Below are 57,671 nucleotides of genomic sequence, written 5' to 3' on the forward strand. Positions count from 1 at the left end.
GGGGCTGGTCGCGGTGTCGGTGGTGGCCTTGTCGCTGTCTGCTCCGGTGGCGGCCGATCGGCTGCGCAGGGACATGCACGCCCACCCGTGGCCGCGGGTGGATAAACCGCGAGGTGCTGCTGGGCAGGTCTACCGTTTTCTTGCAGGAGCCACGGGACGCAGCGTAGTGATGGCCCCCATGGGGTTCTCCGAATTGCTGCCCGCGTTGTCGGGCAAGCCGGTGGTCGCTGCCACCGAGCGCTGCACCCTGGTATTTTCGCGCAATGCCGCCGAGGCCTACCTCAGGCTGAAAGATTCGACCGAGTTCTACCTGCCGACGACAAGCGCTGGGCGGCGTGAGCAGATAGCCTTGCGTTACCAAGCCGGCTACGTGGTGGTGCCGAAGCGACTGGTAGCTACAGGCAGCGAAGATCTGTGGCTGCGACGCACGAGTGCCTCCAGTTATATTGCCGTCGAGGCCACTGCGGCCGATCGCGGGACCGGCGAGTTTCCGCGGGAGTGGACACGCGTGCTGGAAAACAGGGACTACCTTGTTTTTGCCACCGGGTACGCGACCGAAGAGGCGGATGGCCGGCGGCTCGCGGGGGGCGGCGATGATCTGTCGTCCTGGCGTAAGTTTCTGGAACTGGATCCGGACCCCGGCCCGGATTCGGCAGAACAAGCCGGCCTTCAACCAGACAGCGAGGACACTTCGGGAGGCCAGGCAGTGACGGGTCTGTTTGATGAGCGCCGACTGCTGCTGAGCGCTAACCCGCCGTCGCTGTCCAGTGGAGAGGCCGACTCGTTCAACTGGAGCGGGGCAGTGTCTGCGTGGGAGGACTCAGCTGCCTGGGTAGAGCTGAGCCTGGAACTGCCCGAGGACTGTGTTGTCAGTGGCATAGAGATCGTTCCTTTGCAGGATGGCGACAGCAGGCAGGTCTTCGAGCTCAGTTCAGAGGGCCACAGCACGAGACGGCAGGCTCTTGATGGCCTGCCTATAGCGCTGTCTCTTGAGCCACGCAGGAGGACGCGAGTTGATCTGCAACTGGCCGGTCTGTTGGGCTCGTCGCCGGCGCTGTCTGGCTTTCGCGTGACTGGCGATCCAGAAAGTTGCAGGCCACGCCGGGCCGAGCTGCCTCGAGTTGAAACTGGCACGGGCGAGTTACTGGAACTGGCGTGGACCTTTCCGCGCAACGCGCGGGCGGGCCTTGGCCTGGCCCGCCGCCTCGCCCACGAGGGGCGCACCGGCGACGCGCGGGCCGTGCTCGCGGCAGCGCTGGCGACTGACCCCGGGCTGGCCAGCGCCTGGGTCGAGTACGGGCTGATGCTCGATCAGCAGGGGGACTTTGATAGCGCGGTAGTCGCGTTTCGCCGAGCTCTCGAGGTGGATTCCAACCACGCCTGGGCGCAGGGCTGCCTGTCCTGGGCCCTTTTTCGCAGGGGTAACCTTCCTGCTTCCGTGTACCATTCGGCTCGCGCGTTGCGCCTGGATGAGGGCTACGCCGACGCTTGGACCTTGCTGGGGATGGCCCTGCGTTCGGCCGGCGCCCGCTCGCTGGCCGAGAGTTCTCTGCGGCGGGCGGTAGAAGAGGACCCCGGCCGTGCCTGGGGCGTGCTGGAACTCGCCCGCCTGCTGGAGGACGACGGTCGCCGGGCCGAAGCTGTGCATCTGCTTGACGAGTTCGTGCGGCGCGAGCCCGGCCAAAACAAGGCTGCGCGGTTGCTGCGACTACTGCGGTCGAGGCTGCAGGCCGGAGTTGCGGTGCCGGGGTGAGGATCGCGCTGCTCGGACCCGCGCCACCAATGCGCGGTGGTATCGCGGCGCACAGTCGTGGGTTGTTGCGCGAGCTGGAGAGCATCGGGCACGACACGCTGCTTGTCTCCTGGCGTCGACCTTATCCGCCCGGCGCGCGTGGCTACCAGCTCATCGATGAAGATCCTTCGGCCTTACTCGACGTTCTCAACCCGGTGACCTGGAGGAGGGCGGCGAGACAGCTTGTTGATCAGGCTCCGGATGTCCTGGTCGTGCAGTGGTGGCATCCAGTGACTGCTCCCTGCCTCGCCTGGGTCCTGGCCTCTTGTCGCGGCGCTGGCCTCGGCGCGCCCGTGCTGGTCGTTTGCCACAATCACACTCCGCACGAATATTTTCCCGGCAGCCGGCCGCTCACCCGCCTGCTTCTGGATCGGGCCGACGGCTTGCTTGCTCACTCCCGCTGGGTGGCAAGCGAACTCGGGCGGCACTACCCGAGGGCTGTTTTGAGGAGCTGTCCCATGCCGGTGCTGGAAGATTACTCTTCGAGTTTTCCTGGTCGTGACGAAGCCAGGAATAGACTAGGCCTGGACAACAGTGGGGTGGTTTTTCTCGCTGCCGGACATTTGCGCCGCTACAAGGGCATCGAGTTGTTACTTACTTCCTGGGCGCGTTCGGGTCTCGGCAACCAGGGAGCGGTGCTGATTCTTGCGGGCAGCAATTACCTGCCGGCCCGCGCTCGACGTCTGCTGCTGTCGTCGCTCGGCCATTCGTGTCGGTTGTTCGATCATTATCTCAACGACGACGAGCTGGCTACCCTGCTGGCCGCCAGCGACGTGGCCGTGTCTCCCTGCCTGAGGGCGTCTCAGAGTGGCTTTCTCCCCCTGGCCGAGGCCTCGGGGCTGGCCCTGCTGGCGAGCGACGCGGGCGGCCTGGCCGAACAGCTCAAGGGAGGGGCGCGGCAGGAGCTTTTCGCGGCCGGAAATCCAGCCCAACTCTGCCGGGCGCTGCAGAGGGCAGCGCAGACGGCAATTTCCAGTCCCCCCGGGGGAGGCTGGAATGCCGACAGGATGAAGAAAAGCTGGCAACAAACAGTCCAAACCCTTGAGGACGAACTCAAAGGGCTTTTACGGCGGCAGTATACCGGGATAGCTGCAGCCGGACGGCCCGGCGTGGTATAATTTCCAATTCCAATGCCGGTCTATTCTTACCAGGCCCTCGACCAGGACGGACAGGTCGTCGAGGGCGTAATTGACGCCGACACCGAGTCGACGGTGATCGCCAACTTGCGTGGCCAGGGGCGCCGGCCGCTCTCGGTTTCGCTGGGAGAGATCGCGGGCAAGTCCAATGGGTTTTCGCTACCGGATCTCGCGTCGCTTCTGGGCCGCGACAAGGTACGCACACACGACCTCGCGTTGTTTACCCGAGAGCTGGCCACCCTGTTGCGTGCGGGCATGCCGCTGGACCGCAGCCTGCAGAGCCTCGCCGGGCTGAGCGAGAGCGAGGCCATGAAGACAATCGTCGGTGACGTGCTGCAGATGGTCAGGGAGGGCAAAACGCTTTCGTTTGCGCTCACCGAGCGACCCACCGTCTTTCCGCCCCTTTACGTCAACATGGTCCGCGCCGGTGAAGCCGGTGGCGTACTGGAGTCGGTACTCGAGCGCCTGGCCGACTACATGGAAACCTCGGAGAAAAATCGCGAAGAGATTCGTTCGGCTATGACCTACCCGGCTATTCTCGGATTCGTCGGCAGTATTTCGATAATCATCCTGCTCACCTACGTCCTACCCCGCTTCACCGTCATATTTGAAGACCTCGGTGCGGCCATGCCGCTGTCGACCCGCATAGTGATGGGTGCCAGCGAGTTCATACAGAACTGGTGGTTCATGATCATCATCGCGGGGGTGGGGTCCTGGCAGGGGTTCAGGCGCTGGGCCGCTACTCCCAAGGGGCGTGGCCTGATCGACGACTGGAAACTGCGCGCGCCCATGCTCGGCGATCTCACGCGGAAGAGTCAGGTCGCTGATTTTGCGCGCACGCTCGGCACCATGCTCAAGAGTGGTGTGCCGTTGATCCAGTCGCTGGAGATCGTCAGGGAAGTCATCACCAACACCGTCATCAGTCAGGCGGTAGAAGTCGTGCAGCGAGATGTCAGCGAGGGCAAGGGGATGGCCACCACGCTGGAACGAAGTGGCGTCTTTCCGTCGCTCGCACTGCAGATGGTGGCCGTCGGTGAAGAAACAGGGCGGCTCGACGACATGCTCCTGGTCGTCAGCGAACACTACGACCGTGAAGTTGGTACGGCTATAACCAGGTTCATGTCCATGCTTGAGCCGGCGATGCTCATGATCATGGGTCTGGTTACCGGATTCATAGTCATATCCATGATGTCGGCCGTGTTCAGCGTCAACGAGCTGGTGGGCTGAGGCAAAGTGAAGCGGAGGTAAGCGAGAATGATGGACTTGAATAAAAAACGACGCGCGCAGCAGGGTTTCACCATGATCGAGCTGCTGCTGGTGATGGTAATACTGGGCATGCTGGCGGCCCTGGTCGGGCCCAACCTGATCGGGCAGGCTGGCAAGGCCCGCAGCAAGACGGCCAGGGTGCAGATAGCCAGCCTGGGCACGGCGCTGGATACCTACGCGCTCGACGTTGGCAGGTATCCCAGCGGGGCGGAGGGGTTGCAGGGGCTCAGGGACCGGCCGTCGGGCCTGGCCATGTGGGACGGACCGTACCTGGCCAAGAAGGTCCCGATGGACCCCTGGGGTAACCAGTACCAGTACCAGGAGCCGAGTACGGGGGGTCTCTACACGATCACCTCTTTCGGATCCGACGGCAGGGCAGGTGGCGAGGGCGACGCCGTCGACATCACGAACCTCGACTGAGATCTCTCCGTGTTGAACCGCAGCAGCCGCGCAGGATCGAGCAAGGGGTTTACCCTGATAGAGCTGGTCGTGGTCATGGTTATCCTGGCCGTGACCGCGGTGCTGGTGCTGCCCTCGGTGCAGGGCGGTATGCGGCAGCGCGAAGTGCGACATTCTCTGCAACGCTTTGTCGCCTCGGTTCGCAGGGCTTCGTCGCGCGCCACCTTCGAAAGAAAGCACGAATCGATGGCCGTCTGGCCACTGGAAGGAAAATGGTCGGTGGGGGTGCCCCCGCAGGAGTTCCTGTACGGTGAAGGTGACGGTACGGCGAGCTCCGGCAAGATATTTGAGCTGCCCGAATTCGGGCGCTTCGAAGAAGTGCTCGGCGGCAGGGTCGTGCCGGGGGACGTCGTGTTGTTCGATTTCTATCCGGCGGGTGGTTCGAGCGGTGGCAGCGTCGAGATCCTCTACGACGTGGGGGGCGAGCAACAACGCTGGACTTTGAGCATAGACCCCCTTCTGAGCGATGTCAGGGTGGAGGCCCCGCAGGGATGATTGTTGGGCGACAACACGCACCGCGTCCCATGCTCCGACGGCAGCAAGGCTTCACGCTGCTCGAAGTGGTGATCGCCGTTTCCTTCATGGCGGTGGCCATGGCCGCGTGCATGGAGCTGTTCTCGGGTAGCCTCAAGCTCGCCGGGCGGGCTTCTGCCAGCAGCGAGGCCACTATACTGGCCTCTTCGGTCATGGACGGAGTGATGTGGAAGGTTGAGCTCGATGACACCGAGGAGCGCGGCAGCGAAGGTCGTTTTGACTGGACTCTTTCGGTGACCGGCGTCGAGGCCGAGCTGGGCGCCTGGGAGGGCGTGCCGCGTGAAGAGCTCAGCGATGATTACGAACTCAAGAGGGTTGAAGTCACAGTTGCCTGGCGAGGCGTTTCGGGCGACCGCCGGGTGGCGCTGGCCACCACGCGCATGCAGGAGAAGTACTGAAAGCCCGTGAAAAGTGATTTTCAGCGCGGGTTTACCCTGGTGGAGATGATGATCGCCATGACCATCGTCACGCTGATAGCTGCGTCCATATACGGGGTGGTGTCCATAGGCGCGCGCTCGGCTGGCTCCGGGGAGCGCGTAACCGAACAGGCCCGCCGTCATCGCGTGGCCACGGGTCTCATCACGCGCCAGCTTTCTTCGGCAGTGGCCATACGGCTGGAGGACGAGGACGGCGAGTCGGTGCCTTATTTCCTCGGCGAGAGCGAGAGCGTGGAGTTTGTTACGTCGGCGCCGCAGCGGCCCGATTCCAGTGGCATGGGCCTGGTGCGCTACTGGTACGAAGACGGCGCGCTGTTGATGTCGGAGATGCCGGCCTTTGCGGTGGCGGGGGCCAACAGGCTGGGTGTCGACCTGGAGGATTACACGCTGACGACAGTGTTGTTTTACGACGTCGACAGGTTTCGTGTGGGCTACCTGCGCACGTCAAATGACATCGATGACTGGGAAGAAAGCTGGGACGCGGCCGATAGCGAGGAGCTACCGTCGGTGGTGCGTTTTGAATTGAGCTCCGATATACCCGGCGGGCCTAGCTGGACGCACGAAATTCCGGTCTACGTGGCCGCCATAAATGAGCTGCACGGAGAAGGTGATTTTCGCGGGGCCAAGTCGATCAAGTCCACGCTGAGAAAGAAAGACAAGGACTCCGACAAGGAGCCCGACAAGGCAAAGTCTCAGTCGAAGTCCTCTTCATCGTCTAAAACCGGCACGTCCGGCCGCAAAACCACGAGCACTACCTGACATGGAGCAGACAAAAAAGTCGCGGCAGGCCGGAGTGGCCCTTATACTTGTAGTGTGGACTTTTGCCGCCCTGTCAGTAATGGCGGCAGAGTTTGCGAGGGCCATGAGGGAGGACGCCCGGAGGGCCGGCAACTTTGAGCGGTCAACCCGGGCCCGCTACGTGGGCGTGGCAGCAGTGAATGAAGTGCTGCTGCTCCTGACCGAACGCGCGGGCAAGAGCAGGCGCAATCGCTCGAAGGACGAGGAAGAAGAGGAAGAACAGGTCGGCCCGCTGGACATGCTGGTACAGGGGGATGGCCAGTGGGTGAGGTCGCGATTCCTGGGGCATCCCTGCGAGGTGAGGGTGTCCGATGAGGGTGGTAAGCTTGCCCTCAATGCTATCGACAGGGAAGCTGTCGAAGAGATAATGATGAACCTGGGTTACACGGAACTTGAGGCAGAGACTGTCGCCGACTCTATCGCCGATTGGCGTGACGGCGACGACCTGCACCGTGTGAACGGAGCCGAGGACCAGTACTACGAGAGCCTGTCTCGACCTTACGTGGCCAAGAATGGTCCTTTCGATTCGCTGGAAGAATTGTTGCTCGTGAGGGGTGTGAGCCCGTTCGTTTTCTACGGAGATAGTGAGCTGCCCGGCTTGCGGGATATTTTTTCGGTCTACCACGACAGCAAGCGTCTCAATTCCAGCACGGTGCCGGCAGCGGTGATGATGGCCCTGAGTGGAGTAGAGAAAGAAGAAGCCTGGGGCTTCAGCGATGAGCGGGCAGTCGAAGGCAGGGACGTGCCGCCTGCCTTGCGAGAGTTGCTCGATGGCGGTGCGGTTTCTGCGAGGCCTTCGGCCATGCGCGTGGTAACGGTTGAGGCCCGGGTCAAGGAGCGAGGCGGCCGGGTACTCGGGCATGTGAGCACGGTGGTCAAGCTGGGTGGCAGAGGCGATGGCTTCCAGGCCCTGCGCTGGAACGACGTGATTTTCTCGCGCCCGGGCTTCGGTGACGATCGAGGTGGTCCAGACGAAGCGGGCCTGGGGCAGGTGGCGGGCTGATGGAATTGACCGGATTTCTTGGTCGCCTGGCCCGAGCCGATTTTGCCGACGCGTTGGGCATCTACGTAACGGCTGGAATGGTTTCCCTGGTGCTGGTCCGCAAGCGGGTCAACTCGGTCAAGGTGGTGGCGGTTGAAAGCGCCGAGCTCGCCGGGGAATCCGACGCTCGTGATTCTGTCCTCGAGGGCGTGATCAAGGCGTTTGTCGAGCGGCACGGGATTGACGACGCCAGAGTTTCCCTCGCAGTGGGCCGGGACATAACGATGTTCGGAGACCTTCAGCTCCCCGCTTCGGCCGTGGCCAATCTCGAGCAGGTGCTGGGCTACGAAATGGATCGCCTGCTGCCGATCCCCGCCGAGGAGCTGTATTCGGATACACTTGTGCGGCCGGTGGGCGAAGGCGATGAAAAATTCGCTGTGACCGTAGTCACGGTGATGAAGAAAGAAGCGGATCGCCTACGGGAGATTCTCGAGGGCCTGGGACTCGAAGGAGCATCTTTTACAGCCCAACCGGTTGCCGCCTGCGATTTTTTCGAGTTCTGTTCGCCGACCGCGGCAGGGGTAACCGGCCTTGTTACCGGCGAAGGCGAGCAGACCTGCATGGCTGTGTGTTACGCAGGCTCGTTGGTTTCGAGCAGGACCTGGGATCGCTACGTGGTCGAGCCCGCCGAGGGCCGCCTGCGTCGCGAGGTAGAACGTTTTCTGCCCGAGAGGCTGGATGCCGAACTTCGGATCGTGGGTAGTAGCGGCAGCGACGGTGAGGTTTCCCTCGCTGAGCTGCTGCCAGCTGATTGCCTGGCCGAGGGGGTGTATATTTCAGACAACGAAGCCATCGCCGTTGGTGCGGCGCTGGGGCAGCTCGGAGAGGGCAGGCAGTCCTTCTGCCTGCTGCCGGCTGACATGGTCAGGGGGTCGGCCGGTTTCGGGCTCAGGGAAATGGCCCTGGCCGCGGTTGTGCTTTTGATGGCGGGCGGTCTTGCCATGACCATCGGGCTGAAGAACCTGGCCGTAAATGGGGCACTGGCGGCCGAGGTGGGCCGCCTGGCGCCACTGGCTGCGCAAGTCAGCTCGCTGGAAGAAGAGAACCGGCAGCGTCTTGATCTCGTGTTTCAACTCGAGGCGGATGCCGAACAGAGCGTGCTTTCCTACTTGAGGGCCGTAACCACCCTGGTGCCCCGCACGGCCTACCTCACGACTTTTCGTTTCAAGGGCGACAGGATCGAGCTCGATGGAATTGCCGACAGTGCTTCGGGGCTTATCGGCGTGCTCGAAAAGTCGCCGTTGTTCAATAACGTGGAATTTACGGCTCCGACAACCAAGTACCTTCAGAGTCAGGAGCGGTTTTCGTTGCGCATGAGGATTGAGAAATGACCCTGGCTGAACGATGGGAGGCCCTGTCGCTTCGCGAGCGCGTGCTGGTTGGTGGCGTGGGGCTGTTGCTCCTCGCTTTTGGTGGTCGTTCTGCCTTCGTCGCCGTGGTGGCGGAGGTGCCCGGCGGAAGCACCGACGAAGCCTGGGTGCAGTTGAAGAAAATAGATACCTACAACAGGGTCTACGCGCGCCACGACGCGGCCGAGAAGCGGCAAGCAGAGGCGCGGGAGCGTTACCGGCGCGTTCAGGCGAGCCTGATCCCCGGTTCTACGCCCACGCAAGTCGGGGCCGAGCTGCAGGGAGACCTGGGAACCATGGCGGGAGCGGCCGGTCTCAATGTTCTCAGCTCGCAGATACTGAGGGTGGAAGAAGTCCAGAACTTTCACCGCATCGGAGTGAGGCTTACCCTCAGCGGCAATCTCAGCGGCGTGGCGAGGCTGCTGTCGTCGATTGAATCTGATGATATAGACTTGCGGGTTACCCTGTTGGAAATAAACAGAAAACTCGGCGCGCGCCGCCGGCCGACGCCTACCGCTAGGCCGGGTACGACTTCCACCAGCTCCACGGTAGCGGCGCTCACGGCCACGATGGAAGTGAAAACCTTCATGCAGGAGCAGTTGTGAAAGGCTTGATGCAGGCCGTTGCCCTCACGCTGGTAGTGCTGGCCGCTATCCTGGGCTGGCGTATTGTTTCGGTGGTGAGCATCCAGCCTCCGCTTTTCAACGAGTTACCTGGCCAGCTGCTCGGAGAGTCTTTGCGGCCCGCTCCCAGGAGCTCTCCAGCCACGGGCCCGGTAATAAAGGCTATATTGGACGGCAACTTGTTTGAGACCGAGAGGGGCTATCGGGAAGAAATTGTTGAAGTTGAGACCCAGGTCGCGCTGCCACCCCCGACGAACATCGTTTTGAACGGCGTAATTTCGATTTCAGGCCAGCCGGTGGCGATTATGAACGACACCAAGGTGGGCAATGCGCAGCTTTCTGTCAGCAAGGGTGATATGATCGGGGATTACGAGGTCGGTGAGGTCACGCCCAACGGGGTGATTCTCCTCGGAGCGGGGGGGCAGCAGTTTTCCGTGGGGTTACAGGTTCGTAAGGGTCCTGGGGTGAGAGCGCGCACGCGTCCGGCAGCGGGACGTGCGCCTGCACGCCCTACCAGCACCGGCCGGGCGACCACCGCAGCTGAACGGGCATCGACCGCTTCGGCAAGGGCGGCGAGGGCGGCGGCAACCAGGCCGCCGGCCGCGGCCAGGACGGGAGTTTCAAAGTCGATACCGAGAGGTAGGCCGACCGGTGCTGACCAGGTCGAGAATCCCCAATCGGGAACCTCGAGTGCGGCCCAGGCTCGCTTGGAGGCTCTCAAGCGACTGCGACAGGCTGCGAGCCAGGCCAGGTAAAGAGTGATGTATACTAAATCGTCTTACTGGATACGTTTCTCCCGAAAAACGCTGTTGGTCCCTGCTGCTGCTTGCCTGCTGGCGGCCGTTTTTTATGCACCGGCTGCTTTGGCTCAGAAGCTGCCGGGCGTGGGTGACGAAACGCCGGGGGCTATGGAAAAGAGTCGTGTCCAGGTCGAGAGCGGAGAGCTCAGCCCTGCGGCCAGGCTCGGCCGGTTCGTGGAGTCGGAGTACCAGCGTAAGCTCAAGCAGCAGGGCGGCGGCGTAGTCCAGCCGGTCGCAGCCTCGGTCCAGCCGGTCGCCGCAACTGTTCTCACCGCCGTCGAGGACAATATCAGCTCAGAAGAAAGCGACGACGAATCGGTGGTGCTCAACTTTGAGGGCGCCGACATACGCGAAGTCATCTTCGCCTTGGCCAGCTCATTGGGTATCAACTACTGGATTGATCCACGCGTAGCCGGTCAGGTTACGGTGCGCACCACCGGTCGTATCTCGCGCGGCGACCTCATGCCGGTGTTTCACCAGGTGCTGCGCAACAACGGGTTCGTGGCGGTACTTGAAGGAGACATTCACTCGATAGTGCCGGCTGAAGAAGGACGCACGCGTGTGCGGGCGGGAAAAGAGACCGACGAGGGCGGTTTCGTGATGGAGCTGGTCAAGGTCCGCCACGTCAACGCCGAAGAGTTGGTCACAGTACTGCAGCCCTTCGTGTCGCCCGGCGGCGACCTCGTGGCCTACCCACGCAGCAACCTCGTGATCATTACAGAGTTGGCTTCGCGGGCCGACCGATTGCTCGAGCTGCTGGGCACGTTCGATACCGATACCTTCGGCGATCTGACCGCTCGCATATACCATGTAGAGCACGCTTCGCTCGAAGAAGTGGCCGAGGAGCTCTGGGCTGTGCTGGAGAGCTACCAGGTTTCGAGTTCGGGTGCCGGCGTGTACATCATCCCACTGCTTCGACTCAACTCGCTAGCGGTGATCGCTTTCGACCCGTCGATTTTTGTCAACGTTGAACTGTGGCTTGGCTTGCTCGATGTTCCCGCGGAGGGCGGCTCCATCCGCCAGGTGCACGTCTACCAGGTAGAGAACACCAAGGCTGTCGACTTGTCGGATATTCTCAACGACATTTTTTCTGATGAGGGCGGTGAGGGTAGCAGGCGGCGCTCGCGTTCCGGTGAGCTGGCCGAGTCCAATGCCGGGCTCGGGGGCGGGCTCGGGTCGTCGGCCCAATCGCGGCAGGCCAAGGGCGGGGACCGGCGTGGTGGCTCGCGCAAGGGACAGCCCGGCGGTGCGCCAAGGGCGCGAACCAACATCTCTGGTGGCCTCGGCCAGGATTCTGTCCTCGAACGACCGGGAGCACTGTTCGAGCAGGAAGTCCGCATAGTAGCCGACGAGGTCACCAACTCGCTGGTCATCATAGCTACGCCTCGTGACTACGGCACAGTGGAGAGCGTGCTGCGCCAACTCGACGTTGTGCCACGCCAGGTGCTGATAGAGGTTCTTATCGCCGAGATATCTCTTACCGACAATGAATCTTCTTCGGCTACTCAGAGATTACTCGGTAATGCTAGCAAGGACAGCGATGGCAACATCATAAATGATCCGGTTATCGGTGATATGGGGGGGAGTTTTCTCGACATGTTCGGCGAGGCGGTCAGGTTAACCGGCACGCTAGGCGCCGGTGGCGTAGCGGGAGTTTTCACCCACTTCAGGGGGAGCATGGCCGTGTATGAAGCTACCTTGTCATCGCTTGCCTCCGAGGGGCGCCTCAAGGTGTTGTCGCGTCCGCAGATCATGACCGCAGACAACCAGGAAGCCAGTATACTCGTGGGTTCTGAGGTGCCCATAATCACCAGCCAGGTCGACTCCAACACGGCGGTCGGCGGATCAACCGGAACCCGTAACGAGGTCCAGTACCGCGACACTGGCATTTCCCTCACCGTACTGCCGCAGGTTAACTCGCAGGGCCTGGTCAACCTCAGTATTTCGCAGGAAGTAAGCAAGATTGACAAACCCGCGCTGCAGGTCGGTTCGGGGGACGACGCGTCGACCGTTATCAACTCTCCCACCTTTATAACCCGAGAGGCAGAGACTACCGTGGTCGTGCAGAGCGGCGAGACAGTGGTTATCGCTGGTATTATCGACGAGCAGGAAACCTCTTCAGAAAGCGGGGTTCCTTTCATCAAGGATCTTCCCGTGCTGGGGCAATTCTTTCGCAGTCACTCCAAAGACGTGAAACGTACGGAACTGGTGATCCTGATTACGCCCTACGTCGTGCGCGACAGGGAAGAAGCCCGCGCGGTTTCCGAGGACTACAAGGAAAGGGTGGAGTACCTCATGGAGGACCCCGACCTGTTTGGCCCGAAAGATCGCGACGGCAGCCACACGGTCATACTGGGCGGCTGAGTTCGGGCAGCTCCTCCACGGCTGCGATACTCAGCTCATCGCGCTAAGCCCGGCAGCGACTGGAAATTTAACGCAGAAACGTGCATGCTTCCCAGCGCGGGCCCGGTCAGGGGCCGTTAGAAACAACGGGCCCGGGCCCACTCAGCGGAGGTCTGCGGCCCCATGGCCACGATAATAACCGACGATTGTATTAACTGTGCGGCCTGTGAGCCCGAGTGCCCTAACACGGCTATTTACCAGGGAGACATCGAGTACGAACAGGACGGCGCCAAACACGCCGCCCTTTCTGCGGATTTCTTCTACATAGTGGGTGACAAGTGCACGGAGTGCGTGGGGTTTTTCGATGAGGAAGCCTGTGCCGTGGTCTGCCCGGTGGACTGTTGCATACCCGATCCCGAACGGCCCGAGAGCGAGCAGCTGCTGATCGAGCGCGCTCGTGTTCTTCATCCGGGTACCGAGTTTGCCGAGGGCTTTCCTTCTCGCTTTTCCGGGGGCGGCGGTGGCGATTCGGCTGCTGGTGATGCGGCTTCCGCTGATTCGGAGAGTGCTGATGGCGCGACAGTTGCTCCCGTGCAGGTGGCGGCTCCCGTACAGGCGGCACCCGTGACTTCGAGTGGCCGGGTCGAAAAGGTTGTCAGGCCCGGCAATACGGTGGTGGCCTCGGGCAACGCCGGTGAGCGTTCGGAGGCCGAACTGGGCCTGGGGTATCGTCAGGTTGTCGACATGGCCGAGGAGCCCCTGGGCGGGGTCACTTCCACCCTGCGCGGCCTGGGCGCGCTGTTGCTTGCTCCCTTGCTGGGTGCGCTGGGGCACGGACCGAAGGCGGCCATCGAAGCGGCGGTGGGCAACCGGGCGTTCTTCAACGTGCAGACTTCCACGGCTCTTAACGTGGCCCATAATTTCATCCTGTATCCCTTTCTGGCGATGGGCGTCGGGCTTGCCCTCGGAGCGCGTCCTTTTACTGAAGACGACAATGGGTGGATCTTCATAGGCGTGGTCATCGCGCTGCTGGAGAGCACGGCCCGATTGCGGCAGGGCCTGCGGGGCACGCCGGTAGCCGAGATGAATATGGGCGCGAGTCTTTACGGATTTCCGCTGGGACTGTTGGTGCAACCGCTGCTCGAGCGGCTCACCGAGACCGGTAGCAGCGGTGCGGTTCCTGTTGAGGGTTTTTACGGCGGCGAGTTCGAAGAAAAGCGCGAACGGCAGCGACGCTACGGGGACGTGTACACCGTTGAAGACCTTCCGCGGGGTTACAGGATCAGGCTGGAGTTGCCCCGGGTCATTCCCCCGTCGGCCACGAGAGACGAGCTGGGAATCGGCGACGAAATGCCCGATTACGACCTGTCGGTCAGCGTGCAGGGCGACTCGATCACGGTAAAGGGCTCGGTGGTAGACGAAAAGCTCAGGGCCATATGTGGCGTGTCTTCGTCCTGCCCTGCCGATTTCCATACGCGGATTTCCCTGGACCAGCCGCTGGGTGGCTACCGGCAGAGTTACGCGGACAAGTTGCTCGAGATCGTGGTACTCAAGCAGGTCACCTGAAAGGGAACGGCGTATGGACGCGGTACAACTGCTCGGTCTCGAGACCGAATTGCCAGGTGAGGCGGTAAGTGACGCCGAGCTGGCGGCAATGCTGGCTTGCAGTGAGGACGCCGTTGCCGGCCTTTCGCAGGGCAAGCTGCGTCACCACGCGCCCGACGGCACGGGTCCCTCCCACCTGGCCTGTTCGGCTGCTGAGCGCTTGCTGAAAAGGCTGGCCCTGGAGCCGGCCGATATCGACTTGCTCGTATTTGCAACTAACACCCCCGACTTCTTTTTTCCCGGTTCCGCCTGCCTGCTGCAGGACCAGCTAGGCTGCCGCGCGGTTCCCTGCCTCGATGTACGTTCCGGTTGCACGGATTTTCTTGCCGCTCTCGACGTGTCCAGGCGCTACGTGGCCGTGGGGCGTTACCAGAGAGTGCTGTTGGCAACGGCCGAGGTCAGCTCGCACCAGAATCGCTTTGACGGCGAGTCTCCCGAGCTCGCCTGCCTGATGGGCGACGGTGCCGCGGTGGCGCTGTTGCAGAAGGGAGACTCGGGTCTCTCGGTGGAGGCCTGTTCCCTGGTGGTAGACGGAAGTCGAAAGGAAGACTATTGGTGCGAGTTCCCGGCCAGCCGCCACGTGTCTACCCTCGAGCTGCCGAGGGCCTGTCGCATGCCGGCGGAAAAAATCGCCGCGGGGGCTCACTTTCCGCTGGTTGATCTCGCAGCGATGAGAGAACTCGCGCTTCACAGGTTGCCCGAAGCTCTCGACGCGGCGCTGGCCGAAGCCGGGTTGTCGAGCGTCGACGCCACCGTGGTTGCTCACCTCGACCCCGTTACCGCCGGAGCCGTGGGAGAGCAACTGGGCGATAAGGCCGGGCGCATTATCGATCAGCGCCACGCCTACACCCTGAGCGCGGCGCTGCCCATGGCGCTGGCCGACCTGCTGGCCGACGGGCAATTGCAGCCGGGGCAATCGCTTGCCCTGCTCACGGCCGGTTCGGGCGCGTCCTGGGGTGCTGCGGTAGTGAAGGTATGAGTGCTTCGGAACGGAACAAGCCTACCAGTCGTATCCTGGGCACAGCTTTTGAGGTGCCGCGCACGGTCATAACCAACGATGATCTCGCCCAGGTGATGGATACGAGTCACGAGTGGATCGAAAAACGCTCTGGCATCTGTGAGCGGCGCTACGTGGACAATGGCGAGGGCAGCCTGCCGCTGGCCGAACGGGCCGCTCTCAGGGCCCTGGAGCAAGCCGGACTCGAGGTCTCGGATATCGACCTGTTGTTGTGCGCCACCCTGACCCCTGACGTTGATTTTCCCGGTAACTCGGCCCTGCTGCAGGAGCGACTGGGCATGGTAGGAATACCGGCCATGGATATTCGCAACCAGTGCTCTGGTTTCGTTTACGGATTGTCGGTGGCTGACCTCTATGTCAGCAGCGGTGGTGCGAAGAACGTACTGCTGGTGGGGGCCGAGGTTCACTCCACGGGGCTGGAATTTAGCGACCGGGGTCGGGGAGTGACGGTGCTGTTTGGCGATGGTGCGGGAGCGTCGGTCATCGGGCCGGCAGACGGCGACCACGGCCTGCTGGAGATCACCCTGGGTGCGGAGGGTCGCTTTGCCGACAAGTTGTACACCGTCGGGGTTGGTCACCGTCGTAAACCCCGCATCGACATGGATGTGGCACCGCCCGAATCCGGCTACATGTTTGCCCTCATGAACGGGCGCTACGTTTTTAAGCACGCTGTAGAACGCATGATTGAGAGCATAAGGGCGGTGCTCGAGCGGCGGGGACTCACGACAGCGGATCTTTCCATAATTATACCCCACCAGGCCAACCTGAGGATAAACCAGTTTGTGGCCCAGGAGCTCGAGCTGCGCGAAGACCAGGTGGTCAACAACATTCACAAGTATGGCAACACGACCGCGGCAACCATCCCGATTCTGCTCACCGAGACCCTGGCCGCGGGCAAGATCGAGGCAGGCGACCTCGTTTGCATCGTGGCCTTCGGCGCCGGCTTTACCTGGGGCGCTGCGCTGTACCGCTGGTAGCCTCTTTTCAGCCTCAAAAGAACCCGGCAAGGCACCGTAAATAAAGGAGTAACTCCTTTGACCATAGCCGCCGTATGTGCTATAAGTGCGGACTGCGCGAGTTTCTCGCGCCAACCAGGAGGGCAACTTGGGAGCATTCAAAGTCGGTGAAAAGGTCGTTTACCCCGCACATGGGGTGGCGGTTATCGAAGAAGTAAAATCCCGGACAGTTTCGGGTACGGAGGCCAGGTTCTACAGCTTACGCATTCTTGATTCAGATATGAAAATAATGGTGCCCACGGGTAAGGCCGAGGGCGTGGGGCTGCGCCGGGTGATAGGCAAGGACATGATCACCAAGGTCTACAGGGTTCTTCGGGAAAAAAGGGTTTCCGTCGATCAGGCCACGTGGAATCGGCGTTATCGCGAGTACACTGAGAAGATCAAGACCGGCTCGGTGCTCGAAATCGCCTCGGTATTGCGGGATCTGTTCATGCTCAAGGGGGACAAGGAATTGTCCTTCGGTGAGCGCAAGATGCTTGATACCGCGCGAAACCTGCTCGTCAAGGAGCTGGCCGTGGCCAAGGCAAACAGCGAAGAGAAGATTATGGAGGAGCTTAACTCAATCTTCGGACACTGACGGCCGGCCGATTAAAGACATACACCGGGCGTGGCCTGGCGCCCCCTGGGGGGCGCAGCGCTCAGCCCCGGGTGGAAATGGATACTGTGAAAAGCCGGGTTTATGCCCGGCTTTTCTTCTTGTGGGGCAGGTGAGACAATCGGCCACGGTGAGTGTAGCATTGATCATTCCGGCGGCGGGCAGTGGTCGGCGGCTCGAGCTGGCTGTTCCCAAGGCCCTGGCCCCCATAGACGGCGTGCCTATGCTGAGGATGAGCGTGGGCTGTTTCCTCGAAGCGCCGGGCCTGGCCGAGATCATCGTTACCGCTCCCCATGGCCGCTCAGAGGCCTTTGCCGAGGCCCTCGAGGGGGTCTCTACGGGCCAGGCAGGCCTGAGGGTGGTCCCAGGCGGGGCGACGCGACAGGAGTCCGTACGGCTTGCCCTGGAGGCCCTGGAAAGCGACGCTGAGATTGTGTGCGTACACGACGCGGCCCGACCGGTGGTGTCTCAGCGAACTGTCGCTGAAGTTATCGCAGCAGCCGCGTACAGCGGCGCAGCCACTGCCGCTGTACGCCCGGTGGACAGTGTGCGCATGCAGCGAGGGGCCGAGGGCGACTCGGGCCGGGACGCTGCTGGCGGTGCTGCTTCCGGTGCCAATTCCGGCGCTAATTCCGGCGCTGGTCGGACGCGGTCCTCTTCAGCTACGGTGGCGGTTGACCGCGACAAGGTGTGGCTGGTGCAGACGCCGCAGGCTTTCAGCCGCGAGCTGCTCGAGGCGGCTCACAGGGAAGCCCGTGCCACCGGCCGTTCTGCCACCGACGACGCAGCGTTGGTCGAAGCTGCCGGAACAGCCGTGACCGTGGTCGAAACCGACGGAGAAAACCCCAAGGTCACGAGGTCGTCGGATCTCGAGCTGGTCAGGTCGCTGTGTTCGGCTGGACGTTCAGGGCAAGAGCGTCGTTGAGGCTGCCCGAGCGTAGCGGCTGCTCAGACAACTCCACTGCGCTGAATCCGAGTCCCAGCAACGACGAGCGAATGCTATCGCATAGCGCCTGTTCTGTGAGCTTATAGAGGTCGTTGGCGCTTACTTCCACGCGCGCGGATTCGCCGAGATGGCGGACGCGCAGGTCGCCAAACCCCATGCCGTGGAGCAGGGTTTCGGCTTGTTCCACCTGTCGAAGCCTGTCAATGCTGATGCGTGTACCGTAGGGAAAACGGCTCGACAGGCAGGGCGAAGCGGGCTGTTCGGCGGTAGCGAGACCATAACGACGCGACAGCGCCCTGACGTCGGCTTTATCCAGGGCGGCCTCTACCAAGGGGTGGCGTACACCCAGCTCTTGCGCCGCCTGCAGGCCGGGCCGGTAGTCGCCGAGGTCGTCCAGGTTGACGCCGTCTATGACCTGCGCGAGCCCTCTTTCTTCCGCCAGGCGCCGGCACAGGGGGTAAAGCGTCTGCTTGCAGAGGTAGCAACGGTGGGCCGGGTTCTCGCTGTAGCCCGGCGTCGCGAGTTCGTTTACCTCTACGACCAGGTGGTTGGCCCCCAGCAGCCGGGCCACGCTGCGGGCCTGCTCGAGCTCGGTCCGGGGGAGGGTGGGCGAATCGGTGGTGACGGCGAGGTGGTCGAGTCCTTTAACGGAGCAGACAACCGCCAGCAACAGCGCTGAATCTACGCCACCCGAACAGGCCACGAGCACCGATCCCATGTCTGCCAGGTTGTCCTTGAGCAGCTGGTGACGGGCGTCGAGTGTTGCCACTACAGTCCCCCGCGGTCGAAAAGGTCGGTCGTCAGGTAGCGCTCGCCGGTATCGCAGAACACCACGAGTACCGTGCGCCCTTCGCCCAGCTCCTCGGCCACCTGCAGGGCGGCCTTGCACGCGGCGCCAGAGGATATGCCCACGAGTATGCCTTCCTGGTCGGCGAGCCGGCGGGTGGTTTCTGTAGCATCTTCGTCGCTGACTCCCAGCACCCTGTCGAGCAGGTCTTCGTCGAGTACGTCGGGCACGAAGCCGGCCCCGATGCCCTGTATGCCGTGGAAGCCGGGTTCTCCTCCGGCCAGCACCGGTGAGCGCGAGGGTTCAACGGCAACGATTTCCAGTTCCGGGTTGTGTTCGCGCAGTACCGATCCCACGCCGGTGATGGTGCCGCCGGTGCCGACCGCCGACACGAAGGCGTCCAGTTGCGGGCACTGCTCGATAATCTCGGTGGCCGTGGTCTTGCGGTGGGCCTCCGGGTTGGCCGGGTTAACGAACTGCTGTGGCATGAAGTAGTCGGGGTTTTCTTCGAGAACCTCCTGGGCCTTGCGGATGGCGCCGTGCATGCCGCGGGTGTCGGGCGTGAGCAGCAGCTCGGCTCCGTAGGCCATCAGGAGGCCGCGGCGCTCTTCGCTCATGGTATCGGGCATGGCCAGGATGAGCTTGTACCCACGGGCCGCCGCGACCACGGCGAGACCTATGCCGGTGTTACCACTGGTGGGCTCGATGATGGTTCCGCCCGGCTTGAGGCGGCCGTCAGCCTCGGCCTGCTCTATCATGGCCAGGCAGATGCGGTCCTTGACTGAGCCTCCGGGGTTGGTGGATTCCAACTTGGCCAGTATTTTCGCAGATCCCGGGGCGGGAAGACGGCGCAGCTCCACGACCGGGGTGTTTCCTACCAGTTGCAGTACATTGGCTGCTACCTGCCGGGGCAAGGGCATGCGAGTGCGCGGCGGCGACTTCAACCAGTCGCCTGCCTGTTGATAATCCTATGGACGCCGGCCGATCTTGTCAACGCCGTTGTCGACCGGCAGCTTCAGAGTGGGGGCACCCCCGCTGTTCTTTTTGTACAGCAGGGGTGCCTTGTCCCGAGGTTTCTGGTAAAAATGTTGCTCGGAGGCCTTGCCGGGTATGTCGGAAGAAAAAGACGAACAATCGTTCACCTTTAAAGATAAGAGGCGTTTTGACTTGAGCGGCGATGACCGCGAAGAGGGCGCTGAGCAAGCAGACGAGCAGCCGGTCGAAGAAACGGGCGAGAGCCCGGCCGCGGCCGCAGAAACCAGCGCAACATCCGAAGCGGGCGGCGAACGCGCCGACCTGGCCTTTTCGACTTTCATCGTGGGGCTGGCATCGCAGGCCTTCATGTTCCTGGGAGCCATAGCGGATCCCGCCGACCAGCAGATAAAAAAGGACCTCGAACAGGCGGCAGCCATGATCGCCCTGGTCGAGGTACTCAGGGAAAAAACCCGCGGCAACCTGACCGAAGACGAGGACTCCATGTTTGAAGACGTGCTATACCAGTTACACATGCGTTACGTTGCCGAGGTCGGGGCCGCCGACGAGTCGTCCGCAAAGGGAAGCGACTCCTGATGGTTGCAAAGAATGGATTGCGTGCGGCCCTCGTCCTTGCCGGTGTGCTGGTGGGCGTTGTGGTCACCGTTTCGCTCAACCGGCAGAGCTGCACTGCTGCCGACGATGTCGTTCCGCCTACGCTGTTGCCCGTGGGGCAGCCCTTGTCGGTGGGAAGCTCGGGTCTTCCCGATTTTGTATCGCTGGTCGATACCATCGCGCCGTCGGTGGTCAATATCTCGGTGTCCGAAAAGGCCAGCTCCAAGCTCGGCCGTCGGCGCGACTTCAGTGGTCCCTTCGGTTTGCCGTCGCCTTTTGAGCGGCCCGAGCGCAAGCCCCGCACCCGGCGCAGCCTGGGCTCCGGCTTTATCATCGATACCGAGGGCTACATCCTCACCAATCACCACGTGGTGGCCGACGCGAGCAAGATCGTGGTCCGGCTGCACGACGAATCCGAGTACGACGCCGAAGTAATAGGCTCGGATGAGAAGACCGACATCGCTGTCATTCGCATCACCGACGCCGCTGACCTGCAGCCCGTTCCGCTGGGCGATTCGGACGCGCTGCGCGTGGGCGAGTGGGTGCTCGCGGTGGGTAACCCCTTCGGGCTCGATCACACGGTGACCGCCGGCATCGTTTCGGCCAAGGGGCGTCGCATCAGCCAGGGCAATCCCTACGACGACTTCGTCCAGACCGACGCCGCCATCAATCCGGGCAACTCGGGTGGGCCGTTGATAAACCTCGCGGGACAGGTCGTGGGTATAAACACGGCGATTTTCTCGCGCGGTGGCGGCAGCATAGGTATCGGCTTTTCGATTCCCATCAACATGGCGCGGCGGGCGGTTCCGCAGCTCAAGGAGCACGGTTTTGTTACCCGCGGGTGGCTGGGCGTCCGCATTCAACCAGTGGACGATGACATCGCCGAGTCGCTGGGACTGGACGAGGCCCAGGGCGCCCTCGTGGCCTCGGTGTTCGACGACAGCCCGGCCAGCGAGGCCGGTGTCGAGGCCGGCGACGTCATTGTTTCGTTCGACGGTAAGGACGTAGACAAATCCGAGGACCTGCCCGCGATAGTCGCCGAGACCGTACCGGGTAAAGAAGTCGAGCTGGTTGTCATTCGCGACGGAGCATCGACTACCCTCAAGGTCACCGTGGCCCGGATGGATTCAGACGAGGAGCCGGCCAAGCCGGTGAAGGCCGAGGCGCTGGGACTGTCGGTGCAGGACATCACCGCGGAGCTCGCGGCCGAGCTTGGCATTGATACCGACGTGGAGGGCGTGATCGTCTCGGCCGTAGAGGCGGGGTCTCCCGCTGAGAGCGTGGGCATCAGGCCGGGCGATGTTATCGAGCAGGTTGCCAACACGAGGGTCAGCAACGTCAAGGAGTTTCGCGAGCAGCTCGCCGACAGGGACGAGGACGACAGCGTGCTGGTGTTGGTGCGGCGTGGTGACGACACCCTGTTCCGGGTGATCAAGCCTGGCGCCGAGGACTGAGGGTAACCGGGGTTTCTGTGATCCGACCGAGCTGGGGGGTCTCTCGCCGGTTTCTTGCCTATACCTGCGGGCTGTTGTTGCTCGCCGGACTCGCCGGGGGACTGCTGGCCTGGCGTTTCTACCTGCAGACCGACGAGCTTCTCACCGGGCACTTCGCGGGGCAGCGCTGGGATTTCCCCTCGCGCATCTATTCCGACCAGTACGCCGTCTACCCGGGGCTGGGCGTGGATGGCGAGCTGTTTGCCTGGAGGCTCAAGCGCAGGGGCTACGTCGCGGTGCGAGACAGACCCAAGGCCAGGGGAGAGTACCGCTACGTTGCGGCCGGCGGTGAGCCGGGGCAGCCACGCAGGCTCGAACTGTTTCTTCGTTCTTTTGATTTCCCGGGTCGGCGCGAAGCGGGCCGCCTGCTCGACATCAGGCTCGACGCGGGCGGGCGCATACTGGGTATGCACGAAGGCACTGGCGGTGAGGAGATATACTCGTTTTTTCTCGAGCCGGTGATGCTGGCCGGCCTGCACGGCGAACTGCGCGAAGACAGGCGGGAAATGAAAATAGCCGAGGTCCCTGCGCCCCTGGTGCGGGCCGTCGTATCGGTGGAGGATCGTCGTTTTTTTGAGCATCGCGGTGTCGACCTGCGGGGACTGGCACGCGCGTTCCTCGTCAACCTGAGGTCGGGCAGGGTCAGGCAGGGGGGGTCTACGCTTACCCAGCAGCTCATGAAGAACTTCTTCCTTGATAATGAGCGCACCCTTACCCGCAAGGCGAGGGAGGCAGTGATGGCGGTCATGGCCGAGCGCCGCTTTTCCAAGCTCGAAATACTCGAAAACTATCTCAACGAGATCTACCTCGGACAGAAAGGCGGGGTTGGCGTGCACGGCCTCGGCCTGGTACTTCGGCCGAGAACCGCGGGAGCTCTCGCTGGGGCAGGCGGCTATGCTGGCCGGCGTCATTCGGGCGCCCAACTACTACTCGCCCCACCGCCATCCCGAGCGCGCCATCGAGCGCCGCAACGTCGTGCTGCGGGTGCTACTCGACGTGGGCGAGATCGACCACCGTACTTATCGCAGGGCCCTGGCCGAGCCCCTGGGAACCGTGCCGCCGGTTGCGGCTACGGGTAGCGCGTCACATTTCACTGATTTCGTTCGCAACGAACTCAAGGAGAACTTTCCCGCCGAGGTGCTCAAGAGCGAGGGCTACAGCATCTTCACGACCCTGGACGCGGGTTTTCAACACGCGGCCGAGCGGGCCGTTGCCGAGGAGCTCGACAGGCTCGAGCGGGATTTTCCCACCCTGGTCAGGGAGCAGGGCGACCGCATAGAAGGGGCGCTGGTTGTCCTGAACCCACGCACGGGAAGGATCCTCTCCATGGTGGGTGGGCGCGACTACGGGCGCACTCAGTTCAACAGGGTCCTCAACGCGCGCAGGCAGACCGGCTCGGTGTTCAAGCCGGTCGTCATGCTCGCGGCGGTCGGCAGCGAGGAAGTAGGCAGGGTGCACCTGCTGCCCACCAGCCGCGTGACCGATGAACCGTTTACCTGGGACTATGACGGAAAGCAGTGGTCGCCGGCCAACTACTCGGACAAGTTGTACGGAGAGGTAACCGTCCGCGAGTCACTGGAGCGCTCGATCAACACCGCCACCGCGAGGATCGCTCGCGATGTGGGTATCGAAGAGATACGCGACCTGGCCGTTCGCCTGGGAGTAGACGAAGAGTTGCGGCCCTGGCCAGCCATCTCGCTGGGCGCTTACGAGATCACGCCCTTCGACGTCGCCCGCGTGTACTCGGTGTTTGCCAGCGGTGGCATGAAGGCCGAACCGCTGGGGGTTGCCAAGGTTGTCGACCGAACGGGTAAGGTCATCGAGGGCAACCGCCTGGAGTTTGAACGGGTAATCCCCGCCGAGGACGCTTACCTGGTGACTCACCTGTTGGAGGGAGTAATGGAGCGAGGCACGGGTCGACGTGCGCGCACCGACGGTTTTACTCGCCCGGCCGCCGGCAAGACCGGCACCAGCAACGACTACAACGACGCCTGGTTTGCCGGCTACACCCCCGGGCTGCTAGCGGTGGCCTGGGTGGGCTTCGACAAGGCCGGGCACGTGGGCCTGAGCGGGGCGACGGCTGCGCTGCCCGTGTGGACGCGTTTTATGAAGGAAGCACTCGAGGACCAGCCACCGTCGGCTTTCCAGGTGCCGGCCGGCGTCAAGCTGGTCGAGGTCGATGCTCGAAGTGGACTGTTGGCCACCGTGGCTTGTAACGATACAATCACGGAGGCATTTCTCGAGAATGACGTTCCCACCCAACACTGTGGTGCCCTTGGCCACCTGCTGCCCAGGTAGGCAGACCCCTGGCACTGAAACAGTGCCGGCCCTGGCAGTCGTTGCGCGCCTTGTTCTGCTCTGTTCCCTGTTGCTCGTCTCGGCCTGCTCGGTGGCCAACCTGCCGCGTTTTCCGGCCGACGGTGCCTCGGCGGGTCGGCCGGGGCAGGAGCCGGTTAAGTCGGGGCAACTGGCCAGGGCGGGGCTGCTGCTCGACGAGGCCGTCGCTGCGGCTGCTGCCGGGGGACAGCTGGGGGCGGGACGCCTGGCCAGCCTGCGCTTTGTTGCCCGCGCGAGGGACCTGATGACACGCGAACGTAACGAAGAGGCCCTCGACCTGCTCGAGCGCTCCATGGGGCTGGACGGCGGCAGCTGGTACACCTGGTTGTACATGGCCGAGGCATGGCGCCGGGGCGGTGACCCAGCCCGCGGACGGGTGTACCTGGAGAAACTCGACGGCCGAGTCCCCGATGACGACCAACTGGCGCTTGAAATTGAGCTGCTCAGGCGGCAGGTGTATCTCCCCGCCGGGCTCACCGGCAAAATTTCTGGCCGGGACGGCTGAACGTGCTTGTACTGGGTATAGAAACTTCCTGCGATGACACGTCGGCCGCGCTGGTCGAGGATCGGACGGTGCTGTCCAACCTGGTGGCTTCGCAGGACGCGTTGCACGCCGACTACGGTGGAGTGGTGCCAGAGCTGGCGGCGCGACGCCACCTTGAGACGGTACAGACCGTTATCGGGCGGGCACTGGAGCTGGGCAACAGGCAACTCGGCGAAATCGACGTTGTCGCTGTTACGCGCGGGCCGGGGCTGGTGGGTTCACTGCTGGTGGGCCTGTCGGCGGCCCAGGGCCTGGCGCTGGCGCTCGACCGACCGCTGTACGGGATCAACCATCTCGAAGGACACGTGTTGTCTCCGCTGGTCGAAGCGCAGGACGATTTCCCCTTGCTGTCAGTGCTGGTGTCCGGTGGACACACGGCGATGTACCTTGTCGAAGACGTGGGCGTATATAGGGAGCTTAGCCGCACGCGCGACGATTCGGCCGGTGAGGCTTTCGACAAGGGTGCCAAGATGCTCGACCTGGGCTGGCCCGGGGGCAAGGTCATGGACGAACTGGGGAGCAGGGGCGATCCGACCGCGCTGCGTTTTCCGCGGCCGCGGGTCCGTGACGATTCGCTGGCATTCAGCTTCTCGGGCCTGAAAACATCACTATGGGATTTTCTTCACTCCGACGACAGCAAGGGCCACAGTCTCGAGGACGTGTGCGCGTCGTACCAGGAAGCCATAGTAGATTGCCTGTTGAAAAGGGTAGGGGAGGCCGTGGAACGTTTTGCCCCCGCATCGGTAGCGGTTGCCGGTGGCGTGTCGGCCAACAGCCGGCTGCGCAGGCGACTTACCGAGCAACTGTTGCAGAGTGGCATGACTCCGTTGTTTCCGCCCTTCAGCCTGTGCACCGACAACGCGGCCATGATCGCCTACGCGGCGGTTCGTCGCATGGAAAACGGCCTGCCGGGCGAGCAACTCGAAGCCGTGTCCCGGCTGCCGCTGGGCTCGGTGCAGTGAAGCGCCAATGGTGAAGTTCCAGTGGTGAAGGGCTCCCGGCGGCGGGCTCCGCGGCTGGGGCAGAACTTTCTCGTCGACAGGGTTGCCTGTGAAAGGATAGTCGACTGGGCGGGTGCACGGGGCCGCAGCGTGGTCGAGATCGGTCCTGGCCGAGGCGCGTTGACCGGACTGCTCGCCGATCACTCGAGCAAACTGCTGGCCATCGAGCTCGACAGCAAATTGGCCGCGAAGCTGTCGGCACGTTACGACAACAGCGATCACGTCCGCGTGCTGCAGGCCGACGCGCTAGCGGTCAATCTGGACGCACTGCTCGACGAGCCCTGCCTGGTGGTGGGCAATCTTCCCTACGAGAGCGGTACTGCCATCGTCCGTCACCTGCTCGAGCAGCACCCACCGGTGGAAGAGATGGTGGTCATGCTGCAGAAGGAGGTCTGCCAGCGCTTGTTATCTGGCCCGGGCAGCCGTAGCTACGGCGTGTTGTCGGTGATGACGGGTATGTACGCCGACGTGGAGGCCGGGCTCGAGGTCGGGCCCGAAAGTTTCGACCCCGCGCCGGCCGTGGACTCGATGGTCATAAGAATTTCCTGCCTCGACGGGCCGCGCTATGATCCTGGCGATGAAGCGCTCTTTGCCGAGCTGGTAAAGGCGGCCTTTGTGTCGAGGCGTAAGATGCTGGGTAACACTCTGGTCAAGTGGATCGACGCGCGACTTGGCGAGGGCAGCGGTCGCGAGCTCATCGAAGAGGCAGACATCGATCCTGGCTGCCGTGCCGAGCAGATCGAGATAGAAAAACTGGCGGCGCTGTGCCGCGGACTTCACCGGGAAGAACAGCGCGGTGCCTGAGCTGCCCGAGGTCGAGGTGGTTCGTTCCAGCCTCGAACCACTACTGGTCGGGCGCAGGATCACTGGTGTGCAGTTGCGCTGCGCGTCGTTGCGGCGGCCGGTCGACCCGGCCTTGCCCCGCCTGCTGACCGGGCGCAGCATCACCGCCACCCGCCGGCGCAGCAAGTACCTGGTGCTCGACCTCGACCAGGGGCCTTCCTGCATACTGCACTTCGGTATGAGCGGCACCCTGATCCACAACCGCGGGGGCCTTGAGAGCCCGGCCAGGCACGACCACCTGTTGTTCGAACTCGACGACGGCGCGGTGCTCAGTTTCAACGATCCCCGGCGCTTCGGCCTGGTGGTGATGGACGACTACGACAGCTGCTCGCTGTTCTCCGAGCTTGGCCCCGAACCCCTGCAGGCCGATCGCTTCACGGCCGCGTACCTGGCTGGCTTCAAGACGCGCAGCCGCAGGACCATCAAGGACGTACTTATGGATCAGCGCGTGGTGGCTGGCCTGGGGAACATCTACGTAAACGAAATACTCTTCGACTGCGGTGTGAGGCCGCGTCGGCGCATGCCGAGAGTGAGCCGGGCCGAGTGTGCGCTGCTGGTCGAGAGCAGCCGTCGTATACTCACCGAGGCCATAGAGCACCGCGGTTCAACGGTGTCGGATTTTCTCGACGGAATAGGTCGGCGAGGGGGGTACCAGTGGCGGCACCAGGTCTACGACAAGGTGGGGAAGCCCTGCGGCCACTGCGGCTCGGTGATCAAGCTCGTCAGCGTGGGCGGTCGGTCGAGTTTCTACTGCCCGTCCTGCCAGCACTGAAGCGCGCGGCAGCCGCTCTCTCAGCCTGGAAAACGAACGTCGAGACGGTCGCGCAAGGCGTCACCCAGCGAGTTAAGTCCGAGTACCGTGAAGAGGATGGCCAGCCCCGGAAAAATGGTCAGGTGCGGTGCCACCAGCAGGAACGATCGTCCGTCGTTGAGCATTGAGCCCCAGGACGGCGACGGCGCCTGCACGCCGAGGCCGAGAAAACTAAGAGATGATTCGGCCACGATAGCTCCCGCTACGCCAAAGCTCGCCTGGACCAGTAGCGGTGCCGCCAGCAGCGGCAGCAGGTGCCGGGTCACTACCCTGGCCGGACCCAGGCCCATGGCCTCGGCGGCGAGTACGTGTTCGCGACGGCGCAGGCTCAGCACCTCGCCGCGGGCCAGGCGGGCGTAACTCGTCCAGGCGGTGAGCCCCAGTGCCAGCACTACGTTGCCTGCCCCGGGACCCAGCACCGCAGCCAGGGCGATGGCCAGCAGCAGCCCCGGAAACGCCAGCAGCACGTCGACCAGGCGCATTATCAGAAAATCGACCGGGCCTCCCAGGTAGCCGGCCGCGCAGCCCAGCAGCACGCCCAGCACCAGCGACAACGTGACGGTGCCAAGTCCTATGCCCAGTGACACCCTCGCGCCGTAGAGCACACGGCTGAGTTGGTCGCGTCCCAGGCGGTCACGTCCCAGCGGGTGGTCGAGGGCGGGAGCGGCCAGGCCGTTCTCCAACGATTGGGCCGCGGGCGGCGAGGGGGCCAGCAGTGGCGCAAACAGAGCCCCGGCGGTGAGCAGCGACAGCACCAGCAGTCCCGGCAGCAGCGGCGTGCGTTTTCGTGCGCGGGGTGTGTCAGTCATCGTCGTCACCGTAGTTCACTCGCGGGTTGGCCCAGGCGTAGGCCAGGTCGGTGAGCAGGTTCACCAGCACGTAGGTGACAGCGATTACCAGCACGCAGCCCTGCACCACCGGGTAGTCGCGGCTGTAGATCGCCTGCACCATGAGCCTGCCCAGCCCCGGCCAGGCGAATATCGTCTCGGTGATCACGGCGCCGGCCAGTAGACCACCCAGTTGCAGGCCCAGCACCGAGAGCAGTGGCGTGAGCGCGTTGGCCAGTACGTGGCGAAGCATGACCATGCTTTCACCGAGGCCCTTGGCCCTGGCGGTGCGCACGTAGTCTTCGCCCATGACTTCGAGCAGGCTGCTGCGGGTCATCCTTACCAGCAGGCCGGCCATGGCCGTACCCAGGGTGAGGGCGGGCAGCACGAGGTGGGCCGCACCTCCCCTGCCCGACACCGGCAGCCAGCCGAGCTGTATCGAAAACAGCAGTACGAGCATGGGGCCCAGCCAGAAGTTGGGCACGGCAACTCCCAGCATACTGCCGGCCAGCGACAGGCGGTCGACCGCACCGCCGGCTTTCCACGCCGACAGCAGGCCCAACGGCAGGGCAATGGCTATCGAGATCAGCAGCGCGGCCAGGGCCAGCTCGGCGGTAGCCGGCGCGTGCAGGGCCACCAGTTCGGCCACCGGCTGATCACCCTGTATGGATCGGCCGAGGTCGCCGCGGGCCAGGCCGGACAGGAACGACAGGTACTGCTCCGACACGGGTCGGTCCAAGCCCAGGCGTCGCGACAGTGCTTCGCGGTCGGCCGCCTGGGCGTACTCGCCGAGCATTATGTCGACCGGGTCGCCGGGCATGGCGTGGGTCAGAAGAAACACTACGGTGGCGACCCCCAGTACGGTGGGTACGAGTACGGCCAGGCGCCTGCTCAGGTAGGGCAGCATACGACGGTAGTTTATCTCAAGGGCTCGCGCGCTGCGCGTCCTTCGGGGCTGCTGTCAACAGGCGGGGGTTTTTCCAGGAGCTCAGAGGAGGCCAGTCCCAGCAGGTCTCCGGATGGATGGGGGGTAAAGCCTTTGAGTCGTCGGCTGGTCACCACCACGTTCTCGGGCCACCACAGCGGGATAACCGGCAGCAGCGCGGCCAGTCTTTTCTGAACGCGCGCGTAGAGCCGGGCCCGCTGTTGGACCGTCTCGGTCAGCAGGGCCTTGTCGGTCAGTCGGTCCACGCGGCGGTCGGCAAACCGGCCACGGTTGGCTCCGAGGGGCGGTGTCATGCCGGAGTGAAACACGTTGCGCAGGATATCGGGGTCCGAGATTCCCACCCAGGCCAGCGAGTAGCTGTCGAAATTGCCCTTCTTGATGTCCGAGTAGAACGTGCCCCACTCCCAGGACGAGAGTTCCAGTTCTACCCCCAGCGCTGACAGCTGGGCGGCTATGGCCTCGGCCAGGCGGCGACGGAGCTGCTGGGTAGTGGTCTTGTAATCCAGCGTCAGTCTCGTTCCGTCGGGGCCTCGCCGGGGATAGCCGGCGAGGTCGAGCAGGTGTCCGGCCCTGTCGGGCGCGTAAACGATCGCCGGGCCGCCGTCGTGGTGGGCCCAGTGCTGGGGTGGCAGCAGGCCGCTGGCCACCCGGGCTCGGCCCGCGAGCAGGTAGTCGACGATGGCCTGTCGGTCAATGGCCATGGCGATAGCCCTGCGCACACGCTTGTCGGCCAGGGCAGGGTGGTCGAGGTTGAGTCCGAGGTATTGGAAACTGTTGGAGGGCGACCGCCTGATTTCGAGATGGTCGGCGTTCTCTTTGAGCCAGCTCACGGTGTCGGGGTCGAGCGCGTTCTGCACCAGGTCAACCGAGCCGTGCTGCAGCTCGAGCGCGCGCATGGTCTCGTCGGGAATCACCCTGAACTCTATGCGCTCTATGGGTGGGTGCCCGTCGGCGTAGTCGGGGTGGGCTTCGAGCAGTACGCTGTCTCCGTGACGAACTTCGAGCAGGCGGTATGGACCAGCGCCTATCAACTGCTCGCTCGAGAGGTGGCGCTCAGCCGCCAGGTCGGACGGCAGCACGGCGAAGCTTGCCGCCTCCAGGAAAGCTGCGTCGGGTTGCGAGAGCTTGAACACGACCTCGTAGGGCCCCGTCTTTTCAATCGATTGCACCGAAGCGAGCATGGCCTTACGCGGCGACCCCAGGTCTGGATCCATCAGCGCCCGGTAACTGGCCACGACGTCGTCGGCGGTAACGGGTCGTCGGTCATGAAAAACAAAGTCTGTACGTAACTCGAACCGCCACGTCAGCGGGTCGACCGCCTGCCAGTTTGAGGCCAGCCAGGCGACGGCCCGGCCACCGGCGTCGCGGCGAAGCAGCGAAGCAAACAACAGGCTGCCGATTCGCGAAGAGTGCGCATCGGTGGCCAGCCTCGGGTCGAGCTGGGTGGGCATGGCCTCCAGGGCCACGGCCAGGGTGCCGGGCTGTCGTGGGGGGGCGTTGCAGCCTGGCAGGAGGAGGATGGCCGCCGAAAGGCTGATCAGCGCCAGGAAGACCCCCGTAATGGCCCGCCGGACCGGGGTTTCCGGCGCAGTGTATAGAATGCCTATCATCGCTCTGTTAGACTCATGAGTTTGGGCTCAGGGGCGGCGGAGGTAAGTAGATGATAGCAGTGGTGAATGAGTGGGCGGCCCGGGTCGCGGTGGGTTTCGCGTGTATCTTCCTCCTGGTGGGTCCTGCGGCGGCAGCTGGGACGGCCTCGCCCGGTTCTCCGAACGAACAGTTTCCCCTTTTTGACGAACTTGTTCCCAACGTCGAGTTCTGGACCGACGTGTTTGCTGTCTACAGCAGCAGCCAGGCTGTCTATCACGATATGTACGACCTCGGATTGGTCTACAGGGTTGTTGATTTTGCTGACATTGTCGACGGCCGACTTTCCGCAGCTGCCAAGGACCGTGCTATCAGGGCGCGCCTGGGCGCCGAAAAGACTCGCATCGCTGCGATGCTCAAGTCCGTGGCTGCCGGCAGTCTCAAGAACGACGAGGAGAAAAGAATCGCTGGGCTGCTCACCGAGCGAAGCGGTGGCGTTAAGTCGGGCCTGCGGCTTGCTGGCCAGTTTCGTTATCAACGGGGACTGGCCGACCGTCTTTGCGGTGCCCTCGGCCGAAAGGCCAGCTACGCCCCCGAGACCTCCAAGCTGCTCGCCAAACACGGGGTACCCGTTGACCTGCTGGCGCTGCCGCTGGTCGAATCGTCTTACGTCATCGCCGCGCGTTCTTACGCAGGGGCAGTGGGCATCTGGCAGTTCACCTGGGGCACCGGGCGTCGTTTCATGCACGTCGACCATACCTACGATGACAGGCGCGACCCTATACGTTCTACCGAGGCCGCGGCACGCTACCTGCGCGAGAACTACGACCGGCTCGGATCCTGGCCGCTGGCCATCACTGCTTACAACCACGGCGCCGGTGGCGTGGCTTACGCGGTCAGAAAACTGGGTACCGAAGACCTCGGCAACATTGTCACCAATTATCGCAGCCGTCGTTTCGGCTTTGCCTCTCGCAATTTTTACTCTGAGTTCCTGGCCGCGCGCGACGTTGCCGCGAGGGTCGATGAGTTCTGCCCTGGTCTGCAGGTGCCCGAGTGGAACGTCAAGACCGTCGAGATGGATCACTACGTGGCCCTGTCGGAGCTGGCCAGCTGTGCGGGCGTGGACGAAGCGAGGCTGGTTGAACTCAACCCGGCACTGTCGCACGAAGTCATTCGCGGTCGCGCGTGGGTTCCTTCCGGCTACAAGCTCAACCTCCCGGCAGACAAGGCCGCCGCGTTCGGTACGTCATACGCGGCGCTGGCCGCGTCGAGCCTTCACAGCGAGCAGCAATACTACCTTTCGAGTTACAGGGTAGGCAGGGGGCAGACGCTGTCGCAGCTGGCCCGCAGCTACAGGACCACGGTGCGGGAGTTGCAGCGCATCAACAACATCGTTAACCCGCGTTCACTCAGGTACGGGCAGCTGCTCAAAATCCCGGTTGCTGGCTCGCGATCGGCCAGCTCGCGATCGACCGGCCCGGCGGCGATTGCTTCGTCGCCATCGGCGGCCAGCAGCGGCCAGACGCGGCACCTCGTTCGCCGTGGCGAGACCCTCGATCGCCTGGCCCGCCGCTACGGCACCACGGTGGGTTACCTGCAGTACCTCAACGGTATTCGCGACCCGCGTTCGCTCAGGTATGGCACCTGGATACAGATTCGCCGCGGCGGTAGTGGCGCGACTGCGAGCGCGGCCTCGATGGTTCACCAGGTGCGCAGCGGACAGACGCTATCGCAGATAGCCCGGATATACGGCACATCGGTGCCCGCGCTGCAGCGGCGCAACAGTATCTCCGACCCTCGTAAGCTCAGGCGGGGACAGGCGCTGCAGATACCCTGAGCGCTGCAATATCGGTCGCCGCGTCGGTGCGGGGGGCTCGACTGGAAGGGGCGGGCTCTCCTGACTATGCTGGCCTCGACGCCGCCCGGTTATCGCGGACGGCGCTGTAGAAATGGAACTGGCTTTTCTCCAATTGGCTGCTACGGCCTACCTGGCATCGGCGCTCGCGTTCGGTGCCCACGTGTTGTGGTCGGTCAAGCGCGCGGCTTCGGCTGGCCCCCTGTTGCTTGGCCTGGGCTTTATTGTTCATGGCTTGTCGATTGCCTGGCGCACGGTTGATTCGGGATTGGTCACAATGGTGGGCTTCGCCGAGGGGCTGTCATTTTTTGCCTGGCTGGTGGCCGGTGCCTGGCTGGTGACACAACGCCGCTACAGCCTGTCAGTGATAGGAGCGGTGGTCAGTCCCCTGGCCTTTGCGCTCACGCTGGCCGCGGTCATCCTGTTTACCGGTGCGCGGGATGTGCCACCCGAGTTGATGGGCCCGTGGTTGCCGGTACACGTCTCGCTCGCGTTTCTCGGCAACGCCGTTTTCGCGCTGGCCTTTGCCGTCAGCGTTATCTACCTGGTGCAGGAGAACGCGCTCAAGTCGCACCGCACGGGCTCGGTGCTGAACCGCCTGCCGTCACTCGAACAGCTCGACAGGGTCAATTTTACCTGCCTGGCCTGGGGTTTTCCGCTGCTCACCCTGGGCATCATGACCGGCGGTCTATGGGCATCTGCCTACTCGGGGCAGTTCTGGTCGGGTGAACCCCGCGAAATATTTTCTACCGTGCTCTGGGTGCTCTACGCGGGCTTGTTGCAGCTGCGCTACACACGCGGGCTGCGCGGACGTCGGGCTTCTCTGGCCACCATTCTTGGCTTTGCCATACTGGTGTTCGCCTACCTTGCGGTCAACATACTTCCCCTGGCGGCGGGACGGCACGGTGGGGGCGTGCTTTCCTGATACAGATCCATGGCACGCGGACTCCTGGTCTACGGCATTAATCACCACAGCGCGCCGGTGGAATTACGCGAGCGCCTGAGCGTGCCCGAAGAGGCGCTGGCGGATCGCCTGGGCGAGCTGCTCGAGGTGCCGGGCGTAGAAGAAGCGGTCTTGTTATCGACCTGCAACCGGGTTGAGATGATAGCCTGCTGCGCGGGCGACGTTTCTCACGGTGAATTGCTGCGTAAGGCCCTGTTGGCCGACAGCGGGGTAGCTCCCGAGCTGGCCGCACCCCACGCTTACCAGCACACGGGCAGGGAGGCGGTGAGGCACCTGTTCCGGGTGGCCTCCAGCCTGGACTCCCTGGTGGTGGGCGAGCCGCAGATACTGGGACAGATGAAGGACCAGTACCTCCTGTCGCACGGCCACAGCAGCACGGGAGCGGTTCTCAACCGTTTGTTTCACAAGAGCTTTTCGGTGGCCAAGAGGGTTCGAAGCGAGACTGGCATCGCCTCCAAATCGGTGTCCGTGGCCTCGGTAGCTGTAGACCTGGCGGGTAAAATTTTCGAAAACCTGGAGGGGCGCACGGCTCTACTGCTGGGCTTGGGCGAAATCGGCGAGGTCACGGCGCGGCAGTTGCTGTCGGCCGGCGTGGAACGCCTGCTGGTGGCCAACCGCACGCTTGAGACCGCGCTCGAGCTGGCTCGCGAACTTGACGGAACGGCTCTTCCACTCGAGCGCATGGCGGGCTACCTGCCCCTTGCCGACCTCGTCGTAGGATGCTCGGGCGGCGGGCAGCTCGTGATGGCGGCCGAGGTATCAGCCGCACTAAAAGAGAGGCGGCACCGGCCGATGTTCTTCATTGATCTCGCTGTTCCCCGCAACTTTGACCCGGCGATCAACAACGTCGATGGCGCCTATCTCTACGACGTGGACGATCTCGCTTCGGTGATCAACGAGAACAAGAGTTCGCGCCGTAGAGAAGCCACCGAGGGCGAGGTCATGGTTGAGCAGGAAGTCGACAGCTTCTGGCAGTGGTTCGAAGCCCTGGAACTCGTGCCCACCATCGTGGAGCTGCGCGAAAGCGTCGAAATCATCAGGGCCACCGAATTAACGCGCACTCTCGACAAGATGTCTCTTGACGAGGAAAGCCGCGAGCGCGTGGACCAGATGACGCGCTCGATGATGAACAAGTTGCTGCACTCGCCCACTTCGGTGCTCAAGGAAGCAGGCGGCAGCAACGAGGAAACCGGGCTGCTCAGCGCGACCAGGCGGTTGTTCGGCCTGGGAGACCCGGAGAAGTGAAGCTGCGCCTGGGCACGCGGGGCAGCGAGCTGGCACTGCTGCAGGCGGGCCTGGTCGCCGACCAGCTGCGCGGAAGCCACGAAGGCCTCGGGGTCGAGCTCGTGGAGGTCAGTACCACCGGTGACAGGGTTCTCGACCGGCCGCTACGTGAGCTTGGCGGCAAGGGCTTGTTTGTCCGCGAGCTGGACCAGGCCCTGCTCGAGGGCCGCATCGAGTGCGCAGTGCACTCGGTGAAGGATATGCCCTCTGCGATCGAACCGGGGCTTGTGCTGGCCTCGGTACCAGCCAGGGAGAGCGCGGTCGACGTGCTGCTGACCCGCGGTGCCCTTGGCCTGGACGAACTCGCCCGGGGCGCGACGGTGGGGACGACCAGCCCACGCCGTTCGGCGCTGCTCAAATCAAAGCGCCCGGACCTTGAGATCGTGTTTTTGCGCGGCAACCTGGGTACGCGTCTTGATCGCCTGAGAAACGCCGAGTTCGACGCGACCTTGCTTGCCGCCGCCGGACTCAAGCGCCTGGGCCTGGACCTGAGCGATCTATGTTGCACACCGCTGGACCCGAGGGAGTTCTGCCCGGCGCCGGGACAGGGCGCTCTCGGTGTCACCGTGCGGTCGGTCGACGGCGAGGTCAGGGGCCTGCTCGCCGCCATCAACGATCCCGACAGCTTCCAAGCCGTCGAGGCTGAGCGCGCGGTATCCCGGCGACTCGGCGCTAGTTGCTACTCGCCGGTGGCCGCCTGGGCGCGACACGAGGACGGTGTCCTGAAAGTGGAGGCTACGGTGGTGAGCCCCGACGGCAGCCTGGTACTCAACGAGGCGGCCCAGGGGGATCCTGGCCGCGCTGTGGCACTGGGGCTCGAGGTAGCCAACGGACTGCTGGCGCGGGGAGCGGCCGATATAATGGCCAGCGCGGAGGCGGGCGATTGACCGCCAAGGTTGTCCTGGTCGGCGCCGGTCCGGGCGACCCCGGCCTGCTGACCCTCAGGGGCCGCGACTGGTTGGCTTCTGCCGACGTGGTTCTCTACGACGCTCTGGTCGACACGCGCTTGCTCGCGCTGGCCGGCAAAACTGCCGAGCTACTCCTGGTGGGTCGTCGCCACGGACTCGAGGTCTGCAGCCAGGCCGAGGTCAACAAAATGATAGTCGGTTACGCGCTGGACGGGCGCGTGGTCGTGCGCTTGAAGGGAGGGGACCCTTTCCTCTTCGGGCGCGGGGGTGAGGAGGTCGAGGCCTGTCGCCTGGCCGGTATCGACTGCGAGGTTATACCCGGAGTGAGTTCGGCCCTGGCCGTGCCGGCCCTGGCCGGCATACCACTCACCCACAGGGACTATGCCTCGTCGGTCACTATTCTCACTGGTCGCTCAGGCAAGGGCCGCGAGGGCAGGGAGCCCGACTGGGCGGCCCTGGCCGCCTCGGGTTCGACCATGGTCTGGCTGATGGGAATGCTCAAGGCCGACTACATTGTCGAACAGCTGCTGTCCGCGGGCATGGCCGCTGCCACTCCCGCGGCCGCGGTGGTGCGCGGAAGCACCGCGGCGCAGGCGTCCGTGCTATGCTCGCTCGAGGAACTACCCGGCAGGCTCAGGAGCGCCGACCTGCGTCCACCGGGAGTGCTGGTTATAGGCGAGGTGGTTAAACTCGGAAGCAGTGGTGGCAGCTGGGAAAAACGCCCTTTGTTCGGGCGTCGTATCGTGGTCACGCGGGCGGCAGAACAAGCCGCTGCCTTCTGCACCCGGCTCGAGCAACTAGGCGCCGAGGCGGTCGAGTATCCGGTGATCGAAACCCAGCCCATTACCGAGGGCCCGGACATCGACCGACTGTTGCCACTGCTATCGAGTTTCGACCTGCTCGTGCTCACCAGCGTTAACGGCGTGAATTTTTTCTTCGACCTTCTCGCTGCGACTAGCACCGACCTGCGCGAACTGGCCGGTGTCGATATCGCCGCGGTCGGCCCCGCGACGACGGCGGCCATAGAGGCGCGGGGCCTGCGCGTGGCTTTTCAACCGCCGCGCTACCGGGCCGAGGAACTGGCCGACGCACTGGGAGACGTGGAGGGCAAGCGCGTACTGATCGCCGGGGCCGAACTGGCTCGCGAGGTTCTGCCCGACACCCTCGCTGAACGCTCGGCCGTCGTGGAGATACTGCCGGTTTACCGCAGCGTGATTCCCCGGGCTACCGGCAGATTCGAAGAGCTGGGCGAGGTCGACATGGTCACCTTTGCCAGCCCTTCGGCGTTGCAGCACTTCGATGAGCTCAACGATGGGCGAGCGGCCGAGTTGCTGGCTGGCAAGGCCGTGGCCGTCATAGGCCCGGTCACGGCAGAGGCGCTGGTAAACAAGGGGATAATCCCGGACGTGCTGCCCGACGAATGGACCAGTGCGGGCATGGCGGTGGCAATCGAAAGCTACTTTGCAAACCAGCAGGGGCTGCCGTAGCATCGCGTTATCATGGCGTTTCCACTGCATAGGATGCGCAGGCTTCGCAACAGCGAAGGCCTCAGGCGCATGGTTCGCGAAAACAGCGTGGCCCCGGCCGACCTGGTCCAGCCTTACTTCGTCTGTCCCGGCAGCGGCGTTGAGAGCCCCGTGTCTTCGATGCCCGGGGTCAGCCAGCTGTCGGTGGACAAGGTAACCGAAGCTGCGTCCAGGGCCGCCGACGCAGGCGTGGCGGGGGTTCTGCTGTTCGGCATACCCGAGCACAAGGACGCGGTGGGCAGCAGCGCTTCTGACGACAATGGCGTTGTGCAAAGGGCGGTGGCGGCCATCAGGAAGGCCTCACCCTCATTGCTGGTCATTACAGATGTCTGCCTGTGCGAGTACACCGACCACGGCCACTGCGGAGTTATAGAGGGCGAGCAGGTAGACAACGACGCGACCCTGCCGCTTCTGGTGGAAGAGGCCCTGTCGCACGCGCGGGCCGGCGCCGACATCGTTGCTCCTTCCGACATGATGGACGGTCGGGTGGGTGCCATCAGGGCCGCTCTCGACGAGCATCACTTCGAGGAACTTCCCATAATGTCTTACTCGGCCAAGTACTGCTCGGGTTTTTATGGACCGTTCAGGGAGGCGGCCGAGTCGGCGCCGCAGTTCGGCGACCGGCGCAGTTACCAGATGGACCCTGCCAACTCGGCTGAAGCCCTGCGTGAGGTGGAGCTGGATCTCGAAGAAGGTGCCGACATCGTCATGGTGAAACCGGCAATGCCCTACCTTGATGTCATCAGGTCGGTCAAGGACACTTTTGCCTGCCCGCTGGCTGCCTACCAGGTCAGTGGCGAGTACTCCATGATCAAGGCCGCGGTAGAGCGTGGCTGGCTCGATGAATCACGGGTGGTGGCCGAGTCGCTGATGGCAATCAAGAGGGCCGGGGCTGACATCCTGATCAGCTACTACGCCACCGACGTCGCCACCGGCGCCGTCTAAGGTCTCCGGTGTCTACGCGTGCTCGCTTCCGCTGGCTGGTGATGGTCGCCGTGCTTGCCCAGTTGGCCGTTCTGCCCGCCGCGGCCCCGGCCACGGTTGGCATGGAGAAGGAGCTGGGCGAGGATTTCGTCAGCCAAGCGCGCAAGGGGCTGCCGCTTATCTACGATTACGAGATCAACGAGATGGTGTCCGAGATCGGGGGGCGCATCGTGCGGGGCCTGGGCATGCAGCCTTTTGACTACGAGTTTTTCGTTGTCCGCGACGACAGCATCAACGCCTTCGCCGTCCCTGGCGGCAAGGTTTTTGTTCACGCGGGTCTCATTTCTCGCGTGAAGTCGGAGGACGCATTGGCCGGTGTGCTTGCTCACGAGGTCGCCCACGCTCACGCCCACCACGCGGTGCGACAACAGCAGAAGGGAGCCGCCGCCGGCTACGCGGGCCTGGCGGGCATTTTTCTTGCGCTCATCAACCCAGTGCTCGGACAGGCTGCACTGATGGCCTCCCAGGCAAAGACCCTTGAGTACCAGCGCGACTTTGAACGCGAAGCCGACTTCCTGGCCTTGGAGTACACCCGTCGGTCGGGCTTCGACCCACAATCGATGCTTGAACTGCTGCGCGTTATCTACGATGAGCAGAAAATAAACCCCACCAGCATACCTCCCTATTTCCTTTCGCATCCGCTCACTGCCGAGCGAATGGCCAATATCGAGGCTGCGCTGGGCAGACTGGAGTGGGAGCGCGAGAGTCGCCCGGTGGCGAGTGAGCGCCTGCTGCGCGCGGCGGCCGTCGCCCGTGGCACATCGCAGCGACGGGCGAAGGCCGTGGGCGATTACGAGGCGGCGGTGAGTTCGGCGAAGGCCGGCGAAGAACGTTTGCGCGCGGTCGAGATGGCCGGTGTGCTGATGGTGCACGGCGAAGACTACACTGCTGCGCTGGCTTATCTGCGCGAAGCCGCAGCGGGGGGACGCAATATGGACCGCGAGCTGGGCCGTGCGCTACTACGCCTGGGCGAGTACGGCGAGGCGCTGCCTCTGCTTAAGAGAGCGGTCAAGGAGAGACCGGGCGATTGGAACGCGCTCGCCGACCTGGGCGAGGCCCACTATAGGCTCTCCGACGCAGAGCAGGCAGTGGCTGCCCTTGAGAAGTCATGGGAGCTCAGCCCCTGGCGCCCGCGGGTTGCCGAAAGTTTTGCGCGCGCTCTCGACATGGCCGGTAAGCGCGAACGCGGCTACTACTTTCTCGCCGTGAGGGCAGAGACCACCGGGCGCCTGGACCGTGCCCTGTTATACTATCGCAAGGCCCTGCCTGGACTCGAAGAGGGCGGCGAGGAGTGGAAGCAGGCGTCTTCTCGGCTCGAGCAGCTTGAAGACGCCGCCGAGCAGCTGCATCGGCGACCGAAACCACCCGTCGCCAGGCCGCGAGAGTTAGCCAACGGTGGCTGAGCGCGTGATCGCGGGCGTGCTGCCGCGCGTGCGGGCGATGAAGGCTTACACCCCGGGCGAACAGCCCAGCGGTGGCGAGCTTGTAAAACTCAACACCAACGAGAATCCCTATCCACCGTCACCGGCCGTGGCGGAGGCCGTGCGCGCCGTGAGCAATGGCGACTCGCTGAGGCTCTATCCGCAGCCGGCGAGCGACGATGTCAGGGCCGCGGCCGCGGCGGCCTGGCAACGACCGATCGAAGGCGTGCTCATCGGCAATGGCTCCGACGAGCTGCTGGCTGTGCTCACCAGGGCCTGCCTTGAGCCGGGGCAGACCGTGGCCTGGCTGTCTCCCACTTACTCGCTGTACCGCACTATGGCCGAGGCTGTAGGCGCCCGCGTGGTCGAGCTGCCTGTGCAACGAGAAAAAGACCACAGCCGGGCGCTGCTCGACGAAGACCTGGCTTCGTGCAATCCGCGGTTGATCTTCGTGTGCAGGCCCAATTCGCCCTGGGGCGAGACCGTTGGCTTGGAAGAACTCGGGCGGTTGTGTCGTTCGACCGACGCCCTGGTGGTGGCCGACGAGGCCTACATTGATTTCAGCCACGCCGAGTCGGCCCTTGAACTACTTGACCAGCACCAGAACCTGGTCGTACTGCGCACCCTGTCGAAGGCGTTCTCGCTGGCCGCCGTCCGTATAGGCATTGCTTTTGCCAGTCCGGATCTCGTTGTCGAGCTGGATAAGCTGCGCGATTCCTACAACGTCTCGCGGCTGAACGCCGCCGCCGCCGTGGCCGCCTTGCAGGACATGGACTACCAGCGTGTGAACTGCGACAGGGTTATGGCCAGCAGGCAACGCGTGATCGAACGCTTGTGTGCTGCCGGCTGGGGGCCCTGGGCCAGCGACGCCAACTTCTTCTGGTTGCCCTGTCCGGGTGACGACGGGAGGGCGGTTTACAGTCGCCTGGCCGACGCGGGAGTGCTCGTACGCTGGTTTGACAGCCCCCGGTTGAGCGGTGGCGTGAGGATAACCGTGGGTACCGACGAACAGATGGACCTGCTCGTGCGGTGCCTCGGAAACTTTAACTGAGCCGACGTCGTTCTGCCCGGTGGCGCAGGCTACTCGGCAGCGGGCGTTTCCTTTGAGGCGGGAGCTTCTTCGACCTGGGGCGCTGAGAGAAAGTCGTCGGCTACGAGATCGGCTCTTGAGTACAGGTACTGGGGTACGGCCATGACCATATTGCCGGCTTCGCTCGAGAGATAGTAGCGCTTGTCGTCGTCTTCGCCGACGCTGCCGGCCAGGGCCGCGCCACAGGAACGCCCGTCGGCTCTCGCCATCGCCACTCGCAGCGAGGGCGGCCGCAGGCCGTACAACCCGAGGGTAGAATTCTTGCTGTCCTCGGCCACGATGCTCTTGCCTGCCAGTTCGGCCAGGTCGCCCACGGCGCGGTCAATGCGCATCTCCTTGAGTAGCCTCTGGCCGTGCTCGGTGCTCATGGTCCAATCGTCGGCCGCCGACGTCCTCGTGAGCTCGAAGCCCCGCTTGTCATCACGTTCGACCGACAGCGACGTTATCTCGCCCGGCAGGCAGTCAAACAGTCCCTTGTCTCGCAGCTCGCCGAGCGGCCTGGCGAAGGCCACCTTCGTGGCCCGATCAACCGCGGCCAGTTGTCCGTCTCCCAGGCGCGACAGGTAAAGGCCGGCTGGTTGGTCTGCCGGAGCGCTGCCCAGCTTGAAGCCATCCAGGTTGTCCAGGCCGATTCTCAGTGTCAGGCTCACCGACGGCTCGTCGAGGCCCGTGGTCGCACTGTCGGCGTGGCCCTGGTCGTAAAAGGCCGTGGCCCTGGTAGTCGAAAGCGCCTCCAGCAGGTTGGACACGACGCGCGTGTCGGCTCGCCCCTTGACGGGCTCGAGCAACTGCCACTGGTCACCGGCGCGTTGCAGTTCGATTTTGCCGGCCTCGGCGGTCTCGAGGGTCATGGCTATAACGTCCGCCGGTTTGAAGTCGAACAGGCGCTTCTCCCTGAGGTCGAAGACCGACTTCTTTACCCCGGTGTGAAAGATCAAGGGCGTGACGACGATCTCTCCAGAGTTTTCGATTCTCACGAAGGCCTGGTAGCCCACCGGGGTGGTGTCGCCTACCACGATGTCGTCCAGCTGGTCGCCGTCGTCCAGGCGCATTTTTATGCGGACCTGGCTGCCGTTGTCTTCGAGCCCGTAGACTGACAGGTCTTCGGCCTCACTCACGGCAATGCGCCGCTCGACCCTGGTGTCGCGTATGGCCTTGATCAGCCGCTCAACTGTAATGCGGTCGGCGTCCACGGTCAGCGGGGCACTGATCGACCAGTCGGCCGCCTCGTCGCGTTCAAGGACGATGGTCGTTCCGTCGGGGTAGTCCATTGATATGTGGGCCACGGCCTCAACGTCAAAGGAGATAAGTTCGTCGGCGTGGAGTTCGGCCTCCATGCGGGGCCTTTCGACACTGTAGAGCCAGGCGCCGGCCGCGATGGCTATCAGCGCCAGCAGCAGCGTACGGCGTGGGTTCACAGCGAGGTTCGCCGCCACCACACGGCGATGCCCATCATGAGTATGAACTCGGGCAACAGCAGCACCGAAAGATAGAAGACATTGCGGCCTTCTTTTGCCGTCAGGTGTGCGCGAGAGGCTCTCACCCCGCGGGGCGGGATAGAGATGAGATGGCTCTCGCCGGCCAGCCAGCCGGTGGCCGACAGTACCAGCGCGTCGTTGAAGAGCTGCCTGAAGTACTGGTTGGTGAGCAGGCTTGCGTCTCCCAGCACCACCATCTGGAACTCGCCGTCGCCTTCGCCGCCTATGGCTTCTGCGAAGGCGCTAACGGCCGTGGCCACGACAACCGGCCCCTTGATGTCGGTGTCCTGCAGCTTGGCCTCGCTTGAATCGAAGAGCGTGTCGAGGTCGGTCTCGGCCCAGCTGGTGTCCGAGGTAAAGGCCAGGGGCTCTACGACCAGCCCTTCGCGGGGCGAGGGCGAGGGCGTAACCGAGCGCGCCAGCGAGAACAGGGTACGTTCTTTCATCGAGGCCACGGCCGGGTGCTTGCCGTAGCGCGCCACCACGGGGTCTAGTCCCAGCGACACGCCCTGAAACATCCGAACCTGCTGATCAACGATGACATCGTCGCCCACAGTTACTCCCCACTCGGCCAGGAAGCCCGCGAGCCCGCTGTCCCGCCTTGGCTCGAGAGCTACCAGAAGGCGGCCGCCGTTTTTCATGTAAGCCCTGAGTAGTTCAAATTCCCGGGGAAACCAGTCCTTGGCCGCGCTCGATATTACGAGCACGTCGGCGTCGTCTGGCACAGATCCGAGCTCCGGCAGAAAAAGGGCGTCTACGTCGTAGTTCTGGTTGACCAGCTCCTGCTTGAACTGGCCCGTGCCGCCGGGACCACGAGGGTCGTCGCTGTCGGGCTCACCGTGGCCTTCCACGAAGTAAATCTTCTTGCGCTCGCCCCCCGCGAGACTATGGATACCGTTGGTAATGGTGGCCTCGTCGGTCTTGGTGACCAGCGTGCTCCTGTCGCCGTAAATGATGCGCAGCGAAGGCACCTGGGTGACAGCGGACTTCTGCGCCAGTTCGGGGCGAAGCTGGGGGTCGATGATGCTGTAGCTCAGGTGGTTGTTCTCGTAACGGTATGCGGCCAGGAGTTCGCCCAGCACCGGGTCGCTGCCTCCCTGCAGGTAGGCTTCGATGACCACGTCTTCTTCGATCGCGCCCACGACCTCGCGCGACTGTTCGGAGAGACTGTTGACGCCCGAGGCGCTCAGGTCTATCCGGCTGTGGTAGCGTGCAGCCATAAAGTTGCCCATGACGAGCACCAGCACGAACAGCAGCGAGTAGGTTATGGCGTTGGCGCCGTATCGAGTGGAGCGCTGGCGAATAAAATCGTTGACCGACGAAGTCGAGCCGCTGGTAGCGTAGACGGCCAGTGCGGCTGCACCCAGCAACAGGTGGCCGAGCGAGTACCAGCCGAAGGAGAAAAAGCTGTCGGCTGGTTGCCGGGTCATCAGGTGGCTGATGAGGCCGAAGGCCATCAGTACCAGGCCGGCTATGGCAAGGATGGGGGCACGTCGGCTCACGCCTTCCACCTCGCTGATTCAACGGCCCGGTGGGTGAGGAAGAGAAATGCTCCTATGGCGCTGCCGAAGTAGACCAGGTCGGTGGTGTCTATGACCCCGCGCGCCATGTTACGAAAGTGCTCGGTGACCGACACGTAAAGCAGGATGGCTTTCATCGGCTCGCCGGCATTCTCGGCCGGCCAGCTGATGACGAACAGCAGCAGCAGTATGACCAGGGCGCTGATGGCGGCCACTATCTGGTTCGATGTGAGCGCTGAGCAGAAGTTGCCCACCGCCACGAAGCCCAGTGCCATGAGGTACAGGCCCAGGAAGCCCGCCGTCATGAGGCCGACCTCGGGGTTGCCGTAGATCATAAGTATGGCGGGGTAGACAAGCGTCAGGGCTATCATCAGCGTTACCACTGCGCAGCCGGCCAGGTACTTGCCCAGCACGATCTCGTGCACCTTGAGCGGCGAGGTGAACAGCAGCTCGTAGGTACCCTGGCTGCGCTCCTCGGCGAAGCTGCGCATGGTGATCATCGGCACCAGAATGACCAGTACCACCGACAGGTTGGAGAGCAGGGGAGTGATGATCGCGTCGTTCAAGTTCATCCAGGTGGTGTCGGCGCCCTGCATGCCGCTGTACAGCGCCACGATACGATTGAACTGGGCCAGCAGGTTGAAGAAGAACCAACCGGCCAGCAGAAGGAAGCCGGTGAGAACCACGTAGCCTATGGGCGACACGAAGGTCGAGCGCAGGTCCCGCCAGGCTATGGTGAGTGCGTTACGCACCGGGCGTGTCCTCCTTGTTCTCTGCGATGGCGTTATCAGGGGCGCTCGCCGGCCGGGGAGCAGGCACCGCGCCGTGTGCTTCGCCGCCCACGTGGCGCATGTACTCTTCCTCCAGGCTTCGTCCAGCGGGCAGGTCGGACAGGTCGGCCTCCAGCGCCACACGGCCTTCGTTGATGATGACTACTTTTTCGCAGATCTGCGCCACCTCGGGCAGGATGTGGGTGGATAGTATCACCGTCCTTTCGGCGGCAAGTCGTCGTATGAGTCCCCTGATCTCGATGATCTGGGCGGGGTCCAGGCCCACGGTGGGCTCGTCGAGCACCAGAACCTCGGGTTTGTGGATGAGCGCCTGGGCGAGCCCTACACGCTGTCTAAAGCCCTTGGACAGGTGTCCGCAGAGGCGGTTCGCTACCTTGCCCAGGGCGCAGTCCACTATCACGGAGTCGGCCGCGTCGCGCGCGGCGGCGCCACGGATTCCCTTGAGCCGGGCCACGTGCACGAGGTAGGGACGCACCGCCATCTCGAGGTACAGCGGCGGGTGTTCTGGCAGGTAGCCTATGCGGCGGCGTACCTCGAAGCTGTCATCGAACACGTCAAAGCCTTCAACGGTCACGGTACCGGAGCTGGCAGGCATGAAGCCGGTGATGATGCGCATGGTGGTGGTTTTGCCGGCGCCGTTCGGGCCGAGAAACCCCAGGGCCTTGCCACTTTCGACCGAGAACGAGATTCCGTCCACCGCGGCAACGGAGCCATAACTCTTGCTGAGATCAGAAACCTTTATCATGGGGGTACGTGTCGCGGTCGAGCGCGGCGGGGCGGGCCCTGCGCAGATGTTTTTTACCGGCGCCTTCGTGAGCTGTCAACGCGGCCTCTCAACGCGGGCTGTCGGGCAGGCCCGGGTTGGTCGCGGTAATCGGCATGGGCTAGAGTCGTCCTCGCCGTGACAGGTAAAAAAGAAAGCGCTGTATACCTGCTCGACACCAGCTACTTTATTTTCCGTTCCTACCACGCCCTGCCGGGCCTGACCACGGCCGAGGGCCTGCCTACCAACGCCGTGCACGGGGTCGCCAGCATGTTCGAGAAACTGCTGCGTACGCGCAAGCCCGGCTGGATAGTGGCCGCCTTTGACAGTGGCCGTAAGACCTTTCGCAACGAGTTATACCCCGACTACAAGGCCAACCGGGACGAGCCTGACGAAGAGCTGAGGGTGCAGTTTCCACTCGTGCAGCGGCTCGTTGAGGCCATGGGGATTCGCTGCGTGCGCCGCGACAACTACGAGGCCGACGACCTCCTGGCCTCAATGGCTCGGCTATTTTCGGCCCAGGGGTGCCCGGTGGTCATCGTCACGGGAGACAAGGACCTCATGCAGTGCGTGGGAGAGGGCGTGACGCTCTACGACGCGGCCAAGGGCGTGGATGTCGGCGAGGCACAGGTGATGGAGAAGTTCGGCGTGCCTCCCACTGGCGTGGTTGACGTGCTGGGGTTGATGGGCGACTCGTCGGACAACATCCCCGGTGTCAGGGGTATTGGACCGAAAACGGCGCGCGTGTTGATGGAGCACTTCGGCAGCATGGACGCGATGTATGCCAGGCTTGACGAGGTCAAAGACCTCAAGTTGCGCGGCGCGGCGTCGGTGCATAGCAAGCTCGAGATGGGGCGTGAGGCGGCCGAGCTTTCGCGCGACCTGGCTACGGTGCGCGACCAACTCGACGTTGACTTCTCTCTTGACGACGTACGCGTTGTGTCGCCCTACCGAGTAGAGCTCGTGGAATTTGCCGAGGAACTGGAAATGTCGCGCATGCTGTCGCGATTCAGGGATCTCACTCCCGGCGCAGACGCGGTCGATGCGGCCAGTACGGGCAAGGGTGGTCCGACGGATCCGGTCCAAGCCGGACTGTTCGATGAACCCGGAGACGCCGCCGCCGAAGGATCGGAGAAAACCAACAGTGAAGGGCAATCCCCCGTCGAGGAGAGCGGCATTGACTGGCGCGAACTTACCGGCCCGGAACTCTACTTTCACATCAAGCCAGGCGGCGAGGGCGAAGAGGCCACAGGGCCATGCCTGCTGCTGGGCGGTGAGCAGGGCTGGGCCCTGCTGCAGGGCCGGCAGGCGTTGGTGGATTGCCTGGCCCTGGCGGCCGAGTCGGGGGTCGACCTGATCGGCTTCGACATCAAATTGCTGTGCCGCGAGGTGGGTCTGGAGGCCACTCCGCCGGGCTTCGACCTGGGACTGGCGTCTTATCTCTGCGACCCCGGCGCCGGGGCCCACGACAGGGCCAGGGTGTCCCCGCGCTGGCTGGGCGAAGAGGCGGCTGACGAGCAGGATTCCGCAGCGCTGTTGGCCCAGCTCGAGCGATTGGCTGTTGAGCTGGGAGGCGAGGTCGATTCCCGTGGCCAGAGGGCCATATACGATGAGCTGGAGTATCCACTGGTCGCCGTACTGGCTTCCATGGAATCGCGGGGTATGCTCCTGGACCTGGAACTGCTCAAGTCGCTTTCCGCCGATTTCGGGTCGAGGATGGAGGGGTTGGTAGGCAGGATCTACGAGGCCTCGGGCGAAGAGTTCAACATACTGTCACCCCTGCAGCTGCGGGAGATTCTTTTCGGAAAACTGGGCCTGCCCACCAAGGGCGTCAAGAAGACCAAGACCGGTTTTTCCACCGACAGTGACACCCTGGATGCGCTGTCGGGCAGCCACCCGCTGCCGGCGCTGGTGCTGGAGTACCGCGGCCTGGCGAAGCTCAAGTCTACTTACGTTGACGCCTTGCCGCGGCTGGTCGACGAGCAGGGGCTGGTTCACACGCACCTTAATCAACTGGTCACGGCCACCGGCCGTCTGAGTTCGAGCGACCCGAACCTGCAGAACATTCCTGTTCGCAGCCAGGACGGCGGTCGCATACGCAAGGCCTTCATCGTTCCCGAGGGGCAGCTGCTGGTGTCGGCCGACTACAACCAGATCGAGCTACGGGTGCTGGCCGACCTGTCGGGCGACCCCGGACTGGGCGGCGCTTTTGAGCGTGGCGAAGACGTGCACCGGGCTACCGCGGCCGAGATATTTGAGGTTGCTCCCGACCAGGTCAGCAAGCAGATGCGCCGCGAGGCGAAGGTCATCAACTTCGGCATCGTTTACGGCATGGGGCCGGTGCGCCTGTCACGCGAACTCGACATTCCGAGGACACAGGCGTCTGAATTCATAAAACGCTACTTTCAACGCTACCCGGCCGTGCAGGGATTTTTTGACGAGATGCTCGAGCAGGCCAGGGCCACGGGCTACGTGGCTACCAGGCTGGGCCGGCGCCGTTACCTGCACGACATCGACAGCGACCATGGGGGCCGCCGGCAGGCGGCCGAGAGGGTGGCCACCAACACCCCCATACAGGGGGGAGCGGCGGACATCATAAAAATGGCCATGGTCGAGGTGGAGCGGCGGCTGGCCGAATCCGATTCCGGCGCGACCATGTTGCTGCAGGTGCACGACGAGTTGCTGTTGCAGTGCGCCGTTGAGGATGAGCCCGAACTGGCCGAAATGCTGCGCAGCGCCATGCAATCGGTGGCAGAACTGTCGGTTCCTGTGCTTGTCGACGTGGGCAGCGGCCGCAGCTGGGCCGAGGCACACTGAGTCCTGGGATGTATCGCGCGGGCGGGAGTCAAAGCCGGATCTTGACGCAGGGCGCTAAGTGGTGGAAAAGAAGAGATAATCCTGTTCGGCGATGAGAAAAGTCAGCTTTGGTTGAATAGCAGGCGACCGGGTCTCGTCGTTCAGAGTGGTATGGAGCGTTTCGGGTGGCATTTAACGATTCCGAGCTTGTTTCCCTTGCGCAGCAAGGGGACAGGGATTCCATGCGGGTCCTCGTCGAACGGTACCAGGATCGGCTGGTCGCCGTTGTCGTTGGTATGGTGCGAAACCACGATGACGCCCTCGATGTGGTGCAGGAAACCTATATCAAGGCTTTCCGCAATATCGACGGTTTCAGGGGCCAATCATCGTTTTACACCTGGATCTATCGCATCGCGGTCAACCAGGCCATCGACCTCAAGAGACGAGAAAGCAGGCGTGTCTCCGTTGAGTTTGACGAAGTGCTACCCCCCGGAGGGGTGGACGAGTGGAGTCAGAGCTCGGTTGGCGGAAACGATACGTTTGCGCGGGTAAGGAACAGGGAACTGGTGGCTAAAGTGTATGAGGCTATGGAGAGTTTGACGCCTGACCACCGCGCGGTCATAATTCTTCGAGAAGTCGACGGTCTTTCCTACGAGGAAATCAGTGACTCCGTTGGCTGTTCTCTCGGCACTGTTATGAGCCGTCTCCACTACGCCAGAAAAGCACTTCAGCTACGACTAGAGGAGATAATCGGATCATGAAATCCGGTACCCCGGTTGATTGCCACGACTTCGAGGAACGCGTACACGCGTTTATCGACGATGAGCTGCCCGATACCGAACTGGCAGCCATGCGTGGGCACCTGGGCGATTGTCCTCGCTGCGAAAAGATAGTGACGGGTTTCCAGAAAACCGGCACTCTTATCTCAACGGCCGTAACCGAAATGGTTACGGCCGTTGACGTTTCCGGCATCTGGCAAGCGGTGGAAAGCGGGCTTGATGCGGAGCTGGCGACCCCGCCAGTCTCCGCGCACGAGCAGCCAGCACAAAGCGACCAGCATCCGCCTCGCTGGGATTCGCCTCGCTGGGATTCAGTGCAACGTGTGCTCGACAGCATCGCGGCCCGCGTGAGTCCCAGTAATCTTGGCTGGGCTGGTGCTGCCGCATCTGTGACCGCGTTGGCCATGTTCATGCTGCTTCCCGGCGGTCAGGGCGGGCAGGTAGTCGATACCGGTCGCAACGTGACCGTTGCTCGAGCGACCGGTCTCAAGTCAGCCCGGCTCGATAGTCTTTCTGGCGCCCCGGGCTACACGGTTTCGAGTTGGGTACAGCCGCGGACCAAGGCGCGCGTCATATGGGTGGACAACAGCGCGGACGGGTTTGCCAGCCGCGACGCGAGGTACTGAGCGGTGGGCGGAGTAGGCACGATCACGGGTATGGTACTGGCCGCGCTGGTCAGTGTGCCCTGTGCAGCCGAAGCTGAACAGCAGCCGGGCGTCGCCCCGGTGGCTGTGGCCCCAGCGACTGCGGCCCCAGTGGCTGCTGCTCCAGTGGCGGCGGCTCCAGTGGCTGCGGCTCCAGTGGCTGCGGCTCCAGTGGCTGCGGCTCCAGTGGCTGCGGCTCCAGTGGCTGCGCCCCAAGCAGCTGGTGCTGATACAGGCGCCCCGCAGGCAGACCTCTCCCAAGCCGCGGCGGCGGGAACAGCAGCGGTGGTAGTAGAACTTCCCGGAGTGGTGCAGGTGGCCGCCATACACGCATCGAACAAATCTCGGGCTTTTGATCCCCAGCTGCAGCCCTACAGACCCGAACTCAAGCGCATGCGTTTCAAGAACTACGAACTCATCGAGGCCACCAAACAGAACGTGCAGGCCGGCGACCAGTACGGCATGGAGTTGCCGGGCAATCGTTACCTGCACATAACAGCGCTCGACAGCACGACCGAGTACCTGCAACTGAGAGTTCTTGTCAACGAGAACAACCGCCCGATCGTAAACACCGATGTGCGCATCAACCGAGGCGCACCGTTGCTAATTGCCGGCCCCAAGATGGGCAGCAACGGCACGTTGATTCTTGCCATACAGGCCACGCCGCCAGTGCCTGGCCCGGAGCGAGCAAGCGCTCGCGTGGCCAGCGGCCAGCGGCTGCCACAGGTGGTTGGCGGGGCTACGGCTCCGGTCGGGGTCAACGCTTCAAGCCGCGAACAACTGGCCAACGACGATGCACCCACGGCTGTAGAGCCGGCTGCTATTCCGGCCCAGGCTCCCGCGGTCCCGGCTGCCGTTCCGGCGACGGACCTGCGCTGAGCGGGAACAAAGAAAATTGGCGAGCATAGAAGACGAGATTTCTGACTTTCTCGACCAGGCCGGTCGCAGGCTGGACGGCCTCTGGCAGAGTTTTTCGTCGGCCGGTTTTTCGACGGCGAGTTTTTCGGATTTGAGCGATACCGCTTCGGAGATGACCACGTTGTTTGAGCCCGTGGCTCCCTACAACGCTTCTCAGCTCCTGACGCCACTGGTGTCACTGGCAGCGGGAGTTTCTGTACTGGTGCTGGCAGGAGTGTCGGTGGCGGCATTGTCCGCGCTACTGGCCAGCCTCTTAGCGGTAGCCTTCATACTGGCCGAGGTATTCGGCTACGACGTTTCGCTGGCCAACCCGGGCGAGTTTTCTTCTTAAAAGGGCAGCGCGGCCGGGTTCTCCTGCTTCAGCTGCCCTGGGCCATGTGGTGGCACAGGATGTCTGAGGTTCCTTCGCGCATGATACGCGGGTCTACCTTTTCGCCAGCCAGCAGGGTCTTTCGCACGTCCTTGCCCGATATGAACACGGGCTTTTCCTCGTCGTGGTTCTCCATCAGGTCCACCCGGCCAAGCGACTCGTAGTAGGCAGCAAAGCCTACGTTGACCGTCTGTATGTCGAGCTTGCCGTTGAGCTTGCCGAAGATTTCCTGGGCGTCAAAGTCACCCCAGATGGCCGAGCCGTCGGCGAAGGGCGCGTCGGCGTGCTTACGGCCGATGATGATGTCGGTAAAGCCGTAGTTCTGCCGGTAGATGCCGTGCATGACAGCTTCTTTCGGGCCGCCATAGTACATCTTGATATCAAGACCGAGCAGCATGACGCGGTCGGGCACCGAGTCGTCCCTCGCGTCCCACAGGGCCGGGTCGCTGTCGCCTTCGCCTATGCCACGCGATTCGATCAGGGCCTGGTAGGTCTGCATCCTCACCTCGGCGTTGACGTCGTCGCCCTTGGTCTCGCCCACGAGCGGGTTGAGACAGGCGCCGGCGTTAAGATCCTGCTTGAGCAGCGTCTCCAGTCCGTACACCAGTGCGTACTCGTGGGCGCGGTGCAGGGGGTTTCGGGTCTGGAAGGCCACCACACGCTCCCAACCCAGGTCTGCGAGCATCTGCCTGACCTCCACCGGGGATTTCACCGAGGCGCCGAAAGCCGGGTTTGTGGGCTGGGGAAGCACGCGTATGGAGCCACCCAGCAGGTGGCTGCAAGCGGCGTCGCCCTTGAGTGCCATGTCGGCTCCCGGGTGGTCTTCGCGGGTAGTGCCGTAGACGCTTTCGAGGTAGCGGGGCTTGTCCCACTCGTACACGTCTGTCAGTTCGAGGATGGCCACCAGATCGCCGCCGGGGGATTCGAGCGCCACCGACTGCCCGGCCGAAAGCGTGGCCGCCAGCTCTGCGCTCACGGGCAGGGCCATGGGGATGGTCCAGGCGTAGCGCTCACCGTTGTTCTCGATGACGCCCTCGTCGAGCGAAAGATTCCACGCGGCCTCTCCCATGGGGCCCTCCAGCGGGCTCAAGGCGCCGTCGCCGAAGCGGTAGACCGTAGAAAGATCGGCTGCCGAAACGGGCACGCGGGTGAGCGAGGCGGCTTCGCTGGCAAAGCTGCCGAGGTCGGCTTCGGCGACTGTTCGGTTTACCGGGGTGCTGAGTCCGCCGTGGGGCGAGATAAGGTCGGGCATGTTATTCTCCTCAAAAGTCTAGTTAATCGCGCAATTTAGACCATGCGGACGGCGGATCCAAACTTTCGCCATGGGGGCGTCCGGTGGCTGGGGAGGACGGCCGGTGGGGGGAGCGGTCACCGTGAACCAGCGGTCTACAGGTGGATGTAGCCGGCCCAGGTCCAGTAGAAGCGCACCGTGAGATTGAACACGACCCAGCCGGTGGCGCCCATAATCGCGCCGGGCAGGATGATGTCGCGCAGGCGCAGAAAGCCCGACGAGTAGGCGATGGCGTTAGCCGGTGTGCCGATGGGAAACGCGAAGGCCAGCCCCGCCGGTATGGCGATGAGCGGCGCTATGGTGGCGGGCACCAGGCCTATGGTGTCGGCCATTCCAAGGCCCATGGGCATCATCAACGCCACCACGGCCGAGTTGCTTATGGCCTCGGTGAGCAACCAGGAACTCGCCGACAGGGCGGCGACGGCGCTCGAGGGGCTGTCGGCCATCAGGCCCAGGGTGCGCTGGGCCAGCCAGGTGGCGGCCCCCGAATCGTTGAGCGCCGCGCCCAGGCAGATCGCGCCGCCGTACATCAGGATGATGCCCCAGTTGACGTACTCCTCCACGTCGCGCCACTTGACCAGCTTGAACACGAACAGCAGCACGATGGCGCCTATGGCCACGTTGGCCAGCCCGAGGTTGTGCCCGGCCAGCACCCAGGTGGCCACGGTTCCGAGCATTACGGCTCCTATGGCCTTCTCGTCACGGCTCATCGGGCCCAGTTTCGCCACCTTTTCGGCCAGGGCCGTCTCGGCGTCGGCCACGCTGTCCTGATCGATGGGGAAAAATCTGGTTATGACCAGCCAGCCCACCCCCAACATGACCACTACCACCGGCAGCGCCCTGAGCGTCCAGTCGAGAAAGGTAAAGGGGTTCGTGCCCTCGTACTGCTCCAGTATGCCCAGGGCCAGCGGCGCGCGCCCCCCGCCAAGCAGGGTGGCCACCCCGCCTATGGTTGAGCCCCAGGCCAGCGCCAGGAACAGGGCCTTGGCATAGCTGCTGCGGCGCTGCCTGAGCTTGAGCACCATGACTATCTCCATGATGATCGGAAAGTTCATGGCAGCCACCGCGTGTTCTGACATCCAGAAAGCCATGAAGGCGTTCATGAGAAAGACCGCGCAGAGCAGCGAGCGGGGGCTGTGACCGAAGCGTCGCAGGAAGAGCAGCCCCAGCCGCGTGGACAGGCCCGATTTCATCAGGCAGGCGGCCAGTATGAAGGCGCCCATGATGAAGAACACGGCAGAGTTGCCAAAAAGAGAATAGGCCTGCTCGGCCGGCATTATGCCCGTGAGCGGGATGAGGGCTATGGCCATCAGGCTGGTGATCATCAGCGGCAACACGTTGAGAACCCACCAGGTCAGGCACAGGGCGAATACCGCCATGGCCTTGCGTCCTTCTTCGGAGAGGCCCTCGGGAGTCTCCATGCTGTACACCAGCACGAACAGGCCCACGCCCAGGAGCAGGCGCAGGGGGCGGTTCAGCCGGCTGAGCAGCACCAGGGCCAGGGGCCGGGTGTCGACCACGTATTGTTTGCTGGTGTTTTCCTGGCTCATGGCCTTATCGGCTGACGCCCCTGGGCTGTAGCCGCGTTTCTCTTGCGCGGCGGCGGACGGTTCAGAGCTGGGAGGAATCGAAAGAGTCGCTCACCTGTTTGACCCGCAGGCGACGCCTGAACCGCGAAAGGCTGCGGGCCGCGCGGCCACCCAGCCTTGAACGGTAGAAGCTGCTCACCGCGACGTCCAGTTTAGCATCATCTCCGGCAAAGAATCGAGCTTCGAGCGGGGTGACGGCCTGGCCGAGATCGCGCAGCCACTGCAGGTTGAGCCTGCCCTCGCGCGCGGCCTTGTAGAGGTGGGCGTATACGGGCACCACGTCGTCGGGGTCGGTCAATGGGTGGGCGGCCAGGCTGGCCAGGTCAGAAGGACGGTGAAGCGATAGGACCGGCAGCACGCCCAGTGAAACCAGCAGGTCGATACCTTCCATGGTCGAGGTCGGTTCCTCCAATCCCACCATGAGGTCGCTCCATACGGTTCCGCGCGGGAATACCCGTGCCGCTCGCTCAAGGGCGGCCAGGGTCTGTTCGCGGGGCACCTGCGTGCACCTGTCCGCGCAAGTCCTGGCCAGGCTCTTGTCGTCGAAGGTAAAAAGCGGGTAGTTCACTGCGTCCACGCCAGCGGCGTAGGCTCGGTCCACCCAGCCGGCATCGATCGGCGGGCTCACCTGTATGGCCACCAGGGTATCAAAATGCTCCTTGACGGCCTTAACGTAAGGCTCAAGCAGGGCGAAGCCTCCGTCGTCGTCGTGGTAGTGGCCGGTGCGAAAGTAAATGAACTCGACCGCGCCTTCGTCGAAGGCCGCGCGTATTACTTCGAGGACTTCTTCCAGGGGCCAGGGCTTGCGACGAGTGGCGCCGCGGTTGCGGCGGGCGGGGCAGAGCACGCAGGGCTTGCTCTCGCCTGCGAACGCACAGGCGCCGGCCGGGTCTATGGCGAGAAAGTCGCCGTGCAATAGCCCCAGCCGGTTCATCTTTGTGCCTGCCGAAGTCGTTTTTGCGTAGAATTCGGGCCGGCCCACCACGCTCACCGGCACCGGTGTTGAGTCGTCTCCGGTGCGCAGCAGGAAGCGGTCGTTTTCAACAGTAAGTCGATGCCTCGAACCGCCGTCTCCGCCCTTGTCGACCTGGCAGCTGGCCACGAGGTCACCGGGAAGCAGCAGCTCAACGAGGTTGTCGCCGCCGGGCTCGGTGCCGGCGGCCGCCAACTCGGCGGCTTCCAGTCCCTGCTCGAGTCTGAGCCCGCGCATGGCCAGCTCCAGCTTGAGGTGGGCCGAGCTGGCGTTCAAGCCTGCTCGCCTCGCAGCAGCCAGGCCAGGCACAGGCAGGCGGCCTCGCAGGCGGCGGCCTGTTCGAGGCCGGGCTCGTTAGGGGCCCCAGCAGAGGGTAGTTCGTTCGCCGGTAGCTTGTCGGAGGGCAGAAGCGCCATTGCGCTCGTTGTCTGCCCGTTTGCGTGGCCGTAGCAGGCAACGGGCGTGCCGGCTTCGAGCAGCCCGGCAGCCATCTGCATGCAGTTGGGACCAAGGAGCGCGCAGTCGCCCTGGTAGCGCTGGTCGGAGCCTGTCTCGCGGTCCACCGTAACGCCCGAAGCGGCCAGGTAATCGGCCGCCGTCTGCTGGCCGGGCGTGCAGCCGAGCACCAACACGCGGGCTGCGAGCAGGCGCTCTTGTCCGGCGATTCCAATTTCGGGCAGGATCACCTGCCTCGAGTAACGTTCGAGCTGTTCGTCGCTGAGCGACATGACAGTTCTATTCTATTACGTTTTTCTCGATGGGTTCGACCTTGACTCCCTTGCCGGCCAGCCACTCCATCGCGTCGCGTATTTCGTCGCCGTCCCCGTCGAGTTCAAGCGCCACTATGCCAATGTGGTCGCTCACCGAGGCTCCGCGAATGTTGGTGACCACCTTGAACTTGTGTCCGAGCTGGTAAATCAGGGGTTCTTTGATCTTTTCCTGGCTGTAGGTCAGGTAGAAACGCTGCAGGGCCATGGCTCCCTCCTCATTGCTTGCGGGTCTGTTTGCGGTTTTTCCAGCCCATCCAAAGGTTGGTTGAAAGGTAACGGTCTCCAAAATCAGGGAAAATCACGACTATTAACCCCTCGTCGAGCTGCCGGGCCACTTCCAGCGCTCCGCAGAGGGCAGCGCCGCTGGATTGCCCAACCAGCATACCCTCGCTGGCAGCTATATCGTACACCATGTCGTAGGCGTCGTCGGTGGCCACGCCGATCTTGGAGTCGAGCTCCTGCTCCTTGAAGATTCCCGGCACGATCGAGCTCTCCATGTGCTTGAGCCCTTCGATGCCGTGAAAGGCGTCGGCCGGTTCAATGGCTATCACCTGCACGGCTTTGTTCTGGCTTTTCAGATAGCGGCCGGTGCCCATCACAGTGCCGCCGGTGCCGATACTGGCCACGAAGTGGGTAATGGCGCCTTCGGTTTGCTCCCAGATCTCAGGCCCGGTGGTCAAGAAGTGTGCCTCGGGGTTGGCCTCATTGAAATACTGGTCGGGCTTGAACCACTTGTCGGGCTCGGCCTCGTACATTTCGCGGCACATCAGCAGCGCGCCGTCCGAACCCTCCAACGGGTCCGAATACACCGCGGTGGCTCCGTAGGCAGTCACGACGCGCTTGCGTTCGATAGACACGTTGGCGGGCATGACCAGGGTCACCGGAAAGCCCAGGGCCGCCCCGACCATGGCCAGGGCTATGCCGGTGTTGCCCGAAGTGGAGTCGAGTATGGTCTTGCCCGGGGCGAGTCTGCCTTCATCCAGCCCGTGTTTGAGCATGTTCCAAGCGGCGCGGTCCTTGACCGAGCCACCGGGGTTGAAGCCCTCCAGCTTGGCGTAGATCTTAACGCCGTCGGCCACGCCTTCGCGCAGCCGCTGGATCTCGACCAAGGGGGTGTTTCCCACCAGGTCACAGACGGTCCCGGCCGTGTGGGCCGCGACGCTTGCGGGCGTTGAACTCACCGCTGCCGAGCGCCTCAGCCCAACGACCGAGTGCCACCGGCGATGGCGGGCACTATCGACACCTCATCGCCATCCTTGAGCGGTGAGGCCAGGTTGTCGAGAAAACGAATGTCGTCGCCGTTCACGTAGACGTTTACAAAGCGCCGCACCGAGCCATCGTCTTCGCAGATCCTGCCTTTGAGCCCGGGGTGGTTTTTGTCGAGATCGTCGAGCAGCTCGGCTATCGAACTGCCTTCTACGGGTACGGTGTCGGCACCGCCGGTTAACTTTCGCAGTGGCGTGGGAATTCTTACTTCAACTGGCATGGTTTTACTGGTCTCCTTGTTCCTGTCGTTGGCCTTATCGAGTCAGCTTACTGGCAGGTGGCCGGGCGGGCAATCGGGGCCCGGCGCTTTTTTCTGCCGTATTGTTTGCCCTTCCGTGCTCGCATCAGGTCAGGGTGGCGTACAGCTCGTCAAAATCTGCCAGCCTGGCCGGTATCACGTGCGGTTCCTTCACGCTGGCGGTCACCGCCTCGATAGTCTTGTAGCCGTTGCCCGTAATGCTGATTACTATCGATTCGTCGCGCGGTATGCGGCCGGTGTCTATCAGCTTTTTTGTAACGGCAACGGTCGTACCGCCAGCCGGTTCGGTAAAAATACCCTCGGTGCGGGCCAGCAGCTTGATGCCCTCCACTATTTCTTCGTCGGTCACGCTCTCGCCCCAGCCGCTGTGCGAGCCGCGTACGGCCTTGAGCACGTAGTAACCGTCGGCCGGGTTTCCTATGGCTATCGACTTGGCAATGGTGTCGGGCTTTACGGGTTCGATGAGTTCGCTGCCGGAGTGCAGGGCATTGATGACCGGCGCGCAACCCGACGCCTGGGCCGAGTAAATCGACCAAGGCTCGTCGGCCACCAGTCCGAGGCGGGTAAACTCTTCGAAGGCCCGCGCCACCTTGGGCAGTATGGTGCCGCCGGCGGTGGGCACCACTATGTGGCGGGGCAGTTTCCAACCCAGCTGCTCGGCCACCTCGAAGCCGTAGGTCTTGGCGCCCTCGGTGTAGAAGGGACGCAGGTTGATGTTGACGAAGGCCCAGCGGTACTTGTCGGCTATCTCGGCGCACAGCCTGTTTACATCATCGTAGTTGCCCTTGATGGCCACCGGGACCGGGTCGTAGATGACCGAGCCAATGACCTTGCCCTGCTCGAGGTTGTCGGGGATGAAGATGTAACATTTTAACCCGGCGCGCGCGGCGTGGGCCGACACCGAGTTGGC

53 protein-coding genes and 2 pseudogenes (1 of these 55 running past the window's edge) are annotated in these 57,671 nt (G+C 63.5%); 38 read left to right on the plus strand and 17 right to left on the minus strand.

The window, feature by feature from the left end; genetic code table 11:
• From EYQ35_01390 to EYQ35_01470, 17 genes and pseudogenes are all read left to right on the plus strand, one after another.
• Positions 1-1,753 (plus strand): tetratricopeptide repeat protein (locus EYQ35_01390; protein ID HIF62795.1); only part of this gene is annotated, 1,753 nt, incomplete at its 5' end.
• A gap of 29 nt (positions 1,754-1,782) precedes the next feature.
• Positions 1,783-2,910 carry a glycosyltransferase gene (locus EYQ35_01395; GenBank protein HIF62796.1) on the plus strand — a complete coding sequence of 376 codons (1,128 nt, stop codon included), beginning with the start codon at positions 1,783-1,785 and terminating at the stop codon, positions 2,908-2,910.
• 12 nt (positions 2,911-2,922) lie between these two features.
• A complete protein-coding gene (locus EYQ35_01400) occupies positions 2,923-4,155 on the plus strand; it encodes a type II secretion system F family protein (protein HIF62797.1) in 1,233 nt (410 codons plus the stop codon).
• Between the two features lie 30 nt (positions 4,156-4,185).
• Positions 4,186-4,614: a type II secretion system protein GspG gene (gene gspG, locus EYQ35_01405; protein HIF62798.1), complete on the plus strand. Its 429-nt coding sequence runs from the start codon at positions 4,186-4,188 to the stop codon at positions 4,612-4,614.
• 12 nt (positions 4,615-4,626) lie between these two features.
• Positions 4,627-5,148 (plus strand): type II secretion system protein, encoded by a 522-nt coding sequence (locus EYQ35_01410; GenBank protein HIF62799.1) that lies wholly within the window; start codon positions 4,627-4,629, stop codon positions 5,146-5,148.
• Positions 5,145-5,585 carry a prepilin-type N-terminal cleavage/methylation domain-containing protein gene (locus tag EYQ35_01415; protein ID HIF62800.1) on the plus strand — a complete coding sequence of 147 codons (441 nt, stop codon included), beginning with the start codon at positions 5,145-5,147 and terminating at the stop codon, positions 5,583-5,585. The genes EYQ35_01410 and EYQ35_01415 overlap by 4 nt, the downstream gene beginning before the upstream one ends.
• Before the next feature lie 6 nt (positions 5,586-5,591).
• Positions 5,592-6,383, plus strand: a complete 792-nt coding sequence (locus EYQ35_01420; protein HIF62801.1) for a prepilin-type N-terminal cleavage/methylation domain-containing protein — start codon at positions 5,592-5,594, stop codon at positions 6,381-6,383.
• A 1-nt stretch (position 6,384) separates the two neighbouring features.
• The gene (locus EYQ35_01425; GenBank protein HIF62802.1) at positions 6,385-7,425 is read left to right on the plus strand and encodes a hypothetical protein; all 1,041 of its coding nucleotides are present in this window, start codon (positions 6,385-6,387) and stop codon (positions 7,423-7,425) included.
• Positions 7,425-8,795: a hypothetical protein gene (locus EYQ35_01430; GenBank protein HIF62803.1), complete on the plus strand. Its 1,371-nt coding sequence runs from the start codon at positions 7,425-7,427 to the stop codon at positions 8,793-8,795. The genes EYQ35_01425 and EYQ35_01430 overlap by 1 nt, the downstream gene beginning before the upstream one ends.
• Positions 8,792-9,418 carry a hypothetical protein gene (locus tag EYQ35_01435; GenBank protein HIF62804.1) on the plus strand — a complete coding sequence of 209 codons (627 nt, stop codon included), beginning with the start codon at positions 8,792-8,794 and terminating at the stop codon, positions 9,416-9,418. Before EYQ35_01430 ends, EYQ35_01435 begins: the two co-directional genes overlap by 4 nt.
• 8 nt (positions 9,419-9,426) lie before the next feature.
• Entirely contained in the window at positions 9,427-10,191 is a 765-nt protein-coding gene (locus tag EYQ35_01440) for a hypothetical protein (GenBank protein HIF62805.1), read from the plus strand.
• A gap of 3 nt (positions 10,192-10,194) precedes the next feature.
• Positions 10,195-12,600, plus strand: coding sequence for a type II secretion system protein GspD (gene gspD, locus EYQ35_01445; GenBank protein ID HIF62806.1), 2,406 nt, complete (start codon positions 10,195-10,197; stop codon positions 12,598-12,600).
• A 162-nt stretch (positions 12,601-12,762) separates the two neighbouring features.
• A pseudogene (locus EYQ35_01450) lies at positions 12,763-13,032 on the plus strand (4Fe-4S dicluster domain-containing protein).
• 1,126 nt (positions 13,033-14,158) lie between these two features.
• Complete coding sequence (locus tag EYQ35_01455; GenBank protein HIF62807.1) at positions 14,159-15,163, plus strand: hypothetical protein; 1,005 nt, start codon at positions 14,159-14,161, stop codon at positions 15,161-15,163.
• Entirely contained in the window at positions 15,160-16,179 is a 1,020-nt protein-coding gene (locus EYQ35_01460) for a ketoacyl-ACP synthase III (GenBank protein ID HIF62808.1), read from the plus strand. Before EYQ35_01455 ends, EYQ35_01460 begins: the two co-directional genes overlap by 4 nt.
• A 127-nt stretch (positions 16,180-16,306) precedes the next feature.
• On the plus strand, positions 16,307-16,795 hold the full coding sequence (locus EYQ35_01465; protein HIF62809.1) for a CarD family transcriptional regulator: 489 nt from the start codon (positions 16,307-16,309) through the stop codon (positions 16,793-16,795).
• A complete protein-coding gene (locus EYQ35_01470; protein ID HIF62810.1) occupies positions 16,680-17,738 on the plus strand; it encodes a 2-C-methyl-D-erythritol 4-phosphate cytidylyltransferase in 1,059 nt (352 codons plus the stop codon). The genes EYQ35_01465 and EYQ35_01470 overlap by 116 nt, the downstream gene beginning before the upstream one ends.
• Here the strand turns inward: EYQ35_01470 and larE are convergent.
• Both larE and cysK read right to left on the minus strand, forming a co-directional pair.
• Complete coding sequence (larE, locus tag EYQ35_01475) at positions 17,692-18,528, minus strand: ATP-dependent sacrificial sulfur transferase LarE (GenBank protein HIF62811.1); 837 nt, start codon at positions 18,526-18,528, stop codon at positions 17,692-17,694. The genes EYQ35_01470 and larE overlap by 47 nt on opposite strands.
• Positions 18,528-19,466: a cysteine synthase A gene (cysK, locus tag EYQ35_01480; GenBank protein HIF62812.1), complete on the minus strand. Its 939-nt coding sequence runs from the start codon at positions 19,464-19,466 to the stop codon at positions 18,528-18,530. The genes larE and cysK overlap by 1 nt, the downstream gene beginning before the upstream one ends.
• Positions 19,467-19,656: 190 nt before the next feature.
• Between cysK and EYQ35_01485 the strand changes: the two genes are divergently transcribed.
• The 8 genes from EYQ35_01485 to mutM are packed head-to-tail and all read left to right on the plus strand — an operon-like array spanning position 19,657 to position 27,123.
• Positions 19,657-20,115 carry a DUF1844 domain-containing protein gene (locus EYQ35_01485; GenBank protein ID HIF62813.1) on the plus strand — a complete coding sequence of 153 codons (459 nt, stop codon included), beginning with the start codon at positions 19,657-19,659 and terminating at the stop codon, positions 20,113-20,115.
• The gene (locus EYQ35_01490) at positions 20,115-21,587 is read left to right on the plus strand and encodes a DegQ family serine endoprotease (protein HIF62814.1); all 1,473 of its coding nucleotides are present in this window, start codon (positions 20,115-20,117) and stop codon (positions 21,585-21,587) included. Before EYQ35_01485 ends, EYQ35_01490 begins: the two co-directional genes overlap by 1 nt.
• Positions 21,588-21,604: 17 nt before the next feature.
• Positions 21,605-22,705, plus strand: a complete 1,101-nt coding sequence (locus EYQ35_01495) for a hypothetical protein (GenBank protein HIF62815.1) — start codon at positions 21,605-21,607, stop codon at positions 22,703-22,705.
• A complete protein-coding gene (locus EYQ35_01500; protein HIF62816.1) occupies positions 22,521-23,924 on the plus strand; it encodes a hypothetical protein in 1,404 nt (467 codons plus the stop codon). Before EYQ35_01495 ends, EYQ35_01500 begins: the two co-directional genes overlap by 185 nt.
• A 22-nt stretch (positions 23,925-23,946) precedes the next feature.
• On the plus strand, positions 23,947-24,468 hold the full coding sequence (locus EYQ35_01505; GenBank protein ID HIF62817.1) for a hypothetical protein: 522 nt from the start codon (positions 23,947-23,949) through the stop codon (positions 24,466-24,468).
• The gene (gene tsaD / locus EYQ35_01510) at positions 24,465-25,469 is read left to right on the plus strand and encodes a tRNA (adenosine(37)-N6)-threonylcarbamoyltransferase complex transferase subunit TsaD (GenBank protein ID HIF62818.1); all 1,005 of its coding nucleotides are present in this window, start codon (positions 24,465-24,467) and stop codon (positions 25,467-25,469) included. The genes EYQ35_01505 and tsaD overlap by 4 nt, the downstream gene beginning before the upstream one ends.
• A 21-nt stretch (positions 25,470-25,490) precedes the next feature.
• Positions 25,491-26,312 carry a ribosomal RNA small subunit methyltransferase A gene (gene rsmA, locus EYQ35_01515; GenBank protein ID HIF62819.1) on the plus strand — a complete coding sequence of 274 codons (822 nt, stop codon included), beginning with the start codon at positions 25,491-25,493 and terminating at the stop codon, positions 26,310-26,312.
• Positions 26,305-27,123, plus strand: coding sequence for a bifunctional DNA-formamidopyrimidine glycosylase/DNA-(apurinic or apyrimidinic site) lyase (gene mutM / locus EYQ35_01520; protein HIF62820.1), 819 nt, complete (start codon positions 26,305-26,307; stop codon positions 27,121-27,123). The genes rsmA and mutM overlap by 8 nt, the downstream gene beginning before the upstream one ends.
• A 20-nt stretch (positions 27,124-27,143) precedes the next feature.
• Here mutM and EYQ35_01525 read toward each other — a convergent pair whose 3' ends face one another.
• Genes EYQ35_01525 through EYQ35_01535 form a run of 3 tightly spaced genes read right to left on the minus strand, consistent with a single transcriptional unit; the run spans position 27,144 to position 30,545 of the window.
• Positions 27,144-27,971 (minus strand): ABC transporter permease, encoded by an 828-nt coding sequence (locus tag EYQ35_01525; protein ID HIF62821.1) that lies wholly within the window; start codon positions 27,969-27,971, stop codon positions 27,144-27,146.
• Complete coding sequence (locus tag EYQ35_01530) at positions 27,964-28,896, minus strand: ABC transporter permease (GenBank protein ID HIF62822.1); 933 nt, start codon at positions 28,894-28,896, stop codon at positions 27,964-27,966. Before EYQ35_01530 ends, EYQ35_01525 begins: the two co-directional genes overlap by 8 nt.
• An 11-nt stretch (positions 28,897-28,907) precedes the next feature.
• Positions 28,908-30,545, minus strand: coding sequence for an ABC transporter substrate-binding protein (locus tag EYQ35_01535; GenBank protein HIF62823.1), 1,638 nt, complete (start codon positions 30,543-30,545; stop codon positions 28,908-28,910).
• 50 nt (positions 30,546-30,595) lie between these two features.
• Here EYQ35_01535 and EYQ35_01540 point away from each other — a divergent pair, with 50 nt between their 5' ends.
• The 8 genes from EYQ35_01540 to hisC all read left to right on the plus strand — a co-directional run bounded on the left by EYQ35_01540 (position 30,596) and on the right by hisC (position 40,515).
• Entirely contained in the window at positions 30,596-32,359 is a 1,764-nt protein-coding gene (locus EYQ35_01540) for a LysM peptidoglycan-binding domain-containing protein (protein ID HIF62824.1), read from the plus strand.
• A 112-nt stretch (positions 32,360-32,471) separates the two neighbouring features.
• Positions 32,472-33,302, plus strand: coding sequence for a c-type cytochrome biogenesis protein CcsB (locus EYQ35_01545; protein HIF62825.1), 831 nt, complete (start codon positions 32,472-32,474; stop codon positions 33,300-33,302).
• Between the two features lie 9 nt (positions 33,303-33,311).
• Positions 33,312-34,586: a glutamyl-tRNA reductase gene (locus tag EYQ35_01550; GenBank protein HIF62826.1), complete on the plus strand. Its 1,275-nt coding sequence runs from the start codon at positions 33,312-33,314 to the stop codon at positions 34,584-34,586.
• Entirely contained in the window at positions 34,583-35,512 is a 930-nt protein-coding gene (hemC, locus tag EYQ35_01555; GenBank protein HIF62827.1) for a hydroxymethylbilane synthase, read from the plus strand. The genes EYQ35_01550 and hemC overlap by 4 nt, the downstream gene beginning before the upstream one ends.
• Positions 35,509-37,020, plus strand: a complete 1,512-nt coding sequence (gene cobA / locus EYQ35_01560) for a uroporphyrinogen-III C-methyltransferase (protein ID HIF62828.1) — start codon at positions 35,509-35,511, stop codon at positions 37,018-37,020. The genes hemC and cobA overlap by 4 nt, the downstream gene beginning before the upstream one ends.
• 12 nt (positions 37,021-37,032) lie before the next feature.
• Positions 37,033-38,004: a porphobilinogen synthase gene (gene hemB / locus EYQ35_01565; protein ID HIF62829.1), complete on the plus strand. Its 972-nt coding sequence runs from the start codon at positions 37,033-37,035 to the stop codon at positions 38,002-38,004.
• Positions 38,005-38,012: 8 nt separating this feature from the next.
• Complete coding sequence (locus tag EYQ35_01570) at positions 38,013-39,446, plus strand: tetratricopeptide repeat protein (GenBank protein ID HIF62830.1); 1,434 nt, start codon at positions 38,013-38,015, stop codon at positions 39,444-39,446.
• The gene (hisC, locus tag EYQ35_01575; protein HIF62831.1) at positions 39,439-40,515 is read left to right on the plus strand and encodes a histidinol-phosphate transaminase; all 1,077 of its coding nucleotides are present in this window, start codon (positions 39,439-39,441) and stop codon (positions 40,513-40,515) included. The genes EYQ35_01570 and hisC overlap by 8 nt, the downstream gene beginning before the upstream one ends.
• A 29-nt stretch (positions 40,516-40,544) precedes the next feature.
• Here hisC and EYQ35_01580 read toward each other — a convergent pair whose 3' ends face one another.
• The 4 genes from EYQ35_01580 to EYQ35_01595 are packed head-to-tail and all read right to left on the minus strand — an operon-like array spanning position 40,545 to position 45,088.
• Positions 40,545-41,972 (minus strand): DUF4340 domain-containing protein, encoded by a 1,428-nt coding sequence (locus tag EYQ35_01580; protein HIF62832.1) that lies wholly within the window; start codon positions 41,970-41,972, stop codon positions 40,545-40,547.
• On the minus strand, positions 41,969-43,534 hold the full coding sequence (locus tag EYQ35_01585; GenBank protein ID HIF62833.1) for a hypothetical protein: 1,566 nt from the start codon (positions 43,532-43,534) through the stop codon (positions 41,969-41,971). Before EYQ35_01585 ends, EYQ35_01580 begins: the two co-directional genes overlap by 4 nt.
• The gene (locus EYQ35_01590; GenBank protein HIF62834.1) at positions 43,531-44,466 is read right to left on the minus strand and encodes an ABC transporter; all 936 of its coding nucleotides are present in this window, start codon (positions 44,464-44,466) and stop codon (positions 43,531-43,533) included. Before EYQ35_01590 ends, EYQ35_01585 begins: the two co-directional genes overlap by 4 nt.
• Positions 44,297-45,088: an ATP-binding cassette domain-containing protein gene (locus EYQ35_01595; protein ID HIF62835.1), complete on the minus strand. Its 792-nt coding sequence runs from the start codon at positions 45,086-45,088 to the stop codon at positions 44,297-44,299. The genes EYQ35_01590 and EYQ35_01595 overlap by 170 nt, the downstream gene beginning before the upstream one ends.
• 156 nt (positions 45,089-45,244) lie before the next feature.
• Between EYQ35_01595 and polA the strand changes: the two genes are divergently transcribed.
• The 5 genes and pseudogenes from polA to EYQ35_01620 all read left to right on the plus strand — a co-directional run bounded on the left by polA (position 45,245) and on the right by EYQ35_01620 (position 50,574).
• A complete protein-coding gene (gene polA, locus EYQ35_01600; GenBank protein ID HIF62836.1) occupies positions 45,245-47,923 on the plus strand; it encodes a DNA polymerase I in 2,679 nt (892 codons plus the stop codon).
• A 164-nt stretch (positions 47,924-48,087) separates the two neighbouring features.
• Positions 48,088-48,663 (plus strand): sigma-70 family RNA polymerase sigma factor, encoded by a 576-nt coding sequence (locus tag EYQ35_01605; protein HIF62837.1) that lies wholly within the window; start codon positions 48,088-48,090, stop codon positions 48,661-48,663.
• Complete coding sequence (locus EYQ35_01610; GenBank protein ID HIF62838.1) at positions 48,660-49,307, plus strand: hypothetical protein; 648 nt, start codon at positions 48,660-48,662, stop codon at positions 49,305-49,307. The genes EYQ35_01605 and EYQ35_01610 overlap by 4 nt, the downstream gene beginning before the upstream one ends.
• Positions 49,308-49,337: 30 nt before the next feature.
• Positions 49,338-49,577: pseudogene (locus EYQ35_01615) on the plus strand (hypothetical protein).
• 643 nt (positions 49,578-50,220) lie between these two features.
• Complete coding sequence (locus tag EYQ35_01620; GenBank protein HIF62839.1) at positions 50,221-50,574, plus strand: hypothetical protein; 354 nt, start codon at positions 50,221-50,223, stop codon at positions 50,572-50,574.
• Between the two features lie 28 nt (positions 50,575-50,602).
• Here the strand turns inward: EYQ35_01620 and EYQ35_01625 are convergent, their stop codons facing one another.
• From EYQ35_01625 to EYQ35_01660, 8 genes are all read right to left on the minus strand, one after another.
• Positions 50,603-51,865 carry a sulfate adenylyltransferase gene (locus tag EYQ35_01625; GenBank protein ID HIF62840.1) on the minus strand — a complete coding sequence of 421 codons (1,263 nt, stop codon included), beginning with the start codon at positions 51,863-51,865 and terminating at the stop codon, positions 50,603-50,605.
• Between the two features lie 134 nt (positions 51,866-51,999).
• Complete coding sequence (locus tag EYQ35_01630; protein ID HIF62841.1) at positions 52,000-53,454, minus strand: DASS family sodium-coupled anion symporter; 1,455 nt, start codon at positions 53,452-53,454, stop codon at positions 52,000-52,002.
• 61 nt (positions 53,455-53,515) lie between these two features.
• A complete protein-coding gene (locus EYQ35_01635) occupies positions 53,516-54,742 on the minus strand; it encodes a hypothetical protein (GenBank protein HIF62842.1) in 1,227 nt (408 codons plus the stop codon).
• Positions 54,739-55,194 (minus strand): hypothetical protein, encoded by a 456-nt coding sequence (locus EYQ35_01640; GenBank protein ID HIF62843.1) that lies wholly within the window; start codon positions 55,192-55,194, stop codon positions 54,739-54,741. The genes EYQ35_01635 and EYQ35_01640 overlap by 4 nt, the downstream gene beginning before the upstream one ends.
• A 7-nt stretch (positions 55,195-55,201) precedes the next feature.
• Positions 55,202-55,441 carry a FeS-binding protein gene (locus tag EYQ35_01645; GenBank protein HIF62844.1) on the minus strand — a complete coding sequence of 80 codons (240 nt, stop codon included), beginning with the start codon at positions 55,439-55,441 and terminating at the stop codon, positions 55,202-55,204.
• A gap of 10 nt (positions 55,442-55,451) precedes the next feature.
• Positions 55,452-56,417, minus strand: coding sequence for a cysteine synthase (locus EYQ35_01650; GenBank protein HIF62845.1), 966 nt, complete (start codon positions 56,415-56,417; stop codon positions 55,452-55,454).
• Positions 56,418-56,431: 14 nt separating this feature from the next.
• Positions 56,432-56,722 carry a MoaD/ThiS family protein gene (locus EYQ35_01655; protein HIF62846.1) on the minus strand — a complete coding sequence of 97 codons (291 nt, stop codon included), beginning with the start codon at positions 56,720-56,722 and terminating at the stop codon, positions 56,432-56,434.
• 124 nt (positions 56,723-56,846) lie between these two features.
• On the minus strand, positions 56,847-57,671 hold the 3' portion of the coding sequence (locus tag EYQ35_01660; protein HIF62847.1) for a threonine synthase. Its footprint extends 411 nt past the window's final position; the window shows 825 of its 1,236 coding nt (coding positions 412-1,236); its start codon lies beyond the right edge, outside the window — the gene reads right to left on this strand; the stop codon is at positions 56,847-56,849.

This window comes from Candidatus Binatota bacterium (assembly GCA_012960245.1).
GTDB lineage: Bacteria > Desulfobacterota > Binatia > UBA1149 > UBA1149 > UBA1149.

Coding starts and splice junctions, on each gene's coding strand:
- EYQ35_01395 (HIF62796.1), top strand. CDS start 1,783: ATGCGCGGTGGTATCGCGGCGCACAGTCGTGGGTTGTTGCGCGAGCTG.
- EYQ35_01400 (HIF62797.1), top strand. CDS start 2,923: ATGCCGGTCTATTCTTACCAGGCCCTCGACCAGGACGGACAGGTCGTC.
- gspG (HIF62798.1), top strand. CDS start 4,186: ATGGACTTGAATAAAAAACGACGCGCGCAGCAGGGTTTCACCATGATC.
- EYQ35_01415 (HIF62800.1), top strand. CDS start 5,145: ATGATTGTTGGGCGACAACACGCACCGCGTCCCATGCTCCGACGGCAG.
- EYQ35_01425 (HIF62802.1), top strand. CDS start 6,385: ATGGAGCAGACAAAAAAGTCGCGGCAGGCCGGAGTGGCCCTTATACTT.
- EYQ35_01430 (HIF62803.1), top strand. CDS start 7,425: ATGGAATTGACCGGATTTCTTGGTCGCCTGGCCCGAGCCGATTTTGCC.
- EYQ35_01435 (HIF62804.1), top strand. CDS start 8,792: ATGACCCTGGCTGAACGATGGGAGGCCCTGTCGCTTCGCGAGCGCGTG.
- EYQ35_01440 (HIF62805.1), top strand. CDS start 9,427: ATGCAGGCCGTTGCCCTCACGCTGGTAGTGCTGGCCGCTATCCTGGGC.
- EYQ35_01455 (HIF62807.1), top strand. CDS start 14,159: ATGGACGCGGTACAACTGCTCGGTCTCGAGACCGAATTGCCAGGTGAG.
- EYQ35_01460 (HIF62808.1), top strand. CDS start 15,160: ATGAGTGCTTCGGAACGGAACAAGCCTACCAGTCGTATCCTGGGCACA.
- cysK (HIF62812.1), bottom strand. CDS start 19,466: ATGCCCTTGCCCCGGCAGGTAGCAGCCAATGTACTGCAACTGGTAGGA.
- EYQ35_01485 (HIF62813.1), top strand. CDS start 19,657: ATGTCGGAAGAAAAAGACGAACAATCGTTCACCTTTAAAGATAAGAGG.
- EYQ35_01490 (HIF62814.1), top strand. CDS start 20,115: ATGGTTGCAAAGAATGGATTGCGTGCGGCCCTCGTCCTTGCCGGTGTG.
- EYQ35_01500 (HIF62816.1), top strand. CDS start 22,521: ATGCTGGCCGGCGTCATTCGGGCGCCCAACTACTACTCGCCCCACCGC.
- EYQ35_01525 (HIF62821.1), bottom strand. CDS start 27,971: ATGACTGACACACCCCGCGCACGAAAACGCACGCCGCTGCTGCCGGGA.
- EYQ35_01530 (HIF62822.1), bottom strand. CDS start 28,896: ATGCTGCCCTACCTGAGCAGGCGCCTGGCCGTACTCGTACCCACCGTA.
- EYQ35_01535 (HIF62823.1), bottom strand. CDS start 30,545: ATGATAGGCATTCTATACACTGCGCCGGAAACCCCGGTCCGGCGGGCC.
- EYQ35_01540 (HIF62824.1), top strand. CDS start 30,596: ATGATAGCAGTGGTGAATGAGTGGGCGGCCCGGGTCGCGGTGGGTTTC.
- EYQ35_01545 (HIF62825.1), top strand. CDS start 32,472: ATGGAACTGGCTTTTCTCCAATTGGCTGCTACGGCCTACCTGGCATCG.
- EYQ35_01550 (HIF62826.1), top strand. CDS start 33,312: ATGGCACGCGGACTCCTGGTCTACGGCATTAATCACCACAGCGCGCCG.
- hemB (HIF62829.1), top strand. CDS start 37,033: ATGGCGTTTCCACTGCATAGGATGCGCAGGCTTCGCAACAGCGAAGGC.
- EYQ35_01595 (HIF62835.1), bottom strand. CDS start 45,088: ATGATAAAGGTTTCTGATCTCAGCAAGAGTTATGGCTCCGTTGCCGCG.
- EYQ35_01610 (HIF62838.1), top strand. CDS start 48,660: ATGAAATCCGGTACCCCGGTTGATTGCCACGACTTCGAGGAACGCGTA.
- EYQ35_01625 (HIF62840.1), bottom strand. CDS start 51,865: ATGCCCGACCTTATCTCGCCCCACGGCGGACTCAGCACCCCGGTAAAC.
- EYQ35_01630 (HIF62841.1), bottom strand. CDS start 53,454: ATGAGCCAGGAAAACACCAGCAAACAATACGTGGTCGACACCCGGCCC.
- EYQ35_01640 (HIF62843.1), bottom strand. CDS start 55,194: ATGTCGCTCAGCGACGAACAGCTCGAACGTTACTCGAGGCAGGTGATC.
- EYQ35_01645 (HIF62844.1), bottom strand. CDS start 55,441: ATGGCCCTGCAGCGTTTCTACCTGACCTACAGCCAGGAAAAGATCAAA.
- EYQ35_01655 (HIF62846.1), bottom strand. CDS start 56,722: ATGCCAGTTGAAGTAAGAATTCCCACGCCACTGCGAAAGTTAACCGGC.